Source organism: Plantibacter sp. AC185, from assembly GCF_979258065.1.
The window spans coordinates 2029896-2086480 of record NZ_OZ409831.1 but is presented as its reverse complement, the minus strand read 5'-3'; the positions used below and the strand labels follow the sequence as shown (position 1 = coordinate 2086480).

Here is a 56585-nt window from a genome sequence, read left to right as displayed (position 1 = left end):
GAGGATGAGGCGAGTTTCGCCGGACAGTCAGGCCAGTATCAGCGCGATTTCTACGACTGGTACACCTCGATCGCCGACGCGCGCGGCGTCGGCCTCGTCAACAGCCAGTATGTCGACCGGAGTGTGCTGGACGTGTGGTCGGGAGTGTACCAATCCGTTCCGGAGCGGCCGTTCTGGTATGTGGTGGCCTCGCCGAACGCCCTCGCGTCACAGGGCTTCGCGGTGGACGCCGGTCTCGTCGAGCGTGCCGAGGCCGGCGAACGTGTCTTCCTGATTCCGGATTCCTGGACGGGATCGGCGCAAGCCGCAGTCCGCGGGTGGCTCGGTGAGCACAGTGACGTCGCCTACGAACCGGCGATCCGCACGGCCTTCTTCGACGACCGGATCGTCACCTTCCGGAACTACCACCCCGCCGAAGCGCTGTTCCCGTGGAGCACGAATCCGGCTGGGTGGAATGGGGTCACCGACGCGGTCATCCTCGTGACGACCCCGGAGAACATGATCCCGTTCGAAAGCGAAAGCCTCGCCGCGGTCGGGTTGGACAACAGTTACGTCAAGCTCAGCCGGGGCGCATCGAAGAGCTATGCGAATCAGTCATACCTCTCGAGATTCGACCTGGACGACAACGGGGTCGAATTTCTCCCGGTCGGCGATTTCGTCGCGGGCCTCACGAAGTCCATCCAGTCGGTGGTGCAACTCTTCGGCGTGATGATTCTCTTCCTTGGCCTGTTCTGCTTGTTGCTGCTCACTGCGCTGATGAGGCTGTATTCGACCACGTATCGGGAATCGATGGCCGTCAAGAGGATGCTCGGGTATTCATCCAGCAGCATCTTCGCGCCCGCCTTCGTCCTCGTCGGCGTGGTCTGTGCCTCGGCAGTGACAGCCGCGGCGCTGTCCTCTTCGCGGAGCGCGATCCTGGGGATCGCCGTCATGTCCGCGGCACAACTCATCCTGTTCGTGTTCCTTGCGCGAACCCTCTCGCGGCTGCAACTGACCATCATGCTCAAGGACTAGGACGGACCCACAGTGACACCACTGCTCATGATCGACCAGCTGACCAAGCAGTACGGTTCACGCCGCGTCCTCGACTGCGTGGACTTCGAGGTCCAGCGTGGCGAATCGGTCGCCATCGTGGGGCCGTCAGGTTCCGGCAAATCGACGTTGTTGAACATCGCAGGGCTCCTCGACGAGTGCAGCGGCGGCGAAGTGCGTTTCCGCGGCGCACCGCTTCCACGGATCAACAGCCGGGCGGCGTCGCATCTGCGCCGCGACCACATCAACTACCTCTTCCAGTCGTTCGCGCTGATCGGTGCTTCGACGGCCTTCGAGAACGTCCTGATCGGTCTTCATGCTGTGAGACTCGGCCGACGAGCGAAGGAGCAGCAGATCATGGAAATACTCAACCGACTCGGTCTTCGGCAGGTCGCGCACGACCGGGTCATGACGCTGTCCGGGGGAGAGCGTCAGCGCGTCGCGCTCGCTCGTTGCCTCGTGAAGCCGGGAGAGCTCATCCTCGCGGACGAACCGACGGGAGCCCTCGATGACGCCCTGGCGGATGTAGCAGTCGCTGAAATGCTGTCGCTACAGCAGGACTACGGCAAGACACTGCTGGTGGTCACTCACGATCGGCGGGTCGCCGACCGATGCGACCGGGTCTTCGACCTCGGCCTGTCTGCAGAACGCGATGGAGCCCCGTCGCTCTCGGCCTCGTCGGCCGACCCAGTGACCAGGTCCTGAGCTGCGCTGCACTTCGACAAGCTCAGCGACCGGGTGGGGCCACTCGGCGTCCGGGCAGCTGTGGTCCGGTCCCTGAGCTGCGCTGCACTTCGACAAGCTCAGTGACCGGGTGGCCGCTCAGTGACCAACGGTGCGGTCCCTGAGCTGCGCCGCACTGAGCCTGTCGAAGTGTCGAAGGGCGGTGGGAGCGTTACTCCGAGACGGCGGACAGCTCCTCGAACTCGTCGTCGGTGAGCTCGATCGTCGCACCCTGCAGGTTGTCCTCGAGGTGCTCGATGCTCGACGTCCCCGGGATCGGGAGCATGACGGGCGAGCGCTTGAGCAGCCAGGCCAGCGCGAGCTGCGACGGGGTCGCGTCGTGTCGCTCGGCGAGCTGCGTGAGTGGGCCGTCCTCCTTGCTGAGGGCGCCGGTCGCCAGCGGGAACCACGGGATGAAGGCGACGCCGTGCTCGGTCGACCAGTCGAGGAGGTCCTCCGAGGAGCGGTCGGTGAGGTTGTAGAGGTTCTGCACCGACGCGATCGGAGCGATCTGCTGGGCCGCCTCGACCTCGGCGACGCTGACCTGGCTGAGGCCGATGTGTCGGATCTTGCCCTCGTCCTGCAGCTTGCGCAGCTCGCCGATCTGGTCCTCGAGCGGCACGGTCGGGTCGATCCGGTGCAACTGCAGGAGGTCGATGCGGTCGACGGCGAGACGGCGGAGGCCGAGCTCGACCTGCTGGCGGAGGTAGGCGGGCACGCCGGTGGGCGTCCACTCGCCGGGACCCTGTCGCGTCTGGCCGACCTTCGTCGCGATCACGATGTCGTCGTAGGGGTGCAGCGCCTCGCGGAGAAGGGTGTCGGTGACGTCCGGACCGTAGGCGTCGGCGCTGTCGAAGAAGTTCACGCCGAGCTCAGCGGCGCGCTTGATCAGGCGGATGGCGCCGTCGCGGTCGTCGGGCTCGCCCCAGACCCCCTCGCCGGTGAGCTGCATCGTGCCGTAGCCGAGTCGGTTGACGGTGAGGTCGCCGCCGAGCGAGAAGGTGCCGGCGGCGGTTGCTGGACGGGTGGTGGTGTCGGTCATGCGGGTGCTCCTTCGAAGGAATGCGGAAATTCCAGCCAAGCACCGGCGGCTGGGAGGCGCACCCCCCTTGCATTCGGTCCCTGAGCCTGTCGAAGGGACCGGCCGGTGTTACTCAGGGACCGGCGGGTGTTACTCAGGGACCGCCCTTCGACAAGCTCAGGGACCGGGGATGGGTCAGGCCGCCGCGTCCTCGAGGGCGGCGCGGAAGGCGACGATCGCCGGGCGGGTGACGCCGGCCTCGCGCGCGGAGGTGAAGATGGTGCGTCGCGGGAGGTCGGGCAGGTCGACGAGGCGACAGCTGGCCGGCTCGCCCGCCCACTGGAGGTCGGGGATGAGGGCGACCGCGTTGCCGGACTCGATCAACCGGATCTGCGCCTGGAGGTCGGCGGTCTGGTAGCGGACGTCGGGCTCGAACCCCGCACGGCGGCACAACTGCTCGGCGAAGTGTCGCGACGCCGCTCCGTGCGGCTCCATCACCCAGGGGAGGTCGGCCGCGTCCTCGATGCGCAGCACCGGGTGGATCTCGTTCGCGACCGGCGGGCACGCGAGTCGGATCGGGTCGGTGGCGAGCTGACGGCGGTCGAGTCCGGGGTGCCTCGGGGCGGCGTGGGCGGGGTACTGCTCCGCGACGACGACGTCGAAGTCGCGCGCCCAGGTCTCGGCCAGCGCCGTCTCCGGTTCGTGCTGCACCATCTCGACGCGGACGTCCGGGTGGTCGCGGCGCATGGCGCTGAGGGCCGCCGGCATGAGCGCGAGCGCCGCCGACTGGAAGACCGCGACGCGGATGGTGCCCGACACGGTCGTGAGGGAGGCCCCGAGGTCGGCCTCGGCGCGCTCGAGCGTGTCGAGGAGGGCGTCCGTGTGCCCCACGAGGATCTCGGCCTGCGGGGTGAGCTGCACCCGTCGACCGACCTTCCGCAGGAGCTCGACGCCGGTCTCCTGCTCGAGGACTGAGAGCTGCTGCGACACGGAGGAGGGGCTGAAGTTGAGGGCTGCGGCGACCTCGGCGATCGTCCCGCGGATCTTGAGTTCGCGCAGCAGGCGGAGCCGTCGGACGTCCAGCACGGTGCCCTCCAAAACCATCGGCTCAACCGATGGATATCGTTCGAAAACCTTCGCTGTATCTTATTGGTCCCGACGCCGATACTGGCACCATGACCGACACTCTTGCATCGACGCAGCAGCTCGACCGCGACGCCCTCGCCACCGAGGCCATCGCCCTCGTCCGCCGCTGGCTCCAGACGGCCTCGACTATCCCCGCCGACGCCTCCGCGCAGCAGCTCGCCGGTGTGTTGAAGGACCCGACCGGCCTCGAGTTCACGGTCGGCTTCGTCGACGGTGTCGTTCGTCCGGAGGACCTCCGCGTCGCGGCCCGCACCCTGCAGACGATCGCCCCGAAGGTGCCCGCGTTCCTCCCCTGGTACCTGAAGGCCGCCGTCCGCTGCGGCGGTGCGTTCGCCCCGATCCTGCCCGGCGTCGTCATCCCGATCTCCCGCAAGGTGCTCCGCAACATGGTCGGCCACCTCGTCGTCGACGCCACCGACAAGAAGCTCGGCCCCGCGATCGCGAAGATCAAGACGCCCGGCACCCGGCTCAACGTCAACCTGCTCGGCGAGGCCGTTCTCGGTACGGGTGAGGCCGCGCGTCGTCTCGAGGGCACGCACAAGCTGCTCGCGCGCCCCGACGTCGACTACGTCTCCATCAAGGTGTCGTCGACCGTCAGCCCCCACTCGGTCTGGGCGTTCGACGAAGCCGTCGAGCATGTGGTCACGAGCCTCACCCCGCTGTTCGAGCGTGCCGCCAAGGCGACACCTGCGAAGTTCATCAACCTCGACATGGAGGAGTACAAGGACCTCGACCTCACCATCGCGGTCTTCACCAAGCTCCTCGACCTCCCGCAGTTCCACGACCTCGAGGCCGGCATCGTCCTGCAGGCCTACCTGCCCGACGCGCTCTCCGCGATGATCCGTCTCCAGGAGTGGTCGGCCGGTCGTCGTGCCGCGGGCGGCGCCGGCATCAAGGTGCGCATCGTGAAGGGCGCCAACCTCCCCATGGAGCAGGTCGAGTCGTCGCTCCACGACTGGCCACTCGCCACCTGGTCCACCAAACAGGACTCCGACACCAACTACAAGCGCGTCGTCGAGTACGCCCTGCACCCCGACCGCATCGACAACGTGCGCATCGGCGTCGCCGGCCACAACCTCTTCGACATCGCCTTCGCCTGGCTGCTCGCCAAGCAGCGGGGCGTCGAACGCGGCGTCGAGTTCGAGATGCTGCTCGGCATGGCGCAGGGCCAGGCCGAGGCTGTGAAGCGCGACGTCGGCGAGCTCCTGCTCTACACGCCGGTCGTGCACCCGCAGGAGTTCGACGTCGCCATCGCCTACCTCATCCGCCGCCTGGAGGAGGGAGCGAGCCAGGACAACTTCATGTCCGCCGTGTTCGAGTTGAGCGAGAACGAGACCCTCTTCGCCCGTGAGCAGCAGCGGTTCCTCGCGTCGCTCGCGGAGCTGGACACCACCGTCCCCGCGCCGAACCGGCAGCAGGACCGCACGAAGCCGGCCGAGGCCTCCCCGGTCGACGCGTTCGAGAACACCCCCGACACCGACCCCTCGCTCCCCGCGAACCGGGTCTGGGGACGCGACATCCTCACCCGCGTCACCGAGTCGCGGCTCGGGAACGACACCGTCGCCGCGTCCATCCTCGACAGCGTCGAAGCCCTCGACGCCGTCATCGACGGAGCGACTGCAGCAGGCGCCTCGTGGGGCTCGCTCTCCGGCGCCGAGCGTGCGGTCATCCTGCACCGCGCCGGCGACGTCCTCGAGCAGCGTCGCTCCGACCTCATGGAGGTCATGGCGTCCGAGACCGGCAAGACCCTCGACCAGTCCGACCCCGAGGTGTCCGAGGCGATCGACTTCGCCCACTACTACGCCGAGCGCGCCCGCGAGCTCGACCACGTGGACGGCGCGACCTTCACCCCCGCGAAGCTCACCGTCGTCACGCCGCCGTGGAACTTCCCCGTCGCCATCCCCGCCGGCTCGACCCTCGCGGCGCTCGCCGCCGGGTCGCCCGTCATCATCAAGCCCGCCCGTCAGGCTCGCCGCAGCGGCGCGGTCATGATCGAGGCGCTCTGGGAGGCTGGTGTGCCGCGCGAGGTGCTCCGCTTCGCGCAGCTGGCCGACAACTCGCTCGGTGAGCGCCTGATCGCCCACCCGGCGGTGGAGCGCGTCATCCTCACCGGTGGCTACGAGACGGCGGAGCTGTTCCGCTCCTTCCGCCCTGAGCTGCCGCTCCTCGCCGAGACGTCCGGCAAGAACGCGATCATCGTCACGCCGAGCGCCGACCTCGACCTCGCGGTGAAGGACGTCGTCGCGTCGGCCTTCGGTCACGCCGGTCAGAAGTGCTCGGCCGCGTCGCTCGTGATCCTCGTCGGGTCGGTCGCGTCCTCGCGCCGCTTCCGTCACCAGCTCGTCGACGCCGTCACGTCGCTCAAGGTCGGCTACCCGGTCGACCCGACCACGCAGATGGGTCCGATCATCGAGCCGGCGAAGGGCAAGCTGCTCGGCGGCCTGACGACGCTCGGCTCCGGTGAGTCGTGGCTCGTCGAGCCGAAGCAGCTCGACGACAGCGGCAAGCTGTGGAGCCCCGGCGTGCGTGCCGGCGTCGCCCGCGGCTCCGAGTACCACCTCACCGAGTACTTCGGCCCGATCCTCGGGATCATGACGGCCGAGACCCTCGAGGAGGCCATCGCCATCCAGAACGAGATCGACTACGGTCTCACCGCCGGGCTGCACTCCCTGAACCCGGCCGAGCTGCGCCTCTGGCTCGACGGCATCCAGGCCGGCAACCTGTACGTGAACCGCGGCATCACCGGCGCGATCGTGCAGCGTCAGCCGTTCGGCGGTTGGAAGAAGTCCGCGGTCGGCGCGGGGACGAAGGCCGGTGGCCCGAACTACCTCATCGGCCTCGGCTCGTGGTCGAGCGCTGAGAGCACAGCTGAGCGCACCGTCGGTCGGTCGGCGGAGCGCCGTGGCCCGAAGCCCGCTGTCGCCTCGTTGCTGCGTGCCGCTGACGCGGTGCTCACCGCCGACGAGTTCGCGTTCCTGCGCCGGTCGGTCGCGAGCGACGCGGCAGCGTGGGCCGACGAGTTCGGGGTCGCGAAGGACGTCTCGAAGCTGACCGCCGAGCGCAACGTGTTCCGGTACGTGCCGCGTGAGGTCCACGTGCGTCTCGTGGACGGCGGTTCGGTCGCGGAACTTCTCCGCGTCGTCGCCGCCGGTGCGACCGCGGGCGCGACCGTGCACGTGTCGTCCGCCGTCGCGCTGCCGCCGAAGCTCGTCCCCGCCGTCGAGGCTATCGCCGGTGGGATCACCGTCGAGAGCGAGGACCGCTGGTACGTCACCGCCGCCTCGCTCGTCGGGACGAAGACCGGCGCGCGCGTCCGGATCATCTGTGGGACGACCGAGGGTGTCGCCCACGCGACCTCCGGCAGCCCCGACGTCGCGATCTACGCGGGCGACGTCACCGAGGCCGGCCGCATCGAGCTGCTGCCGTTCCTCCAGGAGCAGGCGGTCTCGATCACGGCGCACCGCTTCGGCACGCCGAACCACCTCTCGGACGACCTCATCTGACCCGACTCCGCGCGGTTCGCAACTCAGGAACGCCCCGGCGTGTCATCCCGACACACCGGGGCGTTCTGCATGCCGCGCCGACATCCTCCTGAGTTGTGAACCTGTCTCAGGAGAACTCCGGCGGGTCGGGTGGGTGCGGAGGCGACGCGCCCGAGCTGTCCTGAGTCAGGTATGCGTGCGGAGACGAGGGTGGGCTAGCGGAGGGTGCCGTGGACGGCGAACTCGTCGATGCGCGCGAGTTCGGCGTCGTCGAAGTCCAGGCGGTGGATCGCCGCGTAGTTGCCCTCGAGCTGCTCGACCGAGCTGGCACCGATGATCGCCGACGTGACCGTGTCGCGGCGCAGCACCCACGAGAGCGCCAGCTGCGCGAGCGTCTGGCCGCGTTCCTCGGCGATCGTCTGCAGACCGCGGGCGCGCTGGAGATAGGTGTCCGTGATCGATTCCTCGTTGAGGAAGTGGCTCGTCGCCGCACGCGAGTCCGACGGAACCGTCCCACCGAGGTAGCGGTCGGTCAGCATGCCCTGCGCGAGGGGGCTGAAGACGACGGCACCGAGACCGAGGTCGTCGAGGGTGTCGAGCAGACCGTCCTCGACCTCGCGGGAGAACATCGAGTAGCGGGGCTGGTGCACGAGCAGCGGGACACCGTGCTCACGAAGCGCGGCCGCCGCGGCGATGGTCTGCTCGGGGGAGTAGTTCGAGATGCCGGCGTACAGCGCCTTGCCCTGCTTGACCGCCGTCGCGAGCGAACCCATCGTCTCCTCGATCGGGGTCTCCGGGTCGGGGCGGTGCGAGTAGAAGACGTCGACGTACTCGACGCCGATACGGCCGAGGCTCTGGTCGAGCGAGGACAGCATGGTCTTGCGCGAGCCCCACTCGCCGTATGGCCCCTGCCACATGTAGTAGCCGGCCTTCGAGGTGATGATGATCTCGTCACGGTGGGCCGCGAGGTCCTCCGCGAAGATGCGGCCGAAGGCGGTCTCGGCGGAACCCGCGGGCGGGCCGTAGTTGTTGGCGAGGTCGAAGTGGGTGATCCCGAGGTCGAAGGCGCGGCGCACGATGGCCCGCTGGACCTCGATGCTGCGGCCTTCGCCGAAGTTGTGCCAGAGACCGAGGGACAGCGCGGGGAGGCGCAGTCCGCTGCGGCCCACGCGGCGGTAGGTCATGTCGTCGTAACGGGTTTCGGCTGCTTCGTAGGGCATGGTCTGCGCTTTCATCATCGAATCGTCGTGGTGCCGGGAGCAAGCGTACCGTGATCGTTCACGGCCGAGCTGGTGCAGCGTCGAGTAGCGTGAGCACGTGTCGTCCACCGCGCTTCCGCCCGCTGAAGAGCCCGTGTCGCACCCGCGCTCCGGGTGCGGGGTCGCGATCGTCCGCGACGGTCGGATCCTCCTCCTCGAGCGCCTCCGCGAGCCCGAGGCCGGATCCTGGGGCATCCCCGGCGGGAAGGTCGACTGGATGGAACGCCTCGAGGACGCCGTCCGTCGCGAGGCACTGGAGGAGACCGGGCTCGAGCTCGGATCGATCGAGCTGTTGTGCGTCGTCGACCATTTCGAGCAGGCGCTGCACCAGCACTGGATCTCGCCGGTGTACCTCGCGGAGGACACCGTCGGCGAGCCTGAACTCCGAGAGCCGGAGAAGCACGGCGGTCTCCGGTGGTTCCCGCTCGACGCGCTGCCAGAACGGGTGACGGTATCGACAGTCGCGGCGGTCGAGGCGATCGCGCGGTCTCGCGGATCCAGACGCCCGGGCGGCGCCCACTCGTAGACTCGAGCGCGTGACCGATCACCCGTCGTCCGACGCCCGCAACGACTTCGTCACCTTCGACGCGCTCCGGGCGGAGGCCGTCGAGCAGCCGGTGCGACGTGGAGCGGGCGCGTGGGGGTTCTTCGGCACGGTCGCGATCGTGATCGGCGCCCTGTTGATCCCGGTCGCCCTCGTCAGCACCTGGGCGGACACGATGCTCCGCGACACCGACACGTTCGTCGACACCCTCGCCCCGCTGGCCACGGACCCCGCCGTTCAAGCCTTCGTGGGTGACCAGGCGCTCGCCGCGCTGGAGAGTCAGGTCGACCTCGATGCGGCGGCTGCAGTACCGGCCGACCTTGCGGCGACCCTCTCGCTCCCGCCGGCGATCTCGGAAGTGCTCGGCGCGATCGGCGGCGACACCGCGGATGCGCTGCGCGAGGTCCTGCGCCGGAACGTCGCCGAGTTCGCGGCCTCGCCCGCGTTCGCGACCGCATGGACCGAGGCCCTCCGCGTCACGCATGAGCAGCTCGTCGCGGGCGTCGCCGGTTCCCAGGGTGCCGTCATCGACGTCTCGGCCGAGCAGGGCCTGGGCGTGCAGTTGGGACCGATCGTCTCCGCGACCCGCACCTGGCTGGTCGACGCGGGGTTCGGCTTCGCGGCCGCCATCCCGGACGTCGACCGCGTGGTCGACGTCGTCCCGGCGTCGCAGGTCGCGCCCGTGCTCGATGGCATCCGGGTGATCGAAACGGCGGCGGGTTGGTCGCCCTGGCTCGCGATCGGGCTCCTCGCACTCGGGGTGATCCTGCTCTGGCTGGGGCGCCGCAACCCGAGCCGGACGGTCGCCGGAGCTGCGATCGGCGTCCTGCTCGCGGCGGGCCTGACGCTCATCCTGCTCGGCGCTGCCCGACTCGCCCTCGTGTTCGCGGTGTCGGTCGCGATCCCCGGCGGCGTCGGGGATGCGGCGGCGTCGCTGCTGCTGGGCCCGCCCACCGAGGCCGCCTGGTCCGTACTCTGGGTGTCGCTCGCCGTGGCGGTGCTCGCCTTCGTCAGCGCTGCGTTGCGACTCCCCGAGCGTGTCGCGCGGGGCGTCCGCACGGTGCGGCGCCCGCTGTCGGGGACGAACGCCTAAGCGCCCGTCGCCGATCCGTCGGCATGGACGGCCTGGCTCGTGCGCGGTGCTGCGAGTCTCCGATGCCACGGCACCTCCACGAGCGTGTGGAGCAGCCACGACGCGGCGAGGATCGAGCCGAACCAGACCGGGATGATCGGGGCCCGGAGGAGGAGGGGCATGCCGTCGACGGCGCTCGGCGTGATCACTTTCGCCAGCAGGATGAGCACGAAGACGTGCACGAGGTACGTGGAGAACGAGAGCTGCCCCAGGAAGCGCGCTGGGCGACTACGCAGCACCGCCGTGGAGCGCGGACTCGCGACCGCCAGGCCTCCGACGATGATCCCCGCGAAGGTGATCGCTGCCCAGGCTCGTGGTGCTCCGGGTTCGAGTGCGATCGCCGCCATCACCAGACCGACGGCACCTCCCGCAGCGACCCACGCCGCTCGTCGGGTGGCCGGGAGGGCCGCCGTCCACTCCGCCACACAGATGCCGAGCGTGAAACAGTACAGCACCCGGACAGCTGGGGGTGCCATGCCGTTCATGGCCGACGGCGCGACAGCGGCTGCGATCGTCGTCGCGCAGACGAGTCCGATTGCGAGGGCGATCACCGGGACCGGGCCGCGCATCCGGCCGCGGAAGGCGAAGGCGATCACCGGGAACAGGATGAACGCGAGGAACTGGGCCGACAGTGACCATGCGGGCGGGTTCCACCACAGTGCGTCGCCGAACCACGCGCGGGTGAGGGTGAATTCGGCGAGGAGGCCGATGGGCGGGAACGCCCCGTCGTCCGTTGGGACACCGACCATCGCCCCACCGACACAGAGCAGCACGAAGGCGAGGAGTACGGCCACGTGAGCCGGGTAGAGGCGCGCCACGCGGTTCCGGAGGTAGCGACCGTAGGCGGGCCAGGTCCAGCGCCGATCCAGGTAGGCCCGGGCAATCGTGTACCCGCTCAGGACGAAGAAGACGTCCACGGCGAGTCCGGTGTGGGCCATCGGCGCGAGCCACGAGAGCTCGGGCAGTACGGAGAACAGCCAGTCCGCGGAGTGCGAGCACACCACCCACCAGGCGGCGATGGCGCGGGCACCGGCGAAGGCGGTGTGGTCGACGCGAGGTGCCGGTCGGCGGCCCGGTCCGGTCGCGCGTTTCGCGGGTGACGGCATGGTGCTCCTGAGTGGTCGGGCGGCGGTGAACGCCCCGGACTCTCATCCTAAGATGCTTTTGTACCTCATGCTTCTGTACTGTATGGATTGTGGACAAGACATCACGACGCGACGGAACGGCTCGGTGGCGGAGGACCGGAGCGGGAGCCGACCCCACCCCGGATCCCGAACCGACGGCCGTCGAGCCCGATCCCGACCCCGAAGTCCCGTCGTCACCACCCGACCCCGACCCCGCGCCGTCGGCGCCGACCGGGAGTGCGGACGCCCAGGCCGCCCCGCCCGTCGAACTCGTGCTCGAAGGTCCCGGGATCGACCCGACCGGCGCCTCCGTCAGCACCACCGCGGTCCTCGCCTGGTTCGCGGCTGTCCCGGCCGGCAGCACCGTGATCGTCCGCGGCGGCGACGTCATCGCCGTGGACGCGACGATCCGGATCGACCGTCGCGTCCATCTCCGCGGGCGCGGCGAGCTGCGGTTCGTCGGAGGTGTCGAGGCGGCCCCGGCGCTGAAGCTCATCGTGTCGGGCAGCTCGGTGACCGGTGTCCGGGTCAGCTACGCGGGCCCGCCGGCGTCGAGCACGGGTGAGCGCAACACCGGGATCAGCATCTGGGCGAGCGACGTCCTGATCGACGGCGTCACCGTCGACGGGTTCCAGAACGGCATCGCCGTGCAACCGGCGGGCGAGTTCGAGGGCGTCGTCATCTCCGCGTGCCATGTCCTGAACATCGTCGGCTCGGGCGGAGGGCGGGGATCCGCCTCGTCTGCGGGCGAGGATCGCGGCGACGGCATCACCGTCTGGGGTGCGCGATCGGCGATCGTGGGCAACATCGTCTCGGCCGCCCCCGGCACCGACGCACGGGTCGGCATCCATGCCGAGAACCTGCCCGACTACGCGGTCGACCCCGGGTCCTGGGCCGACTCGATGGTCACGATCGAGGGCAATGTCGTCACCGGGCCGTTCCGCCGGTCCATCGCCGTCGAGGGCATGGCCCACACCGTCGTGACCGGCAACACCGTGTCCGACGCGACCTGGTGGGGACTCGCCGTCATCGACACCCGATCCGTCGCCCTGGTCGCGAACACGGTGCGCTGGACACGCACGACCGACGACGACCAGGGGTCCGCCTGGGGGCCGAAGCGCTGCCCGGTGATGATCTACCGCGACGCGCAGGGAACCGTGGTCTCCGGGAACGTCATCGAGATCCGCGGCGTCGCGGCAGCGGGCATCATGGCCCAGGCGGCGACACCGCCCCGCGGTTCGACCACCGTCATCGGTGCCGTCGACGCGCTCATCACCGACAACGTGGTCCGCATCGCCGGCGGCACCTGCCCGATCGGGATCGCGCTCGATCGGACGAGACAACCCGTCGTCTCAGGCAACCGCGTCGCCGTCACGCTCGCATCGGGCTCGGTGGGCGGTGTCGTGTCGTACCTCGCCGAGGATGCGGTGGTCTCCGACAACTCCATCACCGGGGCCGCGACCTCCAACGGGTTCGGGGTGCTCCATCAGGGTGCCGGTTCGATCGTGGTCATGGGGAACCGCATCGACCGCATCCGGGTGGCGGTCGCCGTGAGCAACTGCACCGGTGGCGCGACGATCATCGGCAACACGGGACGCGAATGCGAGTACGGCCTCGACACCTTCGGCACGACCGGGCACTCGGTGGTGCAGGGCAACCGCTGGGAGACGAGCAACACGGCGCACGCGAACGCGCAGCCGAACACGAGCTACCTCTCCACGCGCCACATGGGGCTCGCGCGGCCGTACGGCGGTCGCTCCGGCGACATCCTCGTCGGGAACGGGCGGTTGTGGGTGAACGATCAGGGCACCTGGCGGTCGACCACCCTCAGCTGAACCGACGGGCGGGCGCTCGGGAATCGAGCGCCCGCCCGTCGTGGCGTCGGTGTCGGATCAGCTGCGCGGTGCGTGCGCCGTGTCGGACCCGCTGGCGACGGCTGCCTCGTCGATCGCCGACCGCTCCTCGCCGCCACGGAACTGCGTGCGGTAGAGCTCGGCGTACGCACCGTCGACCTCGAGGAGCTGCGCGTGCGAGCCCTGCTCGACGATGCGGCCGTTCTCCATCACGAGGATCGTGTCCGCGTCGCGGATGGTCGACAAGCGGTGGGCGATGACGAACGAGGTGCGGTCGGACCGCAGTGCCGCCATCGCGTGCTGCACCAGCAGCTCGGTCCGCGTGTCGACGGAGGACGTCGCCTCGTCGAGGATGAGCAGCTTCGGCTTCGCGATGAACGCACGGGCGATCGTGATGAGCTGGCGTTCACCGGCCGAGACACTGCCGCCGTCCGCGTCGAGCACGGTGTCGTAGCCGTCGGGCAGCTGCCGCACGAAGCGGTCGACCATCGTCGCCTCAGCGGCCTCGACGACCTCCGCGTCGCTCGCGTCGAGTCGGCCGTACCGGATGTTCTCGCGGATCGTCCCCTCGAACAACCAGGCGTCCTGCAGCACCATTCCGACCTGCGACCGCAGCTCGGCGCGCGTCAAGGCGGTGATGTCGACGCCGTCGAGCAGGATGCGACCACCCGTGAGTTCGTAGAACCGCATGACGAGGTTCACGAGGGTCGTCTTCCCGGCCCCGGTCGGGCCGACGATCGCGACGGTCTGACCCGGCTGCGCGGAGAAGGAGAGGTCTTCGATGAGCGGCTTCTCGGGGTCGTAGCTGAAGGAGACGCCGTCGAACTCGACGTGGCCGTCGGTGTGCTCGGGCAGGTGTGCCGTCGCCGTCTCCGGGTCCTGTTCCTCGGCGTCGAGCAGCTCGAAGGTGCGCTCGGCGGAGGCGACACCCGACTGCAGCTGGTTCGCCATGCCGGCGATCTGACCGAGCGGCTGCGAGAACTCGCGGGAGTACTGGATGAACGCCGTCGCGTCGCCGAGCGTCATCTGCCCGGAGGCGACGCGCAGGCCGCCGACGACCGCGATGAGCACGTAGGACAGGTAGGACACGAAGGTCATCGCCGGCATGATCATGCCGGACACGAACTGCGCTCCGAACGCGGCCGTGTAGAGCTTCTCGTTGCGCTCGTCGAACTCGGCGAGCATCTCCTTGTCGCGGCCGAAGACGCGCACGAGCTCGAGCCCCGAGAACGACTCCTCGATGTGCCCGTTGAGCGAGCCGGTGTTCTTCCACTGCGCGGTGAAGAGCTTCTGCGACCGCGAGCCGATGACCCCGGCGATCAATGCGGACAGGGGCAGCGCGATCAGCGCGATGAGGGCGAGCTGCCACGACACGATGAACATCATCGCCGTGATGCCGAGCACCGTGAGCGCAGACTGCACGAGTTGCGAGAACGCCTGTTGCAGGGCGGTCTGGATGTTGTCGACGTCGTTCGTGACCCGGGACATGAGGTCGCCGCGCTGGCGGGTGTCGAAGTAGCTGAGCGGGAGGCGGTTGAGCTTCCGTTCGATGTCCTGGCGGAGGGTGTAGACCACGCGCATGACGAGGCCGTTGAGGATGTATCCCTGCGCCCAGTTGAGGATCGACGCGACGATGTACATGGCGAGCACGATGATGATGAGGCGGCCGAGCAGGGTGAAGTCGATTCCCTGACCGGGCGTGATGTCGGACTTCACGAGCATGTCGGCGTACTGGTCGTTGCCGGAGGCCCGTGCTTCGTCAACGATCTGGTCGAGCGGGACGCCCGCCGGGAGCTGCGAGCCGATGACGCCGTTGAAGATCGCGTCCATCGCGAGCCCGAGGATCTTCGGGGCGATGACCGTGAGGACGACGGAGAGCACGACGAGCCCGACGACGAGGCTCATCTTGACCTTCTCGGGGGCGAGGAGACCGATGAGCCGCTTCGCGGAGGGCCAGAACTGCTCGGCCTTCTTCGACGGGGTGCCGCCGAACATGTCGCCGTCGGACTCACCCGGCGTGAACTCCGGTGCGAGCGCCTCCTCCTCGACCGCGGTCAACTCTGGGGCCTGAGCGGTGTCCTTCGAGGGACCGGAGGAGCGCTTGTCACGTGGTGAACGGGCCATGGTCACGCCACCCCTTCCACAGCGAGCTGCGATTGGACGATCTCCCGATACGTCTCGTTGGATTCGAGGAGTTCGTCGTGGGTGCCGCGGCCGACGATGCCGCCGTCGTTCATGACGATGATGTGATCGGCCTCGCGGATGGTCGCGATTCGCTGCGCGACGATGATGACGGTCGCGTCGGCGGTGCTGTCGCCGAGGGCTGCGCGGAGTCGGGCGTCGGTGGCGACGTCGAGGGCCGAGAACGAGTCGTCGAAGAGGTAGACCAGAGGCTTCGCGACGAGGGCCCTGGCGATGCACAGGCGCTGACGTTGGCCGCCGGACACGTTCGTCCCGCCCTGGGCGACGCCGTCGTTCAGCATCTTCGGCTTCGCGCGGACGAAGTCCTCAGCCTGCGCGACGGCGAGGGCGCTCCACAGCTCGTCGTCGGTGGCGTCGGGACGTCCGAACCGGAGGTTCGAGGCGATCGTGCCCGAGAACAAGTACGGCTTCTGTGGCACGATCCCGACGACCCCGGCGATCTGCTGCCGGGTGAGCTGCGAGACAGGGACGCCGTCGATGGTGACGTGGCCCTGCTGCGGGTCGTAGAGGCGCGGGATGAGCGAGAGCAGCGTCGTCTTGCCGGAGCCGGTGGAGCCGACGATCGCGGTGGTCTTGCCGGGCTCCGCCGTGAACGTGACGTCCGACAGGACCGGTCGCTCCGCACCGGGGTAGCCGAAGGTGACGCCGGTGAACTCGACCCGTCCGACCGACGGCACGCGGATGTCGGTGCTCGTCGGCACCGTGAGGCTCGGCTCGGTGTCGAGGACGCTCTGGATGCGCTCGGCGCACACGACCGCGCGAGGGATCATCATGACCATGAAGACGCCCATCATCACCGAGGTGAGGATCTGGAGCAGGTACTGGAGGAACGCGGTGAGGGAACCGACCTGCATCTGTCCGGCGTCCACCCGCTGGCCACCGAACCAGAGCACGGCAGCCGTCGCCAGGTGGAGGACCATCATGATGACCGGGAACATGAGGACGAAGATGTTGCCGACCTTGATGGACACGCGGGTGAGCGCCTCGTTCGCGCGATCGTACCGCTCCGACTCGAACGGCTCGCGGACGAACGCCCGGACGACACGGATGCCGATGATCTGCTCGCGCAGCACGCTGTTGATGCCGTCGATGCGGTCCTGCATCTGGCGGAACAGCGGCATGAGGAGGTAGACCAGGAACCCGACGATGATGAACAGCACCGGCACGGAGACCCACACGAGCCACGACAGCCCCGCGTCCTCGCGAAGCGCCATGATGATGCCGCCGACGCACATGATGGGCGCGGACACCATGAAGTTGAGGGTCATGAGGACGAGCATCTGGACCTGCTGGACGTCGTTCGTGCCGCGCGTGATGAGCGTCGCGCTGCCGAAGCCGCCGATCTCGAGGGCGCCGAGCGAGTCGACCTTCCGGTAGAACTCCCGGCGCAGGTCGCGGCCGATGGCCATGGCGGTGCGGGCGCCGAAGTAGACCCCGCCGATGGCTGCGGCCACCTGGACGAGGCAGACGAGCAGCATGGTCATGCCGGTGGACCAGATGAAGTCGGTGTCGCCGCGGGAGACGCCCTGGTCGATGATCTGGGCGTTCAGGCTGGGGAGGTAGAGGGCCGCGATCGTCGAGACGAGCTGCAGCACGAACACCGCGACCACCCAGGCCGCGTACGGCTTGGCGTGTCGGAGGGCGAGGGCGAGGAGGGCCACGTGAGGTCCTTAGACGGTTCGTGTCCGGCGCGGGGCATCGCGCGGACGGGTGACGAGGTGGAGCGGGCCTGGCGCGAGACCAGTGCTCCGGTCGGCGGCGCAGCCGGACGGGAGCGTGAGGGACGTGCCCGAGTGACGATACTCCGCGCCGGTGACACGGTGGTGTCCCGGTTCGGAATCGTGATGATCTCGGGTCAGTCGACGCCGACGGAGATGGTGTGCCAGCCCTCTGCACCGTCGGGGACGACGTCGACGGGGGTCTCGCTCTGCGTCTTCCCGGCGGCATCGGTCGCGCGCACGGCGATGGTGTGGTCGCCGGCCGGGGCGTCCCACTGGAGGACCCACTGCACCCAGGTGTCGTCGGAGATGGCGGTCGCGAGCGTCGTGTCGAGCCAGTCGCCGTCGTCGATCCGGACCTGGACCCGGTTCACGCCCGTGTGCTGCGCCCAGGCGACGCCGGCGATCGCGACGTTCCCCGCCGCGACACGGCCACCGTTGCGTGGCACGTCGATGCGCGACTCCGTCTTGATGGGCCCGCGCTCGGACCAGCCGCGGTCGGTCCAGTAGGCCCGGGCGTCCGCATAGCGGGTCACTTCCAGCTCGACGACCCACTTCGTGGCGGAGACGTAGCCGTAGAGCCCCGGCACGACCATGCGCACCGGGAAGCCGTGCTGCAGGGGGAGCGGTTGTCCGTTCATCCCGACGGCGAGGAGGCTGTCGCGATCCTCGTCCTGCAGGACCTCGAGCGGAGTGCCGGCGGTGAACCCGTCGATGCTCCGCGACAGGACCATGTCGGCTCCGGCCTTGGGCTTCGCGCGGGCGAGCAACTCGCGGATCGGATACCCGAGCCAGAGCGCGTTGCCGATGAGGTCGCCGCCGACGGGGTTCGAGACGCAGGTCAGCGTGATGATCGACTCCTGGAGTGGGAGGGCGAGGAGTTCCTCGAACCCGATCTCGACCTCCTGCTCGACCATGCCGGTGATCTTGAGGCTCCAGGTCGAGGGGTCGATGTTCGGCACCTGGAGGGCGGTGTCGATCCGGTAGAAGGAGTCGTTCGCCGACACGACCGGGGTGAGTCCGTCGATACCGAGTTCGGCTCCGGCGGGGACCGGCGGTGCGGCGACGGCGGCCGTCGGGAGCTTAAGCGCCTTCCGGATGGTCTCCACGGCGACCGCTCCGGCCGAGGCGACGCGCGCGCCGACGCCGACGACGAGTGCGCCGACCGCGGTGCCGCCGAGCAGGACGAGGAAGGAGCGCCGGGGGAGTTCGGCCCGCGAGGCGCCGACGACCGGCCGGGCTTCATCCGCGACCGTCGCGTCGTCCCAGGTGCGGAGCCGGGTCACGAGCAGTCGCAGGACGAGGATGCCGACCGCGGTACCGACGACGCTCGGGAACGCCCAGTCGAGGCCCGCGTCCGCGCGGGTGATCGCTGCGACGACCGCGACGACACCGACGAGCGCGAGCGCGATGCTGCCGACCACCGGTCGACGCTCCTCGAGGATCCCGATCCCGACGGCGAGGGCCGCGACCAGGACGCCGAGCACGATGAGCAGCACGAGCTTGTCGTTGGTGCCGAACAGGGCGATGACGAGGTCCTTCACCCAACCGGGCACGAGGTCGATCACGAGGGAACCCACGGCGAGCAGCGGCGAGCTCGCGGGGGCGACGAAGGCTGCGACGGCCTCGGCCGACCCGAGGGTGGCGACGGCTGCGACGACGCCGGACGCGCCGGCGAGCAGGGTGCGGCGGCGGGGCTCCATGTCCGTCATGCTACGCGCGCCCGCTGGGCGTTCCTCCCCGAAGCGGCTCTAGAGGGGCAAGTCGGCCGTCCATCCCCGTACCCTGGGGGGATGACCACAGTCGGGCTAGGAATCCCACGCATCGGGTCGCCGCTCAGGCACATCCCGGACGCTGCCGGGCGCCCCGACGTCGACGGCCTCATCGACCGCTTCGGCAGGGTCGCCCGCGACCTCCGGGTGTCGATCACGGAGAAGTGCTCGCTGCGCTGCACGTACTGCATGCCCGAGCAGGGTCTCCCCGCGATCGCCCGCGACGACCTGCTGACGCCCACCGAGATCGGTCGCCTCGTCGAGATCGCCGTCCGCGACCTCGGGGTGCACGACATCCGCTTCACGGGTGGCGAGCCGCTCATGCGCCCCGACCTCGCGGAGATCATCGCCCGCAGCTCCGCGGTCGCCGGCGACGCCTCGATCTCCATGACGACGAACGGTATCGGACTCGACAAGCGCGTCGACGAGCTCGTGGCCGCCGGGCTCACCCGCGTGAACATCTCCCTCGACACCGTCGACCGCGACCACTTCGCGCGACTCACGCGTCGCGACCGACTCCCCGCCGTCCTGGCCGGCATCGAGGCCGCCAAGCGCGCCGGGCTGACGCCGCTCAAGATCAACGCCGTCCTCATGCGCGACACGCTCGACGGCGCGGTCGCCCTCCTCTCCTGGGCGATCGAGAACGGTTGCCGCCTCCGGTTCATCGAGCAGATGCCGCTCGACGCCGACGAGGCGTGGGTGCGCGAGAACATGGTCGACGCGGCCGAATTGCTCGACGTCCTCGGCTCCCGTTTCACGCTCACTGCCCCGCATCGCGAAGATCCGTCCGCTCCCGCCGAGGAGTGGCTCGTCGACGGCGGCCCGGCGACGGTCGGCATCATCGCCTCGGTCACGCGCTCGTTCTGCGACGACTGCGACCGAACCCGGCTCACGGCCGAGGGGACGATCCGCTCCTGCCTCTTCGGCGACGACGAGACCGACCTCCGGGGCATGCTGCGTTCGGGCGTCGAGGACGTCGAGATCGCGGACCGCTGGCGCGCGGCGATGTGGCACAAGCAGGCCGGGCACCGCATCGCATCGCCCGACTTCGTCCGACCTGAGCGGAGCATGGGAGCGATCGGTGGCTGAGACGACGACCCTGCAGGTGCTCGTGCGCTACTTCGCCGCTGCCGAGGAGGCCGCCGGCGTCCCCGAGGAGTCCTTGCCGGCGGTCGCGACGGTCGGCGAGCTGAAGTCCGTGCTGCTCGAGCGCTACGGCGACGCGATGGCCAAGGTGCTCGCTTCAGGCTCGTTCCTCGTCGACGGCGTCGTCAGTCGCGACGACGCCCGTCCGCTCGGCGCCCGGGTCGACGTCCTCCCGCCCTTCGCCGGCGGCTAGGACGCCGACGTCGCCGAGCGACCGCGCTCGGCCAGGGCGCGGGTGGCGCGGTGTTGGAACCATCGCACGAGGTCCAGGATGCGATGGCGCCGTGCGTCCGATTCGTCCTCGTGCGACGCCCGGTAGCCGGGGATCGAATCAGCCGGGTAGTCGTCGAGGTTCTCGCAGCGCATGGTCCAGTCAGGGAACCGCCGGTAGTCGATCTCCTCTTCGACCAGGACCCGCAGCTCGCTGTGTCGGGTGTCCTCGCGCAACCGCTGCAGCACGTGGCGCACGGCCGTAGGAGGCCCTTCGATCACCTGGAAGAAGTCGTCGCCGCGCACAGCGAGCATGCCGGTGAGGCCGGAGCGTCCGTTGTTGTCGCGGGACTGCCGGAGGATCGCTTCGAGGGCGGTCTGGGTCAGCGGCGCAGCGGAGGTGCTCACGTAGGTCACGGAGAGGAACGCGGATTCGGGCTGCGTCATACTCCGTGACCTTACACGTCAGGTGTCGGATAGGGGCTCATCGCGAAGCCTGCCAGGCGCGACGGGCCACCCCGGCCGACCGGAACATCAGGATGAGCGAGCAGATCGCTCCGACGAGGGTCGCCAGGAACGCCCCGAGCGCGAGCATCTGGAGCAGTTCGCCGACCGATGACGACCGGCCGACGTACGGCGGGATCTCGTCGGACACGGTGTTCCCGACGCCGAAGCCGGCGACGAACATGGCCAGGAGACCGAGCCACACGAGCATGGATCCGAGTGTCGCGACGTGGACCCAGTGTGTGCCGAGCCGGCCGCGCCATCCGAAGTGGGTGAACACCAGAATGGCTGTGAGGCCGAGCAGGAACGCGATCGCGACACCGACGAGGCCGACGGTCAGGGTGGTGGGCGCGAACACCCCGTAGATCGCCTCGAGGCCGTAGGAGTCGTCCGTCATCGCGAGCGGCGCCCAGATGAGTTCCTCGATGGGAGCCAGCACCAGCGTCACCGTCGCAGCGACCGCCCAGACGACGACGGCGATGCGCTGAGCGCGGAGGTCACGGCGTGCATCGGTCGTCTGCATGGACTCCACGCTAGGCGCTCCGGGTCGGTGGGACGTCACCCCGCCGACGCCTCCTCCGGTGACGGTGCGCCACCGAGCAACGCCAGTCGCTTCGCCAGGTAGGGCGCGGTGCGGCTGTCGGGGTCTGCGGCGACGGTGTCCGGGGTGCCCGCGGACACGATGCGCCCACCAGCGTCGCCGCCGGACGGTCCGAGGTCGATCACCCAGTCGGCCGCCGCGACGACGTCCATCTCGTGCTCGACCACGATGACGGTGTCGCCGGAGTCGACGAGCGCGTTCAGCTGCGCCAGCAGACGACGGACGTCGGCCGGGTGGAGGCCGGTCGTCGGCTCGTCGAGGAGGTAGAGGGTGTGACCCCGTCGCACCCGCTGGAGTTCCGTCGCGAGCTTGATGCGCTGCGCCTCACCGCCCGACAGCTCGGTGGCCGGCTGGCCGAGCCGCAGGTACCCCAGGCCGACCTCGAGCAGGGTGCGGAGGCTCCGTGCCGCCGCCGGGACGGCCGCGAGGAACTCGGCCGCCTGCTCGACGGTGAGTGCGAGGACGTCTGCGATCGACTTCCCGTCGTAGGTGACTTCGAGGGTCTCGGCGTTGTACCGAGCGCCGTCACAGGTCGGGCACTTCCCGTAGCTGCCGGGGAGGAACAGCAGTTCGACCGACACGAAGCCTTCGCCGAGGCAGGTCTCGCACCGACCTCCCGCGACGTTGAACGAGAAGCGGCCGGCCGTGTACCCGCGCTCGCGGGCGAGGTCCGTGGCGGCGAAGGCCGCGCGGACGGCGTCGAACAGTCCGGTGTAGGTCGCCAGGTTCGACCGCGGTGTGCGTCCGATGGGCTTCTGGTCGACCCGGACGAGGCGGTCGACGTGCTCGAGCCCTCGGACGCGGCGGACGGTGAGCGTGTCGGCACGTCCGTCCGGCACCGTCGCCTCCGCCAGGCCGGAACCCTCCGTCGCATCGGTCTCGGTGGGCACCTCGTCGTCATCGTCTGCGACGTCGTCCGTCGTCCGGCCGTCTGCCCGCAGGTGATCGCGCACGACGTCGCGGAGGACGCGGCTCACGAGGGTCGATTTGCCGGAACCGGAGACACCGGTGACGGCCACGAACGTCCCGAGGGGGATCGAGGCGTCGACGCCGGCGAGGTTGTGGAGCGTGATGCCCTCCACCTCGAGCCAGTCGCGCGCCTCACGGAGTGCTCGTCGCTCGGGAGCCGGACCGTGCTGTTCGGGGAAGAGGAACGGACGGGTCGCCGACGCCTCGACGTCGGCGAGACCCTCGACGGCGCCGCTGTAGAGCACGTCGCCGCCACCCTCACCCGCGCCGGGGCCGACGTCGACGATCCAGTCCGCGTTCCGGACGACGTCCATGTTGTGCTCGACGACGTAGACCGAGTTGCCGGAGCGCTTCAGCTGCTCCAGCACCTCGAGGAGGGGCTCCGCGTCGGCCGGGTGCAGACCCGCTGACGGTTCGTCGAGGACGTAGACCACGCCGAAGAGCCCGGAGCGCAGCTGGGTCGCGAGCCGGAGCCGCTGCATCTCGCCGGGGGAGAGCGTCGTCGTCACGCGTCCGAGGCCGAGGTAGCCGAGTCCGAGGTCGGTGAGCACGCGGATGCGCGCGAGGAGGTCGGTCGTGATGGCGACGGCGACGTCGGTGCGCTCGCCGGACAGCGTGGTCGGGAGCGCGGGCGCCGCGTCGGTCAGCTCCGTGGTGGGGCGGATGACCTCGGCGAGCTCCGTCATCGGCAGGGCGTTGAGCTCCGCGATCGTGCGGCCGGCGAAGGTGACCGCGAGCGCCTCGCGGCGGAGTCCCGTGCCGTGACAGAGCGGGCACGGACCCGAGCGCACGAACTGCAGCACCTTGTTCCGCATCATCTGGCTCTTGGAGTCGGAGAGGGTGTGGAAGACGTACTGCTTGGCGCTCCAGAACATGCCGTTGTACGGTTTCGCGACGCGGTCGCGCTGCGGCGTGATCTGCACGACCGGCTGCTCCTCGGTGAAGAGGATCCAGTCGCGGTCCTCCTGGTCGAGCTCCCGCCAGGGTCGGTCGACGTCGTATCCGAGGGCGATGGTGATGTCGCGGAGGTTCTTCGCCTGCCAGGCTCCCGGCCAGGCGGCGATCGCGCCCTCGCGGATGCTCAACGACGGGTCGGGCACGAGGGAGTCCTCGGTGACCGTGTGCGCGACGCCGATGCCGTGGCACTCCGGGCAGGCGCCGACGGCGGTGTTGGGGGAGAAGGCGTCCGAGTCGAGTCGGGTAGTGAACCCCTCGGGGAAGGTGCCGGCGCGCGAGAAGAGCATGCGGAGCGAGTTCGAGAGGGTCGTCACCGTGCCGACGCTGGAGCGCGAGCTGGGGGCGCCGCGACGCTGCTGCAGGGCGACCGCCGGTGGCAGTCCTGAGATCGAGTCGACGTGCGGGTCATGACCCTGCTGGATCAGCCGCCTGGCGTACGGTGCGACGGACTCGAGGTACCGTCGCTGCGCCTCGGTGAAGATGGTGCCGAACGCGAGCGACGACTTGCCCGAGCCGGAGACCCCGGTGAAGGCGACGATCGCATCGCGCGGCACGTCGACGTCAACGTTGCGGAGGTTGTTCTCGTTGGCTCCCCGGACGCGGACGAACGGGTCGGATGCTTCGGGGGCGTGTTCGGGCATCAGATCACCCTACGTCGCCGTGGTCCGGTGGGCGACCGGTTGACGTGCCCCGCCCGATGCGCGATGTCGGGGGTGGACGGCAGAATCACCCTCATGACTCGTGAACGTTCCTGGCACGGCTGTGTCTTCATCGGCGTGAGCCTCGACGGTTACATCGCAAAGCCCGACGGCGACCTCGGCTGGCTCACGGAGCTCGAGCCGCGGGGGCATGCCGCGGATGCGCCGGGGAGGCACCCGGCGCTCGACTGGGATTCGTTCTTCCCGACGATCGACACCCTCGTGATGGGACGCACCACCTATGACACCGTCCTCGGCTTCGGCGAGTGGCCGTTCGACGGCAAGCGGGTCGTCGTGCTGAGCACCACGCTCGAGGCCGGGGACGACCGCATCACGGTCGCCGGGTCGCTCGACGAGGCGGCCGCCCTGCTCGACGAGGCCGGGGCCGGCCGCGTCTACATCGACGGAGGCAGGACCATTCAGTCGTTCCTCGGTGCTGGCCTCGTCGACGAGATCACCGTGTCGGTCGCGCCGGTGCTCATCGGCTCGGGCGCCCGCCTCTTCGGCGACCTCGACGCCGACGTCCGCCTGCGACTCCGCGGCACCCACGCGACGCCCGAGGACGGGCCGCTACAGACCGACCCACTCCGTATCGCCGTCGGCCAGGTGCTGGCGCTTCCAGATGGGGACGGTGCGCTTGATCTCCTCGACCAGCCGCTCGCACGCGGCGAACGCCTCGGCCCGGTGCGCAGCGGCGACGGCGGCGACGAGCGCGAGGTCGCCGACGACGAGCGACCCGACGCGGTGCGCTGCTGCCACTCGAAGACCGGTCTCCGAGGCGACCGTCCGGCAGCAGTCCTCCAGGAACCGCTGGGCATCGGGATGGGCCCGGTAGTCGAGGGCGTCGACCGCCTCGCCGTGGTCGTGGTCGCGCACGATGCCTCGGAAGGCGACGAGGGCGCCGTTGGCGGGCGCCGCGACGAAGTCCTCGATCGCATGCGCGTCGAGGGGCGACTCCGAGATGAGGGCGAGGACCTCGGGAACCGTCGACTCACTCATGCGCGCCACCTCCGGCGATCTGGGCGACGAGGTGGTCGAGCAGGCCGTCGAGGACGGCGAGTCCGTCCTTCACGCCACCGGTCGACCCGGGCAGGTTCACGACGACGGTGCCGCCGGAGACCCCCGCGAGCCCGCGACTGAGCGCCGCGGTCGGGGTCTTGGTCGACCCGAGGGCGCGGATCGCCTCGGCGATGCCGGGCAGTTCGCGGTCGAGGTGGGACTGCGTCGCCTCCGGGGTGCGGTCGCTCGGCGAGAGGCCGGTGCCGCCCGTCGTGATGAGCACCGCGGGCGCGGCGTCCAGGGCTGCCGCGATCGCGAGGTGCACGTCGGCGTCGGACACGACCGTCACCGCATCGACCGCGTAGTCGTGCTCGGACAGCCACGCGGAGATACGCGGCCCCGTGAGGTCCTCGCGCGTGCCGGCCGCGCCGGCGGTCGACGCGACGATGACGGCCGCGGTTCGCGGGCGGACCGTCCGCGCCACAGGTGCTTCGATCGGCTCCGACGCTTCCGGCGTCCAGTTCCCCCGCTTGCCGCCGGACTTCTCCAGCAGCCGGATGTCGCCGAGGACCGAGGCCGGGTCGACGGCCTTGACCATGTCGTGCAGGGTCAGGCCGGCGATCGACGCGGCCGTCAGGGCCTCCATCTCGACCCCGGTCTGGCCGGTGGTCTTCGCCGTCGCGGTGATGACGATGGAGTCCTCGGTGAATGCGAAGTCGAGGCTCACGGACGACAGCGCGAGCTGGTGGCACAGCGGGATGAGCTCGCTCGTCCGCTTGGCCCCCGCGATCCCCGCGATGCGAGCGGTCGCGATGACATCCGCTTTCGGCAGGCCGTCCGCCTGGACGAGCGCGATCACGTCTGGTCGGGTGGTGAAGGTCGCGGTCGCCGTCGCGACCCGCTTCGTCGTGGCCTTGTCGCCGACGTCGACCATGCGTGCGCGGCCGTCGTCGTCGAGGTGTGTGAGCCCGGTCATAGTGCCCATGCTTCCACAGCGTCACCGGCGTCGAGCTCGAGCGTGTCCTCCGGGATCACGATCAGCACGTCGGAGGCCGCGAGCCCGGCGACCAGGTGCGAGCCGGGGCCGGCGACCGGTTCGACCCGGCCGTCGTCTCGTCGGCGTCCGCGGAGGAACTGGCGCTTGCCGGACACCGAACGCACGGCGACCGCGAGTTCGGCCGGCACGCGCGACGCTTGCGGCAGCCCCGCGACCCGGCGGAGGACCGGAGCGACGAAGACCTCGAACGAGAGCTGGGTGCTCACCGGGTTGCCGGGGAACGCGATGATCGGGACGCCCCGGTGGGCCCCGAGCGCCTGTGGTCCGCCGGGCTGCATCGCGACCGAACCGATCCAGCCACCCAGCGGACCGAGGACGTCACGGACGACCTCGTGCTCACCCATGGAGATCCCGCCGGAGGTGAGGATGAGATCGACCTCGCCGTGGAGGTCGTCGAGCAGGGCGAGCAGGACGTCGGCATCGTCGACGACGCGCGCACGGGCGTTGACCTCGGCCCCGGCTGCGACGACGGCGGCCGCCAACGCGGTCCCGTTGGAGTCGAAGGTCTGGCCGAGCGTCGGCGTCTCGCCGGGTTCGACGAGTTCGGCACCGGTCGTGACGATCGCGACCCGCACCCGCCGACGCACCTCGACGGTCGTGATCCCGGCCGCAGCCAACACGGCGAGGTGTCGTGAAGCGAGGCGCACGCCGGCCGGCAGCAGCTCCTCGCCGGCGCGGACGTCGCTCCCGCGTTCCCGGACGAACAGCCCCACCGGGCGCTCGCCACCGCCGCGCGCAGGACCGAGGAGGACGGTCTCGACACCGTCCGGATCCGTCTCGACCTCGCTCTCCTCGACCGGCACGACGACGTCCGCACCCGGCGGAACGACCGCGCCCGTCATGATGCGCACCGAGGTCCCCGCCTCGAGCGGCGCGGGGTCGATCGGGCGCGCGGCGATCTCGCCCACCACCCGCAGTCGCGTCTCATCGCCCGTGAGGTCTGCCGCCCGAACCGCGAAGCCGTCCATCTGCGAGTTGCGGAACAGCGGCAGGTCGACCGGTGACGGCACCGCCACCGCCGTCACCCGAGCTGCGGCCTCGTCGATCGGCACGTGCTCGGCGCCGGTGTCGGTCACGTCGTCGAGGAGGGCTGCGACGTCGGAGGCGTGTTGCTCGACGGTCTTCCGACTCGTGGGCGCTGGCGTCGTCATGGTGGTTCCCGTCGTCGAGGTCGGTCGGTGGGGCTGCACGGGGTGTTCGGAGCCGCGGTCAGTAGCGGGGGACGGTCGGATCCACGAGCCGCGACCACGCGTCGATGCCGCCCTCGAGATGGACGGCCGAGTAGCCGCGCTCGAGGAGCAGGCGAAGCGCGGACTCGGATCGGATGCCGTGGTGGCAGTAGACGACCACGGGCGTCTCGGGGTCGAGCCCGTGGAGCGTCTCGGGGAGCGAGCCGAGCGGCATCAGCGTCGAACCGGGCAACCGGGCGATCTCCGCCTCCCACGGCTCCCGGACGTCGAGCAGGACGGCCTCATCGTCGCTCGCCGCGAGCTGCGGTGCGGTGATCGTGCGGCCGCCGTGTCGCGGCTCGTGCGGGGCTGCCGCTGCGGCGCTCGCCGCCTCCCCGCCTGGCGTCCGATGCAGATGCTCATCGAGCGACACCTGCCGGGCGCCCGCGGGGTCGCGCTCGTACCGGAGTTCGCGGAACCCGCCGCTCAGCCCGTCGAACATCGTCACCCGGCCGAGCGAGAGGGTCCCGACCCCGGTGAGCACCTTGATCGCCTCGGTGGCCATGATGGACCCGATGACCCCGACCGTGGTGGGCAGGACGCCGCCGGCCTCGCAGGAGAGCACCGAACCGTCCGTCGGCGGGTGGGGGAAGAGGTCGCGGTAGCGCGGGCCGCGAGACGACCAGCTGAGTCCAGCCTGCCCGCCGTACTGCGAGACCGCACCCCAGACGAGTGGGACGTCGGCGAGCGTCGCGGCGTCGTCGACCAGGTAACGGGTCTCGAAGTTGTCGCTGCCGTCGATGACGAGGTCGATCTCCGCGTCGGCCAGGAGGCCCATGATCTCGCCGGGTCCGAGGCGGAGGCGGTGCCTGAGGATCGTCGCATCGGTGTTGACGGCGAGGGCGCGATCGGCGGCGGAGTCGACCTTCGGACGGCCGACGTCCGCGGTGCTGTGGACGGTCTGCCGATGCAGGTTGCTGAGCTCGACCGTGTCGTCGTCCACCAGGTGGATCGCGCCGTCACCGGAACCGACACCGGCAGCGGCAAGCGCCGGGATGACGATGCTGCCGAGGCCGCCGGCGCCGACGATCAGCACCCGCGCATCGGCGAGACGCTGTTGCGCCGCTGGTCCGAACCCGGGGAGGGCGAGCTGCCTGGCGTACCGCGCGGTCGAGGACATGCGCCGATTATCCCACCGGCACCGTGCCCGCCGGCCCTCAGACCGCATCCGCTCGCGTCCGCAGGAGGCAGCAGGCGCCGCCACGGGAAACCGACAGGAGTGGTGAAGTGGCACGACGCGTCGATCGATGCTGGGATGGACGCATGGATGACCACCTCCCCATCGTCGAGTTCGCGTTCCCCGGCCCGCTGCGGGACAGGCTGGTGGCGGCGATCGAGTCCGGCGAGAAGGTCGCGACGAGTTCCCTGGCGCACGAGTACGAGGTGGCAGGCGAGGAGTTGCCGGCGGTCGGGCAGCGCGGAATCGTCGTCGATTCCGATGGCGCTCACCGCTTCGTCATCGAGACGGCGGGTGTCGAGGTGGTACCGCTGGACGAGGTACCACTGGCTCACGCTCTGGCGGAGGGCGAAGGCTACGCGTCGGTCGCCGACTGGCGTGCCGGTCACGAGCGGTTCTGGACCTCACCGGAGATGCAGGCCGAACTCGGCGCCGACTTCCACCTCGACGACACGACGCTCGTCGTCCTCGAACGGTTCGCCCTCATCGCCCGGGACTGAGGCCGATCAGACCGGCTTGACGGGCGTGCGCAGGAGGCAGAAGGCGTTGCCCTCGGGATCGGCGAGGACGTGCCACGACTCGTCGCCCGTCTGCCCGATGTCCGTCGGGCGCGCTCCGAGGGCCAACAGGCGCTCGAGTTCGGCGTCCTGGTCGCCGTCGGTCGGGCTGACGTCGATGTGGAGCTTCGACTTCGGCTGCGGCGGGTCGTCGCTGCGGCTGAGGATGATGGTCGGCTGCGACCCACCGAAGCCGTCCCGCGCTCCGATCTCCACCCCGTCCTCGTCTCGGTCGAGCACGACGAAGTCGAGGACCTCGCACCAGAAGCGGGCGAGCGCTTCCGGATCGCGGCAGTCCAGGACGAGTTCACTGATGCGGCATGACATGACGGCACGCTACCCCGCACGCGTCGTGCAGCGGAACCCGTTGCGGATCGGCTAGGACTCGTCCCCAGCGGTCTCGGCCCAACGGGTCAGCGCGATCACGAAGCCACGGACGAGGCGGTCGAAGCTCCGGTCGAGGTCGCGGTCGAGGCCGAAGGAGCCTGCCGCCTCGAGCGAGACGAAGCCGTGCAGGGTGGAGCGGAACACGCGGATCGCGTCGATGGCGTCGTCGCCGCGGAGCTCGTAGGCCGCGAGGACGTCGCTGATGACCTGGATGGCGCCGAGCGATGCCGCCGCGTCCTCCTCATCCTCCGGCCCGGCGATCCACTGCGCGGCCGTATAGCGTGCCGGGTGCTCCAGGGCCCACTCCCGGTATGCGCCGGCCATCACCGTGATCGCATCCGCGCCCGAACGGCCGACGGCGGCGCGCAGCAGGACGTCGCCGAGCTCGCCCTTCGCTTGGAGGGAGATGCTCCGGCGGAGTCCGGCGAGCGAGTCGAGGTGCTTGTAGAGCGAGGGCTGCCGGACGCCGAGCCGTTCGGCGAGGGCGGCGAGGGTCAGCCCCTCGAGCCCGACCTCGTCGGCGAGTTCAGCCGCTTCGTCCACCACGCGCGCGCGGCTGAGTCCCGCCCTAGGCACGGTGCAGCGCCGACTGGAGGAAGCCGAGGACGGCCTGCGAGGTGACCTCGTGCTGCTGGGCCTGCGGGTAGTGGCCGGCGTCCTCGACGAGGACGACCTCCGCCTGCAGGGTGTCGCCGATCCAGCGGGCCTCTCCTGCGGGGTCGGGGAAGTCGGGGTCCTTGGTGCCCATGATCACGAGCGTCGGAGCGCTCACGCCGGGGAGCGCAGCCTCGGCCGGGGCATGGTCGGTCTGTCTGGTCGTCTGCGAGAAGGCCTTGCCGTAGGCGGGGCGACGCAGGCTCGCGAAGACGTCGGCGAGGTAGTCGTCGAAGTCGACCGGCTTCCGGCCCGCGTTCAGCGTGGGGAGGTAGGCCTTCCAGACCCGTGCGATCCACAGCGGAGCCATCATGGCGCGGAAGACCGCCTGCATGACGGCGCCCGCCTTCGGGTTGCGGACGAAGGGCCCGACGAGGACGAGACCGGACACGTCCTCCGGGTGCTCGGCGGCGACGATCACGCCCGCGCCGGCAGCGAGGGAGTTCCCGATGACGACGGCTGGGGCGCCGAGGTCGCGGATGAGGGCGTGGACGTCCGAGGCGGTCGCGACGTCGCCGTACGAGGAGAACGTCGTGTCGCTGTCGCCGTGACCACGGAGGTCGGTGGAGGCGACGCGGTACCCGGCCTGGACGAGTGCGGGAGCGAGGAAGCGGTAGGAGGAGCGGAGCTCGCCCATTCCCGGGACGAGGACGACGAGCGGGCCGTCGCCCTGGATCTCGTAGGCGATCTTGCCCTCGGGACGGTCGAGGTAGCGGGTGGCAGGCCCTGTCGATGCCGGGTTCGTGTTCATGAAGCTAGTCTACATCGCCGTTTGGCTAATGTCAATAGCTTTGATGGATCGGCTGTCGAAGCAATCTCATCGACTCGGCGCTGGTGCCGCGCACTGGCGCCGATACTCGGCGACCGTGTCGACCTTCGGCAGGATGAGGAGCAGAGCCAGGTAGACGAGGCCGGCGGTCCCGCCCGTGAAGAGGAGGAGGAAGAGGGCGACGGTGCGGACCCAGTCCACGCGGAAGTCGCCGTACGCGGCGATGCCGGCGCACAGGCCGCCGAACCAGCTCCCCTCCCCGATGCGACAGAAGAATCGACCGCGAGCGGGATAGGCGAGGATCCGGATCGGCGGTGCTTCCTGCTCGACGGAGCCCGTCTCCGCGAGGATCATCGCGAGCTGCTCGTCGTCGATCGCGGCGCCAGGGGTTGCCGGCATCGATCGCAGGCGGTCTCCGAGTGTCGTCTCGAGGTCGCGTACGGTCTCGTCCGCATCGGGGTCGGTGCCGAGTGCGGCGCGGGTGTTCGACAGGTAGCGGAGCAGGTGGGCGTGGGCGGCGGCCGTCAGCGGGATCGTCTCCGCATGCCCACTCAGGCTCATGTGGTGGATCTGTTCCATGTCAGTGTCCGATCGTCGTGATCATGTCGGTGAGGGAGGACCAATAGGTGCGGAAGTCCAGGAGCTGCACTCGTCCGGCCTCGGTCAGGGAGAGGTACTTGCGAGGTGGACCGGACGTGGACTCCTGCCAGTCGTGTGCCAGGAGGTCTTCGCGTCGGAGCTTGTTCAGGAGGGGATAGAGCGTGGCTTCCTGGACGGGGAAGCCGGCTTCGCGAAGCGCCGTCGCGATCTCGCCCGCGTAGCGTCGCTGATGCTCGACCGAAGCGAGCACGAGCGGTTCGAGCATGCCTCGGCGGAGTGCCGCGAGCTTGCTATCTGGTTCCATGCCGGTACTGTAACACGACTCGGTACCGTGCGAGATTCGATCAGCCGAGGTCCGTCCACCAGCGGACGCCGTCGAGGGTGACGCGCGTGATCTCCTCGTGATGGAGGACGACGAGCAGGACGTCGTCGCAGAGCCGACAGCGCACCACCCAAGCATCCGGTGTGCCGAACACCAGCTCCGCGGCGAGGGGCGAGACGTCGCGGCACCCGAGGCACTGCGACATCGTCCCGCTCGGGTCGGTGCCGGTCAGTTCCGACAGGGTTCCGGCGAGGACGTTCCCGTCCAGATGCGAGGTCATCACGCGCCTCCGAACCGCTCGGTCTTGATGCGGGCGGGATCATGGCCGATCGCGACCAGGGTGTCGGCGACCGCCTCGACGAAGCCGGTCGGTCCGCAGACGAACACCGACGGGGCCTCGCCGCCGGTGACCTCGAGCGCCTGCAGGTCGGCCGCCACCAGGCGGCCGGCGGGACGAGGCCAGCCGTCGGGCGCTCGCCGGGTGTAGATCCAGGTGACCTCGACCCCGGTCGCCGCAGCGAGCTCGTCGGCGAAGAAGGCGTCCTGCGGTGAGCGGACCGAGTACACGAGTCGGAACGGCGTCGTGCTCCCGGCCGCCTCGTGCGCTCGCACCATCGCCATGAGCGGCACGATGCCCGAACCGCCGCCGATCAGGAGGACCGGCTCCGTGTCCTCGGGGCGCCAGACGAACCAGCCGCCCAGTGGTCCACGCACCTCGACCTGGTCGCCGACCTCGATCGCGTCGACGAGGAACGGGGAGACCTCGCCGTCGGGGACCCGGTCGACGGCGATCTCGATGCGGTCACCGGCGTCGGCCGAGGCGATGGAGTAGGAGCGGACCGCCTGGTAGCCGTCGGGCGCCGTGAGGCGGACGTCGGCGTGCTGCCCGGCCAGGTTCCCGCCCCAGCCGGGGGCGTCCAGGATGAGGCTCCGCCCCGATGGGGTCAGCTGCGTCGCCGTGACCACGGTTGCCGCCTTCCAGACGTCGACATGGCCCGTGCGCCTCACGAGTACCGCTGTTCGAGCCAGGGGTCACCGTAGGCGTGGTAGCCGTTCTGCTCCCAGAACCCCGGTTCGTCGTCCTGCTGCATGACGAGGCCGCGGATCCACTTCGCGCTCTTCCAGAAGTAGAGGTGCGGGATGAGGAGTCGTGCCGGGCCGCCGTGCTCCGCGGCGAGCGGCTCGCCGTCGAAGCCGGTGGCGATCCAGGCCTTGCCGTCCAGGAGGTCGTCGAGTGGGACGTTGGTCGTGTAGCCGCCGTAGGAGTGGGCCATCACGAAGTCGTAGCCGCTCTCGACCTCGGCGAAGAGCGTGTCGAGGGAGACGCCCTGCCAGCTCGTGCCGAGCTTCGTCCAGCGGGTCACGCAGTGGATGTCGCGGGTGATGTCGTCCTGCTGGAGGGCCTGCATGGCCGCCCAGTCCCAGCGGTGGGTCTCCCCCGTCTCCGTGCGGATCTGGAACTCCCACTCATCGGTGTCGATCCGCGGCGTGGGTCCGGCGGACAGGACGGGGAAGTCCTCGGTGAGGAACTGACCGGGCGGGAGTCGGTCGTCCTGCTCCCGTGCCCGTCCTCCGAAACCGCGTGTGAACACCGCCATGTCGACCTCCTCAGGATGGTCATCACCCTAGTGAGCAGGTGTCGGTGAAGCCAGGCCCTCCTGGGGTCACCAAGTGGTTCCGGCCTCGCTCAGCCGGTGATGAGGTTCGACAACGCGTCGATCGAGTGGACGACGGCGAGCGCCCCGGTGGCCTCAGCCGGCGAGCCGTAGCCCCACTCGACGAGGATCGTCGGGATCCCGTGCGCAGCCGCGCCCTCGATATCGTGGAGGCGGTCGCCGACCAGTACGGTGCGGGACGTGTCGACGCCGGCGGCCGTGAGGCGCCGGAGGGCCTCGCCGACGACGTCGGCCTTGCTGCTGCGGACCTCGTCCTCGGAGGCGCCCGTGACGACGGTGAAGTACTGGCTCAGGCCGAAGTGGTCGAGGATCGTGTTCGCCTGCGACTCGGGCTTCGAGGTCGCGAGCCCGATCGGGATCCCGGCCTCGGAGATGCGCGCGAGCAGCCCGGCGACGCCTGGGAACACCGCGGTGCCGACCTCGGCGCCCTCGATGGCGACCTGGCGGCGGTACTCGGTGAGGGCGAGCTGCGACTGCAGCGGGTCCATGTCCGCGAAGTCGCGGAAGGAGTCGAGCAGCGGCGGTCCGACCCAACGCAGCAGGGACTCGTCGGACGGCACGACGGCACCGACGTTCGCCAGGGTCGTCTTCATACGGGAGATGATGCCGGGAGCCGAGTCCACGATCGTGCCGTCGAGGTCGAACAACACGCAGGACCAGCTGCGGTGGAAGGACACGGTCGTACTCGCGAGGTAGAGATCGGTCACACGCTCCATCCTAGGGCGACCCCTCCGGCTGCAGAGGGTTGTCAACCGGTTGCCAGAGCCGTAGGCTGACAGGGCCGGCAGCCCGACTGTCTGGTTCCCGATGACGAGAACGAACGCGAAGGCGGAAGCGCACGTGAATGCACAACACCCGGTGAGCTGGACCCTGTCGGGCTTCGGTGACGAGATCGACGCCAACCCGACGACACAGATCGCCGTGCTGGAGGCGCTCGGTGCATCGCACATCGAGGTCCGGAGCGCGTGGGGCGTCAACATCATCGACCTCGACGCCGACCAGCTCGCCCGACTCGGTGCGCAGCTGCGGCAGTCGGGCATGGGTGTGTCCGCCATCGGATCGCCGATCGGCAAGGTCGACGTGGCCCTCGACGCCGAGCTGGAAGTCGCCCGCCTCGCGCGAGCGGTCGCCGCTGCACACGCCCTCGGGACCCCCAACATCCGCATCTTCTCCTTCTTCCGCGGTGAGGGCGTGCCGGTGGAGGCCACCCGCGACGACGTCCTGGTCCGCATGCGTCTGCTCGCCGACCTGGCCGAGCGGGAGGGGGTCGTGCTCCTGCACGAGAACGAGAAGGACATCTACGGCGACGTCCCGGAGCGCATCCTCGACCTCGTCGAGTCCGTCGGATCGCCCGCACTCCGCCTCGCTTGGGACAACGCGAACTTCGTCCAGGTGGGCGTCGCGCCGTTCGACGACGGCTACGCGATGCTGCGCCCGTACCTCGACTACCTGCAGGTCAAGGACGCGGTCGCCGAGAGCGGCCAGGTCGTGCCGTCCGGCGAGGGCGACGGGCAACTGCGTGAAACGCTCACGGCGTTGCGCGACGACGGCTACGCGGGGTTCGCCTCGCTCGAGCCGCACCTCGCCGACACCCACGCGCTCGGCGGCTTCTCGGGTCCTGCATCGTTCGGCGTGGCCGCCCGGGCCTTCCGGAGGCTCACCGACGAGCTGGGGATCGAACTGCGATGAGCCGCGGGCCCGCACCGGTCCTCCGTCGCGTCGCCGTGGTCGGGTGCGGCGACATCTCCGCCCTCCACATCGCGGCGATCGGAACGGTGCCCGGTGCGCAGCTCGTGGCGGTGTGCGACGTCGACGCCGGCCGGCTCGATGCAGCGATGGCTGCGACGGGTGTCCCGGGCTTCACCGACCTCGATCGACTGTTCGACCAGGCGCGACCCGACGTCGTCCACATCTGCACCCCGCACCACCTGCATGCCGACCAGGCGATCCGGGCGCTCGAGCGCGGGATCAGTGTCATCCTCGAGAAGCCCCTCGCCCACACGCGCAATGAGGCCGAACGGCTCCTGGCCGCGGCGGAGCACAGCCGCGCGAAGATCGCGGTGTGCTTCCAGAACCGCTACAACCAGCCGGCGGAGCGCGCCAAGGAACTCCTCGACTCGGGTGAGCTCGGCGCAGTGCTCGGCGCCTCGGCGGTCGTGCCGTGGCATCGGACGGCGGCCTACTACGAGGATCGCCCGTGGCGCGGTCGCTGGGAGACCGGCGGCGGTGGACTCCTCATGAACCAGGCGATCCACACGATCGACCTCGTGCAGTGGTTGGTCGGCGACCCGCTCGAGGCGACGGGGTCGATCGCCACCCGCGCGCTCGCCGAGGTGATCGAGGTCGAGGACACGGCCGAGCTGCGCATCGTGCACGCGGGTGGCGCGACGAGCACGGTCTACGCGACGGTCGCCGGGGTCGCGAACCTGCCCGTGACGATCGACGTCGTCTGCGCGTTGGGCACGCTGAGCTTGGGGGCCGAACTCACCGCACGCTTCGCCGACGGGCGCGTCGAGACCACCGTCGAGCGCGTGACGGCCAGCGGAGCGCGTGCCTACTGGGGTGTGTCCCATGAACGGCTGATCCAGGACTTCTACGCGGGGCTCGACGAGCCGGGCGCCTTCTGGCTCCACCCCGCAGAAGCGCGGAAGGCGTTCGACGTGATCCAGGACGTCTACGACGCGGCGATCCCTGAGCGACGGTCATCGGTCCTCGCCGCGCAGCTCGGCGGTCGCTGAGCCACGACCGGTCGCGGGCGGCGACGGCTCAGGATGCTGCGTCCCGCTTGACGAGCCGCAGCGCTCCGTCCGGGTCGGGGAACCGCTCCAGGTCGCGGACCGCCGCCTCCAGGACGGTGTCGAGGTACTGGGACGCCAGGCTGGCGCCACCCATCGCCACCGCCTCCGAACCGAGCGAGGAGACGACCACGTCCGGTGGCAGCGGGCAGATCTCGCCGAGGGTGCTGATGAACCGCGGTAGGAAGACGTCCGCGCCCGGAGCGCTTCCGCCGCCGACCACGAGGAGTTCCGGATCGAGTGCGAGGACCATGGCCGCCGCGCCGGTGGCCAGGTCGTCCGCGAACTCGTCCATCACCGCCAGGGCGATCCGATCACCGGCGCGAGCCGCATCGAAGATCTCCTCGCGGGACGGCCGTGGTGAGCCGAGGACCGACTCGCCGTACCGCTCGTTCAGACGTGACCACCGGAGTTCGGGCATCTCGCCGACGATCCCTGCCGCACCGTGTACGCCGCGATGCACCTTCCCGTCGACGATGGAGGCCGCGCTGGTGCGCACGCCGCAGAGGAGGTAGACGACGTCGCGGTGGCCCTGTGCCGCGCCGACGGTCAGTTCCGCGCGGGCGCCGAGCGCGACGTCGCCCTCCACCAGGACGGCTCCGTCGAACTCCCGCTCGAACCGCTCGCGCAGGTTCAGCCCGACCCAGTCCGGCAGCCCCGTCCCGCCGAAGTGCAGCACCTCGCCGTCCCGGCCGATCGCGCCCGGGGATCCCACGGCGACGATCCACACCGACCCGCGGGTGAGGTCGAGGGTGCTGAGCACCGCATCGCCGGTCGCCAGCGCCAGGGTGATGCGCTCGGTCGCGCCGGTGTCCTCTGGGAGGCGAGCCGTGCGCTGGCCCAGGACGGCACCGGCGAGGTCGGTCACGACGGCGTGGATGTGGTTCGCGCCGATGTCGAGCGACAGGAGATGGCCGAGTCCGGCCCGCACGCTGAAGGCGGTGGCGGGTCTGCCGATCCGGGACGCCGAGGCGCGTTCGGCGGATTCGAGCCAGCCCATCGCGACGAGGTCCGTGACGATCGCGTCGATGGCCGTCCGAGACAGCCCGGACGCGTTCGCCAGCTCCCGCAGGGTGAGCGGCTGCGAGAGCAGGGCGCGCAGCACACCGAGCGAGTTCATCCTCCGGAGCAACGAACGACTGCCCATCGATCCGCCGGACGGCTCCACCATCGCCTCTCGAGGCATTCCCATTCCCCTCTTGCGACTTTTCACGGCACGTTGCAGTATTAACTCCGCCTCCTCGACTCTACCCGCGGCAGCCCCGTGGTGGCAGTCGGGAAACCCGCGTCGATTCCGAGCGCGCACCCACCCAGAGAGAAAGCCGGCCATGCTGCACACCTTCACCTTCGGTGACCTCCGCATCCCCGCGAACCTCGCCGGCGAACCGACGGCCACGAGCACGGGGTTCGTCGTGCCCGCCGGTCCGGTCGCGCTCCTCCACCCCTTCGGCGACACCGGCTTCTACCGGCACGGCTGGAACTCGTGGAGCCCGAGCGGGTGGACCACCACCGACGGCGAGACCATCGGCATCAAGGGCAACCCCGACCGGCTGCTCACCGCCGACGACGCGGTCAACGAGACCCCGCACCTCCACTCCGGCAGTGGCGTCGGGGCCATCACGGGACCGGACGGCACCGTGCTGCTCATCGGGACCCTCGGGCTCGGCAACCCCCGGGTCGGTGCCGACCGCAACACGATGTGGGCGCGGAGCGAGACCGACGAAGCCGAGTGGTTCGTCACGTTCGGACCGGAGCAGCAGGCTTTCGCCGATTACGCTGCCATCCTGTCCGAACGGCTCGGGCGGCGCTCACAGCGCGCCGGTCGCGTCTGGAGCAGTTGGTACTCCTACTACGAGGGCATCGACGAGGAGCTGGTCACCCGCACCGTCGCCGACCTCACCGGGTACCCCTTCGACGTGTTCCAGCTCGACGACGGCTGGGAGCCGATCGTGGGCGACTGGACGGCCGGTCCGGACTTCCCGTCCGGCATGCAGGCGACCGCCGGTCGCATCGCCGAAGCCGGGTTCCGCCCGGGGCTCTGGCTCGCCCCCATGATCGCGCTTCCCGAGTCCACGATCGCGCGGGAGCGCCCCGACCTCCTCGTGCAGGACGACGCCGGGCGCCCGCTGGCGACCGGCTACAACTGGAACTCCCACTACTACTCGCTCGACACCACGCAGCGGGAGGTGCAGGACCACCTCCGCGAGGTCTTCGAGCGCGTCACCGGGTGGGGCTTCAGCTACCTCAAGCTCGACTTCATGTACGCGGGGGCCGTCACCGGTCGGCGGCACCAGGACGTCCACCGCGAGACCGCCTACCGGGATGCGATCTCGTTCATCAGGGAGACGGTCGGCGACGACGTGTACCTGCTCGGCTGCGGCGTCCCGATGATCCCGTCCATCGGGGTGTTCGACGGCGCGCGCGTGGGGCCGGATGTCGGTCCGTTCTGGGACAACGCCGAACGGGTCGGCGACCCGTCGGGCGTCGGGGCGTGGAACTCCATCGTCGACTCCGTCAACCGCGTCTGGCTCAAGGACGTCTACGAGGTCGACCCCGACGCCGTCTACTTCCGCAGCGCCCGGAACCTCCTCGACCCCGTCGAACGTCGCATGCTCCAGGACGTCGCCGCCATCCTCGAGTTCAAGTCGACCTCCGACCCGGTGGTCTGGCTGCACGAGAGCGAACGCGCCGAACTCCGCCAGTACCTCACGGAGACGCCGACGGTCGAGCAGATGGGGCGGTTCACCTTCCGGCTCGACGGCCGGGAGGTCGACCTGACGGCCGTCGTGGCGGGAGAGGCCCGCTCCGACACCTCGTACATCGGGTGACGCCTGGCGCTCGGCGGCGAACCGGCGTTATCCGATAAACGAACGCCGACCGCCCGGAAGTGGAGCTTTGGCACAGTCGTGGGATTCTGAGCAGGATGAGCGTGAATGCTGGGCCCGCGGAGCGGTTCGAGGCCGCGGGGGGCGACGTCGACGACGCGCGCGAGCTCTACCGCGAGGCGTACCAGATCGGCGGGATCACCGTCGAGCCGACGGCCACCGACTTCGGATACCGCTTCACGTCCATCGGCGACGCCGACCTCGCGCTGCGCGCATCGCAGGTCGAGGGCCGGATCACGGGCGCTTCCTTCACCCAGGACGAGTACGTGGTGACCTGGCTCACGCGTGGCGAGGGCGTGATGGACCTGCTCGGCTCGCCGATGAAGCTCCACCCTGGCGTGCCCTCGATGTTCGCGAATGACCGGCCCGCGCAGTTCGATCTCATCGACTATCGGCTCAACATGATGCACTTCGGCGGTGCGTACTTGGAAGGCGTCGCGGCGGACACCGAGGGGTCGGTGGGTCCGATCCGGTTCGACACGACGTTCCGCCCGTCGGGCGACGCCCTGCGGCGTTGGACCGAGACGGTGGCGACCGTCGCGCGCGTGATCTACGACGACGGGAGTTCCGCGGTGCTGCGCGCCGAGGCGAACCGAGCGGCCGCCGTCACGTTGCTCGAGGTCTTCCCGCATCTCGCTCTGCAGCCACGGACCGATCTGGCGGTTCCTCCGAGCAGCAAGGCCCGCGCCGCCGTCGAGTTCATGGTCGCGAACGCCCACCGACCTTTGGGTACCGACGAGGTCGCCGCTGCCGCGGGGATCAGCCTGCGCAGTCTGCAGGCGGCGTTCCGCCGCGAGTACGAGGTCACCGCCACCGACTACCTGCGGTCGATCCGCCTCGATCGTGTCCGACAGGAGTTGCGGGATGCGGAACCGGGCCTCGCGACGGTCGCCGAGGTCGCCAGGCGGTGGGGGTTCACCCACCTCGGGCGGTTCGCGGCCTCGTACACGACCCGCTTCGGCGAGTACCCGAGCGTCACCCTCGCGTCGAGCCGCGGCGCGACCCACCCGCGTTCCCTAGGCTGAGGCCATGACGCGATCCACGGTGAACGACCCGCACGCTCCGAAGCCCGTCGGGCCGTATTCGCATGCCGCGGTCGCCCCGACCGGAGCGCTGTACCTGTCCGGGCAGACGCCCATCGATCCGGCGACCGGAGCCCTCGTCGACGGTGATGTCGCCGAGCAGACCCGCCGGGTGTTCGCCAACCTCGAGTCGGTGCTGACGGCGGCCGGTCGTGGGTTCGCCGACGTGGTCAAGGTGAACGTCTACCTCGTCGACATGGCCGACTTCGCGTCGATGAACAGCGTCTACGAGACGGTCTTCTCGGCGCCCTACCCTGCGCGCACCACGGTCGCGGTCGTCGGGCTGCCGCTCGGCGCGCGCGTCGAGATCGAACTGGTCGCCTGAGACCACGCGAGGGGCGGCCCTACTTGTCCCAGGCCGCGGTCGGCGGCAGGCAGCGCGCTGTGCGCTCCTCGTTCAGCAGCTCCTCGATGAGCGGGGATTTCGCCGCCGTGTAGGCGCGGCCGTCGTCGGTCCTGGCGAGCTCCAGCTTGAGCTCCTGGTAGCGGCGCCGAGCGGATGCGTCGTGCAGCAGCTTGTCCCGGAACAGCCGCTGGTTGCAGTGCTCCCACACGTCTGAGCCGAACACGTGGAGGATGTGCGTGCGACGGACTCCGTCCGAGCGGACGTACACGGCATGCGTCTTCGGTCCGGCGGCGTTCGGCTCGTACCCGAGACCGGCCAGGAGCGGTCCGAGGTCGAACGGGTCGACGGCTGCCGTCGCTCTCGCGGCGAGGTCGATGATCGGCTTGGCGACGAGACCGGGGATGGCAGTGCTCCCGATGTGTTCGATCGCGTCGACGCGTTCGTGGAGGACGTCCGAGAGCTGTGTCGCCTCGTGTCGGAACGCCGCCGCCCACTCCGTCCGGTGCGGGCTCAGCTCGATCATCGGATCGAGCGTACCCCGCGGTCCGTCCCTGGGCGAGGGCCGCTCCCGAGCCCATCCCGGGTCCCTGAGCCCACCCCGGTCCCTGAGCCTGTCGAAGGGCTGGGTGACGCCCCGCCTCAGTCCGTGGCCGGCGGCGGGGCGGTCGACTCGCGCATGATGAGCGTGGTCGCGAGGTCGGTGATGGTCGGGACCTCGGTGCCCCCGAGGTGCGCGAAGAGGGTCTGCACGGCGTAGGAACCGGAGGCGATGTGCGGGCTGCGGATCGAGGTGAGTGCCGGTGTCGTGAAGTCCGAGCCGAAGATGTCGTCGAAGCCGATGAGGCTCAGCTGGGTGGGCATCTCGACACCACGTGAGCGCAGCTCCAGCATGATGCCGATGGCCAGGAGGTCGTTGTAGGCGAGGACCGCGGTGGCACCCGTCTCGAGCACGGCCGTAGCCGCCGCCCTGCCCGCCGCCATGTCGGGCTGCGTCGACGGCACCCGCACCGTCTCGATGCCGCGTTCGGCGCACAGCTCCCGCGTCCGGCTCCACCGATGCCGCGACATCCAGGACCGACCGGGGCCGGAGACGAACGCGAGGCGGCGGTGTCCGAGGGCTGCGAGGTGGTCGATCGCCGCGGTGAGGCCGGGGTCGATGTCGGCGACGATGCTGTCGACGTCGTCGACCTGACGGTTGATCACGACGACGGGCTTCTCCTGGCCCAGCGCACGGACGTCGTCGGGCAGGAGCCTCGAGGTCGCGAGGATGAGACCGTCGACCGACGGCATGAGCCGCCTGGCGGTCAGCAGCTCCATCTCCGCCGATTCCTTGAACTCCGCGAGCACGAGCGTGTAGTTGCGTTCGGCGGCCTCGCGCTCCGCGCCGCGGACGACGTCGAAGAACATCGGGTTCGTGATGTCGGCGACGATGAGACCGAGCGTGCCGGTGCGCCCGGTGGGGAGCGCCCGGGCGGCGGGGTTCGCCACGTAGTTGAGCTGCTTCGCGGCGTCGTGGATCTTCTGCGCCGTCTTCTCGTTGATGCGGCCGGGGCGACTCAGCGCCCGCGACACGGTCGATGGGTTGACGCCGGCGAGCTGCGCGATGTCGTAGATCGTCGCGGCGCGTTTCGTCTTCACGACCCCGGCCGTGGGTTCGGGCGTCCCGGGCTCGGGAGCGACCATCTCGGCGGATGCGTCAGAGGTGCTCATGGGGCTCGCTCCTCTCGATCGCCGCCCTCGGCGACCTGAGCCATCGTACTGCCGCGGCCTCCGCGGGAGGGCTCAGGCCGGCCGGGTCAGCGGGTCGCGACATCGAGCGCGTGGTTGGCCCACTCGTACGACAGGCGGTGCGACTCGTAGACGCTCTCGACGCTCGGGAAGTCGACCTCGATCATGTAGTCGCCGTCGTAGTCCGCGGGCATCGCCGCGACGATCGCGTCGAAGTCGAGCACGCCGAGCCCGGGTTCCGCCCACAGCCGCTTCGTCTGCGACGTCTCGTGGTAGCTCAGCGCGCCGTCCGCCGCGCCGTCGAGGTGATCGGCGTAGACGTCCTTGATGTGGATGCCGCCGACGCGGTCGCGGTAGTCGGTGATCATGGCGACCGGGTCCGCTCCCGCCCAGCGGAGGTGTCCGGTGTCGGGCCCGAACCCGATGAGGTCCGGTCCGAGTGTGTCGAGCAGACTGCGGATCTCGTGCTCGGTCTCGAAGACACCACCGACGTGCGAATGGTGCAGGGGGCGGATCCCCTCGGCGAGCAGGACCTCGCAGGTCCGGCCGGCGTTCTCGATGGCCAGGTCGAGACGCTCCTGGGAGAAGTCGGCGCCGATCGCCGGCGCCGCCATGCGCGCCGGGATCGCCATCGAGGAGATCATCGTCCGGTCGAGTCCGAGGGAGGCCTGCGCCGCCCCGAACGTCTTCGCCGCCTCGAGGACCTCGGCAAGGACGACCGTCTCGTCGAACGCGCTGCTGAACAGGCTGAGCGATGGTGCGAGGCCGTAGCCGCCGATCCACGTGCGGTACTCGTCCGCGGTCATGCCCTCGGGGATGTCGGCCTTCACCGCGGTGAACCCGATGCGCTGGAAGTCGGCGAAGGCCTCCTCGAACACCTCGCGGGTCTTGCCTCGCGCACTCCAGTACGGGATGGGGTTCGCCGCCACCCGGTTCGTCCGCTGCGCGCTCATCGGGCCACCGCCGCAACGGCGTCGAGGCGGACCGGCTGGCCCGTGCGTGCGGACTCGTAGAGACCGGTGATGATCGAGATCGCCTGGCGGTTCTCGGCCAGCGTCACGCGGAGCGGCTCCTCACCGCGGATCGCGGCGAGGACGTTCCGGTACTGGTACAGGTGCGCGTCCGACATCTGTCCGGCGACGCTCGAGCCCGCCTGCGTCTCGTCGGCGAACTGCGCCGCCTGGTTCGTGTCCTTGCCCTCCGAGCCGAAGAAGGCCTCGGCGCGCTCCATCCCCGCGGGGGTGGAGTGGAAGTACGTCAGCTGGTCGTTCTCGATGACCGCGGAGCCGCGGTCACCGTGGACCTGCAGCCGCGCGACGAGGCCCGGGTAGACGGCCGTCGAGCCGTGGATGACGCCGAGTGCGCCGGATGCGAAGCGGACGACACCGACCGCGACGTCCTCGGTCTCGATGCGCTCGTGGGCGAGGAGCGCGGTGTAGCCGAAGACCTCGACGGGGCGTCCGAGGAGGGCGACCAGCAGGTCGACCGTGTGCACGCCCTGGTTCATGAGCGCGCCGCCGCCGTCGAGCGCCCACGTGCCGCGCCAGTCGCCGGAGTCGTAGTAGCTCTGCCCGCGCCACCAGTCGACCGATGCGATGCCCGAGGTGATGCGCCCGAGGTCTCCGCGCTCGGCGGCGGCGAGGACGATCTCCGTCGAGGGGTCGAAGCGGTGCTGGGAGATGACGGTCACGACGGTGCCGGCGCGCTCCTGGGCGGCGATGATGTCGTCCGTCCGCGAGACGGTGACGTCGGCCGGCTTCTCGATGATGACGTGCTTGCCGGCCTCGAGTGCCTCGATGGCGAGGTCGGCGTGTAGACCGGTGGGGGTGCAGACGACGACGATGTCGGGGTCGGTCTGCTCCAGCGCCTCCGCGAGGGTCGTGAACGCCCGTCCGCCGCGCTCGGCGACGAGGGCCTCCGCCTTCGCGAGCTCCGGGTCGGCGACGGCGACGAGTTCCAACTCGTCGCGCAGCTGGTCGATGACGATGCCGTGCTGCTTCGAGATGATGCCGGCGCCGGCGATGGCGATGCGGTGCGGTCGGGACATGCGGGGGTTCGCTCCAGTTCTGTGCGTGGGGTGGGTCGGTGTCCGTGCCGGCTCAGGCGAGCTGGCGGAGGTGCGTGAGGGCGGCTTCGAGCTCCGGTTCGAAGTCCTCGAAGAGGCACTCGACGGTGATGGGGCCGTCGTAGCCGCCGTCACGCAGGGCCGTGATGAACTCGGTGAGCGGCCAGTCGCCCTGGCCGGGCGGCCGTCGTCCGGCGTCGGCGATGTGGGCGTGTCCGATGCGGGCGCCGAGGGCCTGGACGACGGCGAGTGGCTCCTCCTCCAGCATGATGTGGAAGAGGTCGGCGACGACGGGCACGCGGTCGATCCCGAACTCATCGAGGAAGGCGACCGTCTCCTCGAGCGAGTTGAGCAGGTTCGTCTCGTCCCGGTTCAATGGCTCGAGGACGATCTGCAGTCCGTTCCGCTCCGCCGCGTCGCGCGTCTCGACGACGACCTCCGCGAACCGCGCGCGGGCGGCCGCGACGTCCACCCCGGCGGGGATGGTGCGCGCCGTCCCGCTTCCGAACACGATCTTCGCGCCGGGCTCCGAGACCGAACCGATGATCGGCATGACGGCGTCGAGGTACGCGGTGACGCGTTCCGCCGGGAAGCCGGGGTCGGCGAGTGACAGGTCGCCGGGGAACAGGATGGCGAACGAGCCGCGTCGGACGCTCGCGTCGTAGTCGGGATGGCGCGTCCACCCGGCTCCGTCGGCGACGACGAGGTTGCCGACGATGGTCGGTTCCGCGTAGTCGGCTCCGGACGCGAACGCACCGGGGATGCGTTCGGAGGGGACGATCACGCCGTACCCCGTGAGCGGGTGCCGCTGGGCGGTCGCGATGTCGATACGAACGCTGCTTGCCACTGCAATCTCCTGTGATAGCCGGGTCTGCTCCTCGCGTCGCTGACGCGTTCCAGTGGTCCTGGACCACGACGGTTCCGGGCGGAAGCGGGATCAGTCTCGCAGACGGTCGTCGTTCCGGCAAGCGATTGCCAGAAGGGTGTGGCAATCGGTTGACAGACCGCGCTCCCCCGGTTTCAATGGAGGCGTGCCAGTGACGCTGCAGAACGATCCAGACCGCCTCCTCCCCGCCGACCCGGGGACGCGCGATGTCGCCAGGGCGCTCTACCGCTCGGTCGAGGCCCTGCCGATCATCTCGCCGCACGGACATGTGGATCCGGCGATCCTCGTCGAGGACACCCCGTTCGCGAACGCCACCGAGCTGTTCCTCCGGCACGACCACTACGTCACCCGCCTGCTGCACGCCGCCGGGTTCTCCCTCGCGGACGTCGGCGTGCCCGACCTCGCGGAGGGTGGTGCCGTCGCCGCGCCGCGGGACGCCTGGCGACGGTTCTGCGAGCACTGGCACCTGTACGCCGGCACCGCCTCCGGGTACTGGCTGAGCTCGATCCTCGGTGAGCAGTTCGGCGTCACGGAGCAGCCGGACGGCGCGAACGCCGACCGGCTCTTCGACACGATCCACGAGGCGCTCCAAGCGTCGGCGTTCCGTCCGCGTGCGCTGTTCGACCGCTTCCGCATCGAGGTGCTCGCGACCACCGACGACCCGATGGACGACCTCGCCGCGCATGCCGCCCTCGCAGCGGACCCCACCTTCAGCGGGCGCGTCCTGCCGACCTTCCGGCCCGACGCGTACCTCGATCCGTCGAAGGCCGGGTGGGCGGAGCGAGTCGCTTCGCTCACCGCCTGGAATGGGACGCCGGAGGGCAGCTACCGTGGCTATCTCGAAGCGCTCGCCGGGCGCCGTCGCCACTTCATCGAGCACGGCGCGGTGTCGGCCGACCACGGTGTCCCGCAACCACTCACGCTCGAACTCGACGAGGCGGACGCCGCAGCGCTGTTCGACCGCGCGCTGTCGGGGACCGCCGATGAGGCCGATCTCGAGCGGTTCGCCGCGCACATGCTGTTCGAGAGCGCCCGGATGAGCGTCGAGGACGGCCTCGTCATGACGGTGCACCCCGGCGTCCACCGCAACCACCACGCGCCCACGCTCGCCCGCTTCGGGCCGGACACCGGGCACGACCTCCCGGTCCGCACCGGCTACGTCCGCCCCCTGCGTCCGCTGCTGGAGCGGTTCGGCACGGCTCCGGGGTTCCACCTCGTCCTCTTCAGCGTCGACGAGACGAGCTACTCGCGGGAGATCGCACCGCTCGCCGGGTTCTACCCGAGTGTCTTCATCGGCGCGCCGTGGTGGTTCCTCGACGCGCCCGACGCCGTCCTGCGCTTCCGCTCCGCTGTGACGGAGACGGCCGGGTTCTCGCGCGGATCGGGGTTCATCGACGACACCCGGGCGTTCCTCTCGATCCCCGCCCGACACGACATGTCCCGGCGCCTCGACGCGTCCTTCCTCGCGCGACTCGTGCGGGAGGGGCGCATCGACGAGGCGACGGCCGAACGCATCATCCTCGACCTCGTCGTCGACCAGCCGCGACGGGTGTTCAAGCTGTGAGCACCGTGGTGAACGCGGACAGTGCTGCCGGAGCCCCGGGGGAGGAGGCGGTCCCGCGTCTGTCCCGCGCGCGACTGCCCGAGTTCCCATCGGCGCCGGTCCGGATCGTCCACCTCGGACTCGGCGCCTTCCACCGCGCCCACCAGGCCTGGTACACCCAGCTCGTCGACCCCGATCACGAGTGGGGCATCGCCGCCTTCACGGGTCGGAGCCCGCAGGCCGCAGCCGATCTGGATGCCCAGGACTGCCTCTACACGGTGGTGGAGCGATCGGCGGACGGCGACTCGGCCACGATCGTCGGTTCGATCGTCGAGGCGCGGGACGGTGGCGACGTCGCACGGCTCCACGACCTCCTCGCCGCCGAGACGACGGCCATCGTCACGCTCACCGTCACCGAGTCCGGGTACCGGCTCGATGCCGAGGGGACGCCGGACACGTCGGATCCGGCGGTCGAGCACGACGTCGCCCTGCTGTCCGAGGCCTTCGCCGACCGGGCGGACCTCCGCGACGCCCGACCGACGACGACGCTCGGCAGACTGCTCCTCGGCCTCGAAGCCCGTCGTCGTGCCGGGGCCGGTCCGATCGCGATCGTGCCGTGCGACAACATCGCGGACGGCGGCCCGCTCGTCCGTCGAGCGATGCTCGCCCTCGCCGACCGGGTCCACCCGGAGACCGCTCGATGGATCGCCGACGAGGTCTCGTTCGTCTCGTCCTCGGTCGACCGCATCACGCCGCGTCCCACGGTGGCCGACGAAGCGACGGCCGCGACGCTCACCGGATTCGCCGATGCCGCTCCCGTCGTGACCGAGCCCTTCACCGACTGGGTGCTGAGCGGCGACTTCCCCGCCGGGCGGCCGGCGTGGGAGTCCGCGGGTGCCCGGTTCGTCGACGACCTCGAGCCCTACGAGCAGCGCAAACTGCGGCTGCTCAACGGTGCCCACAGCCTCCTCGCCTACGCGGGCCCGCTGCGCGGTCATGCGACGGTCGCCGAAGCGGTCGGCGACGAACAGTGCCGGGCCTGGGTCGAGGAGTACTGGGACGAGACGGAGCGCCACCTGCCGGAGGGCCTCGGGCTGACGGCGTATCGCACCGCACTCCTGGAGCGCTTCGACAACGCGCGCATCGAGCATCGACTGCAGCAGATCGCCCTCGAGGGCGTCACCAAACTGCGGGTGCGGATCGTGTCGACCCTCCTCGCGGAACGGGCCGCCGGTCGGCCGGGAACCGGGTCCCTGCGCGTGATCGCCGCATGGGTGGCGGCCGTCCAGGGCGACGACCGGCCGGGTGATGCGAGCGGTGCTGCCGTCGCCGAGGCACTCCGGTTCCAGGGTCGGGAGCGGACCGCGGCGCTCGTGCGCCTGATCGATCCCCGCCTCCTCGACTCGGAGCCGGATGACGGTTCCGCGCTCGTCACCGAGCTGGGGCGCCTGGTCGACGAGCTCGCTTCCCCGGTCCCTGAGCACCCTCTCGCGGTCCCTGAGCATCGTCTTCCGGTCCCTGAGCACCCTCTTCCGGTCCCTGAGCATCGTCTTCCGGTCCCTGAGCATCGTCTTCCGGTCCCTGAGCCTGTCGAAGGGCCCACCCCCCGGACGACTCCTCCCGGTCCGCCTGAGTCCGGAACCACCCGGCCACATCGGCCGCAACGCACGAAGGAGCAGTACCCATGAACATCGACAAGGCCGAGGTCATCGTCACGAGTCCGGACCGGAACTTCGTGACGTTGAAGCTCACGACCGACGACGGCCTGACGGGCTTGGGCGACGCGACGCTGAACGGGCGTGAGCTCGCGGTGGTGGCGTATCTGTCCGAGCACGTGGTGCCGCTGCTGCTCGGGCGGGATGCGTCGCGGATCGAGGACACCTGGCAGTTCCTCTACCGCTCGGCGTATTGGCGGCGTGGTCCGGTGACGATGGCGGCGATCGCGGCGGTCGACATGGCGCTGTGGGACATCAAGGGCAAGGCTGCGGGCATGCCGGTGTACCAGTTGCTGGGTGGGGCGTCGCGGACGGGGCTCCTCGCCTACGGGCACGCGTCGGGGAAGACGAACGAGGAGCTGTTCGACAGCGTGCGCGAGCACCAGGCGCAGGGCTACAAGGCGATCCGCATCCAGACGGCGGTGCCTGGGTTGAAGTCGATCTACGGCATCGCGTCGAACGCGACGTTCGAGGGCAACACCGGCGTCCGCTACGACCATGAGCCGGCGCAGCGCGGTGGCCTGCCGAACGAGGAGGACTGGGACACCCGGTCGTACCTGCGTCACCTGCCGACGGTGTTCGAGGCGGTGCGGAACGAGTTCGGTCCGGAGCTGCCGTTGCTGCACGACGGGCACCACCGGATGACGCCGATCCAGGCCGCGAAGCTCGGCAAGAGCCTCGAACCCTACGACCTGTTCTGGCTCGAGGACTGCACGCCGGCGGAGAACCCGGAGGCGTTGCGCCTCGTGCGGCAGCACACCACGACGCCGTTGGCGATCGGGGAGATCTTCAACACGGTGTGGGACTACCAGCAGATCATCCGGGAGCAGCTCATCGACTATGTCCGCAGCGCGGTCACGCACACCGGTGGGATCACGCATCTGAAGAAGGTCCTCGACTACGCCTCGCAGTACCAGATCAAGTCGGGCATGCACGGGCCGACGGACATCTCGCCGGTCGGGATGGCCGCCGCGATGCACCTCGGGCTGGCGATCCACAACTTCGGCATCCAGGAGTACATGAAGCACGGCGAGAAGACCGATGCCGTGTTCCAGCAGTCCTACACCTGGGAGAACGGCATGCTGCACCCGGGAGAAGCACCGGGGCTGGGTGTCGAGTTGGACGTCGACGAGGCGGGCAAGTACCCGTACCAGCGTGCCTACCTGCCCTACAACCGTCTCGCCGACGGCACCGTCCACGACTGGTGATCCCTGCGGCCAGCGCGGTGCGCTGACCCGACCGCGCCCCTGTGGCGTGAGTGCGCCCCTCCGGAGGCCCGCGCTCACGTCACAGGGGCGCACTCGTGTCACAACCTCGTCACCCAAGTACCTCTGGTATTTCAGGTTCCAGCGGGTTACCGTGGTGCGGTACGAGGACGCGCACGACAGTTCGGGGGGCAGATGACGAGCGACGACACCCAGCCACCGGACGTCCAGCCCGACCCCGCCCCATCGCCGACACCCGAGCCTCCCGCCCCGACCCCACCCGGCCCGGCATCCGACGCCCCGGAGGCGCCCACCGAGGCCGATCCGGCAGTGCCCGCGACGCAGGCGGCGTCCGACGGCACGATCGTCCTGGCCGGCGACGGCATCGATCCGACCGGAGCGACCGTGTCGACGACCGCGGTCCAGACGCTGTTGTCGGCGGCTCCGGACGGCAGCACGATCATCGTGCCGGGCGGCGCCGTCATCGCGCTCGACGCGACCCTCCTGCTCGACCGCCGGCTGGCATTGCGGGGGAGCGGCGAGCTGCGGTGGACGGCAGGCATCACGAACGCGCCGGCGATCCGCATCACCGCCCCGGGATCGACCGTGCGGGAGGTGCGTCTCACGAACCCGAACCACCTCGGTTCCGCCACGGGTGCGCGCAACATCGGCATCGACATCCGGACGAGCGACGTCATCGTCGACGGGGTGCGGATCGTGGGCTTCCAGAACGGTGTGGTGAACGAGCCCACCGGCGAGTTCGAGGGCGTCATCGTCACGAACTGCCACATCGTCGACATCGTGGGCGTGGGCGGTGGCCGCGGTTCGACCTCGAGGGCCGGCGAGGACCGCGGCGACGGCATCACCATCTGGGGTGCTCGTGCGCTCGTCTCCGGCAACGTCGTGAACGCGCTCGCCGGCACGGACGCGCGGATCGGCATTCACGCGGAAGGCCTGTCGGACTACGAGGTCGACCCGGGGCTCTACCCCGACGCGATGTTCTCGATCAACGACAACGTCGTCAGTGGTCCGTTCCGCCGCGGCATCGCATTGGAGGCGGTGTCGCACGCCACCGTGTCGGGGAACACCGTCACCGGGAACACCTGGTGGGGCATCGCCGCGATCGACACGCGCTCGACCGGGATCTCCAACAACACGGTGCGCTGGACGCGGGCGGCCGAGGACGACCAGGGGTCGGTCTGGGGCCCGTCGCGCGGGCCGATCATGGTCTACCGCAGCGCGGAGGCCACGGTGGTGGACGGCAATGTGTTGGAGATCCGTGGCGTCGCCTCAGCCGCCATCCGCCTGCAGGACGCCACCATGCCCTCGGGCGACACCACGACGCCCGTCGGTTCGACCGACACGGTGATCACCGACAACGTCGTCCGGCTCGCCGGCGGCACGTGTCCGAGCGGGGTGGTGTTGCAACGCGCGATCCGGCCGCTCGTCGTCGGCAACCGGCTCAGCGTGACCACGCCGAGCGGGACGGCAGGCGGCGTCGTCTCGTATCTCAGCAGCGACCTCGTCGTCGCCGACAACTCGCTCCTCGGCGCAGGTGAGGCCAGCGGGTACGGGGTGCAGCATCAGGGCGCCGGAGCCGTGCAGGTCACCGGCAACCGCGTGGAGGGGTTCCGGATCGGGCTCGCCGTCACCAATTCGACGGGCGGGGTGACCATCGTCGGCAACACGGTTCTCGCGTGCGCGACCGGGATCGACACGTACGGCTCGACCGGCCGCTCGATGGTCGCGGCCAACCGTGTCTCGGTCTCCGGCACCGCCCACATCAACGCACAGCCGGCGACGAGCTACGTCACGACCAGGCACATGGGTACGGCGCGCCCGGCCGGTGGCGGGTCCGGCGACCTGCTGGTGGGCAACGGCCTGCTCTGGGTGAACGACCAGGGCACCTGGCGCTCGGTGAAGGTCACCTGAGGCGGTCGTCGCGGTGGTCCGTGCCGGCGTCCGGGTGTCCGCTGGTCAGCCCGCGAGGAGGGCGACGCCGATCACGACGACGGTCGCCGCGGCGATCCGGCGCACGGGTCGGCCCTCGCGGAGCACGAGCGCGCCGAACAGGCTGACGAGGATGACGCTCACCTCGCGCATCGGCGCGACGAGCGCGACCGGTGCCATGGTGATGGCGACCAGCACGAGGATGTACGACATCGGCGAGAGCACCCCGAAAGCGAGGATGCGCGGCCAGTGCGCGCGCAGGACCGTCGGCAGCTCGCGTGCCCGGCGACCGAGCGAACCGGAGAACAGCACGATCTCGACCGCGGTGCAGCCGACCATGAACGCGGCGGGCGAAGCGCCCCACGTGCGGACGGCGTGCGCGTCCCAGATCGTGTAGGCCGCGATCGCGACCCCGGTGAGGAGTCCGAAGGCGACTGCAGGGTCGATGCGTCGTCGCGTTGCACGCACCTCGACGGCGACCGGTGACGGGTCGCTGCCGCGATCGACGAACCCGATCGCGACGACGCCGACGACGATCGCCGCGACGCCGAGGAGCGCGAGCAGCGACGGGCGCTCGCCGAGGACGAGGACCGCGATGATCACGCTGATCGTCGGGCCGGTGCCGCGCGCCGTGGCGTAGACGGTGGAGAGGCGTCCGCTGGCGTAGCCGCGTTGCAGCACGAGCATGTAGACGTAGTGCAGCACGGCGGAGACGACGACGCCGATGGCGAAGCCGGCGAGGTCGTCCGTACCGAGACCGCCGGTGAAGGGGACGACGATCGCCCACAGGACGGTGCTCGCCACGGCGCCCCACCAGAGGAAGGGCATGCCGATCCGGCTGACGCCGTGGGCGATGATGTTCCACGCCGCATGGCAGACTGCGGCGGCGAGGACGATGGTGACGGCGAGCAGAGACACGTGAGACCCTTCCGATCCTCGCGGGCGCGACGATCAGGGTCCTCCGGGCTTTTGTCCTGTCAGATGACGGTCGTCGGCTGGCCGCCGACCGTGGCGCCGCTCGGACCAGTCGAGCTGTCGCTCCGGAACCCTAGGCGCTATCGCGCACCACGCTACCAGCCTCCGGCGAGGCGTGTTCGTTCGCCCAGTTCTGGGCGAACGAACGCTCGGTCGCCCGAACTTGGGCGAATGGACGTGCGTCAGTCGACGATCGCGATGGCGTCGATCTCGACGAGCATCTCCTCGCGCGGGAGGCCCGTGAAGACCGTGGTGCGCGAGGGCAGGACGCCACCCTTCACACGCGAGCCGACGAATTCGCCGTAGGCGTCGTTCATGATCGCGAAGTCCTCGCGCTTGGTGAGGTAGACGCGCAGCATCATGACGTCGTCGAAGGTCGCGCCGCCGGCCGCGAGGATCGCCTCGACGTTCTGCAGCGTGCGGGTGGTCTGCGCGGCGACGTCGCCCGGGAACAGGTACTCGTTCGTCGCGGGGTCGACGGGGCCCTGGCCGGAGACCTGGACGAAGTTGCCCTTGCGGACGCCTTGGGAGAAGGTGTGCGCGGGAGCCGGGGCGTCGGTGGTGGAGATGGCGGTGCGGTCGGTCATGGGGGTGTGTCCTTCGGTTGGTGGCCCTTCGACAAGCTCAGGGACCGGATGGTGGGGCTCAGGGGCCGAGGTCGGCGGGGGCTCAGGGACGGGAGGGGCGGGAGGTCAGGCGGTCGCGGGGGCCTCGGCGGGCGCCGGCGGTGCGTAGCCGAGTTCGGCGGAGATCGCGGTCGTGGTGGCGAGGAGCTGCGGCAGGAGTGCGCGGACGCCGCTGTGGGGGAGCACCATCGTCGGGACCGAGATCGACACCGCCGCGGTGACCCGGCCGTCGGGCCCGAAGACCGGCGCGGCCACGCAGTTCATGAAGCTCTCGTGCTCCTCGTGGTCCTCGGCCCATCCGCGTTCGGTCGAACGCTCGATCTCGGCGAGCAGGGCGTCGGCGTCGGTGATGGTCTTGTCGGTGTACCGCTCGAAGACGATGCCGGTGACGACGCGTCGACGCTCCGCCTCGTCGAGTCCACCCAGGAGGACCTTCGCGACCCCGGTCGCGTACAGGGAGGCGGGCAGGCCGACACGCGAGTACATGCGGAGGGGCTGACGGGACTCGACCTTGTCGATGTAGAAGACGGAGCCGCCCTCGTAGGCGGCGAGGTGCACCGTCTGGCCCGTGGCCGCCCCGAGCGCCCGGATGTGCGGCGCGGCGACGCCGCGGACGTCCTGCTCGTCGAGCGCGGTCTGGGTCAGCTCGAACATCGCCCGCCCGAGGTGGTACCGGTACGACGCGTCGCGCGTGACGAAGCCGTGCTCCTCGAGGGTGTTGAGCAGACGCAGCACCGTGGTCTTGTGCACGCCGGCCGTCGCCGCGAGCGCGTCGAGGGAGTTGGTGCCCGAGACGATCTCGCGGAGGAGGTCGAGGGCGCGGGACAGGGACTGGCTCATGCGTCGACCATCTCGTTCGAGCCCACCGTCGTCCATGGCAGCGGGTGGTCGGCGGTGATGCGCCACGACGCCCACTCCTCATCGGTCGCCTCGACGATGGTCCTGACACCCTGCGCGTCGGGCACGAGCTCGGGGCGGTCGCCGTGGCAGATGAGCGTCGACGCCGCGACCGCGTGGCCGAGCCGCGTGCAGGCGGTGTCGGAGCGACCCGAGGCCAGCCCGGCGAGGTAGCCGGCGGCGAACGCGTCGCCCGCGCCGACGGTCTCGACGACGTCGACCGACAACGACCGTACTTCGATGCCCGCCTCGGAGCCGCGGTGGAGGGTGGTCGCTGCGTTCTCCTCGTCCTTGAGCACGATGCGCTGCAGGGTCGGCAGCTCGGCGAAGAGGCGGGCGGCGTCCGTGTGGCCGAAGAACAGCTCCGCTTCGTCGACGCCGAGGAACAGGACGGACGCCTGGTCGAGCAGGCGGTGCAGCGGGGCGGTCGAGCGACGCTCCCAGAGGCGCGGCCGGAAGTTGAGGTCGACGCTCAGGACGGTGTCGCGAGGGAGCGCGTCGCCCAGCTCGCCGACGAGCAGCGCCGTCGAGTCGGAGAGCGCCGGGGTGATGCCGGACGTGTGCACGATGGCGGAGGCGGTGATGGCCGCCCGGGTCGCCTCGTGCCGCAGGGTGTCGGCGCCGAGCTGCGACGCTGCGGACTCGCTGCGGTAGTAGTGCATCCGCGGCCGACGGTCGCCGTCGCCGCTCACGACCGTCTCCTTGACGTAGAGGCCGGTGGGCCGGTGGTCGTCGCGTTCGACGGCGTCGGTGAGGACGCCGTCGTGCCGGGCCGTCTCGAGGATGTAGTCGCCGAACCCGTCGTCGCCGAGGCGCGAGATCCAGTGGGTGGGGACGCCCAGACGCGCGAGGCTCGAGGCGACGTTGAACTCGGCGCCCCCGACGCCCGTCCGGTATTCGCGGGCTTCGGCGACCGGGAGCTGGTTCTCGGGCAGGAGGACGACCATCGCTTCGCCGATCGTGCTCACGGTGGACGGTGACATCGTCATCACGGTTCCCCTCGCGTCTCGGCCGGGTCCGGTTGACGGCCTGTGGACGCAATGCTAGAACAGACGTAGCGCCGGATGCAATGTACGTTGCAAGATGCGCAACGCTAGGCGCTCACGACGTCGGCGGGTGCAGCGCTCGATCGCGAAACGAGGAGACGATGACGGACGACTTCGATGCCGGCGCGCTGGGCGTGCTCGACGGCAGCCTCAAGGGCTTCCCGCCGGTGTCCGTCGGGACCGACGCCGCCACGTTCCTCGCCGGTCGACCGGCGCTCGCCGACTTCACGACGCCGCTCGTCACGCTCGACCGCTCGGCGGTCACCGACAACGTCGAGACCATGCGGCAGTGGTGCGACCACGCTGGGGTGGGCCTCGCACCGCACGGCAAGACGACGATGAACCGAGCCCTGTGGCAGCGTCAGCTCGACGCGGGTGCCTGGGGCATCACCGTCGCGACCCCGTGGCAGCTCGCCGTCGCGCTCGACTGGTCGATCCCCCGCGTGATGTTGGCCAACGCCCTCGTGCAGCCCGAACACCTGCGCGCCGTCGGACGGTCCCTCGACAGCGGGGACGCCGAGATCGTCGTGTGGGCCGACTCCGTCCGAGCCGTGCGGATCATGTCGCGCGTGCTCGCCGAGCAGCCACCCCGTCGGCCCCTCCACGTACTCGTGGAACTCGGTGCGCCGGGCGGCCGCACCGGAGCCCGAGACCACGCCACCGCGCTCGAGATCGCCGAGGCCGTCGTCGCCTCGCCCGAGCTCGCGCTCGCCGGCGTCAGCGGCTACGAGGGGGCCCTCGCGCACCACGGCGACGACGGTTCGCTGCAGATCGTCCGCGACTACCTGGAGTCGCTCGCCACTCTCCATGACGCGCTCCTCGCAGGCGGCCGGTACGACGAACGTGTCCGGACGCTCATCGTGACCGCCGGGGGCAGCGCCTACTTCGACGTGGTCGCCGAGGTCCTCGCCGGACTGCGCGACCTCGACGGTGCTCACGGACGCGCCGTCGACGTGCTGCTGCGCTCCGGCGCATACGTCACCCACGACGACGGCTTCTACCGCGGCATCACCCCGCTCGGCCGCCACGAGGGCACCGGCGACTTCCGCTCCGCGATCCACGGCTGGGCGACGATCGTCTCCCGCCCCGAGCCCGGCCTCGCGCTCGTCGACGGCGGGAAGCGCGACTTCCCGTTCGACGAGGGGCTCCCCGAGGTGCAGGGCGTCCGTCGCGCCGGGTCCGCCACCGTCGAACCGCTCCCGGGTGCGACGACCACCGCCATGAACGACCAGCACACCTTCGTCTCCCTGCCGCCCGGCAGCGACGTCGAGGTCGGCGACGTCATCCGCCTGGGCCTCTCCCACCCGTGCACCACCTTCGA

52 protein-coding genes and 1 pseudogene (2 of these 53 cut by a window edge) are annotated in these 56585 nt (G+C 70.2%); 20 read left to right on the top strand and 33 right to left on the bottom strand.

Going from position 1 to position 56585, the window contains the following annotated elements; all coding sequences use genetic code 11:
- Together ACZZZB_RS09890 and ACZZZB_RS09885 are read left to right on the top strand one after the other, a co-directional pair.
- On the top strand, nt 1-1014 hold the final stretch of the coding sequence (locus ACZZZB_RS09890) for a hypothetical protein (protein ID WP_463529579.1). 1176 nt of this gene lie to the left of the window's left edge; only the last 1014 of its 2190 coding nucleotides appear in the window; the start codon falls outside the window, past its left edge; the stop codon is at nt 1012-1014.
- Nucleotides 1015-1026: 12 nt separating this feature from the next.
- Nucleotides 1027-1737 carry an ABC transporter ATP-binding protein gene (locus ACZZZB_RS09885; protein ID WP_463529578.1) on the top strand — a complete coding sequence of 237 codons (711 nt, stop codon included), beginning with the start codon at nt 1027-1029 and terminating at the stop codon, nt 1735-1737.
- Nucleotides 1738-1927: 190 nt separating this feature from the next.
- Here the strand turns inward: ACZZZB_RS09885 and ACZZZB_RS09880 are convergent, their stop codons facing one another.
- Nucleotides 1928-2797 carry an aldo/keto reductase gene (locus tag ACZZZB_RS09880; protein WP_463529577.1) on the bottom strand — a complete coding sequence of 290 codons (870 nt, stop codon included), beginning with the start codon at nt 2795-2797 and terminating at the stop codon, nt 1928-1930.
- 174 nt (nt 2798-2971) lie between these two features.
- Nucleotides 2972-3862: a LysR family transcriptional regulator gene (locus ACZZZB_RS09875; RefSeq protein WP_079003772.1), complete on the bottom strand. Its 891-nt coding sequence runs from the start codon at nt 3860-3862 to the stop codon at nt 2972-2974.
- An 89-nt stretch (nt 3863-3951) separates the two neighbouring features.
- Here ACZZZB_RS09875 and ACZZZB_RS09870 point away from each other — a divergent pair, with 89 nt between their 5' ends.
- Entirely contained in the window at nt 3952-7425 is a 3474-nt protein-coding gene (locus ACZZZB_RS09870; protein ID WP_463529576.1) for a bifunctional proline dehydrogenase/L-glutamate gamma-semialdehyde dehydrogenase, read from the top strand.
- Between the two features lie 194 nt (nt 7426-7619).
- Here the strand turns inward: ACZZZB_RS09870 and ACZZZB_RS09865 are convergent, their stop codons facing one another.
- Nucleotides 7620-8624 (bottom strand): aldo/keto reductase, encoded by a 1005-nt coding sequence (locus tag ACZZZB_RS09865; RefSeq protein WP_463530553.1) that lies wholly within the window; start codon nt 8622-8624, stop codon nt 7620-7622.
- A gap of 97 nt (nt 8625-8721) precedes the next feature.
- On the opposite strand from ACZZZB_RS09865, the gene ACZZZB_RS09860 reads away from it, so the two are divergent.
- Both ACZZZB_RS09860 and ACZZZB_RS09855 read left to right on the top strand, forming a co-directional pair.
- Nucleotides 8722-9189, top strand: a complete 468-nt coding sequence (locus ACZZZB_RS09860; RefSeq protein ID WP_463529575.1) for an NUDIX hydrolase — start codon at nt 8722-8724, stop codon at nt 9187-9189.
- A 10-nt stretch (nt 9190-9199) separates the two neighbouring features.
- Nucleotides 9200-10300 carry a serine/threonine-protein kinase gene (locus tag ACZZZB_RS09855; RefSeq protein ID WP_463529574.1) on the top strand — a complete coding sequence of 367 codons (1101 nt, stop codon included), beginning with the start codon at nt 9200-9202 and terminating at the stop codon, nt 10298-10300.
- Here the strand turns inward: ACZZZB_RS09855 and ACZZZB_RS09850 are convergent.
- Nucleotides 10297-11445 carry an acyltransferase family protein gene (locus ACZZZB_RS09850; protein WP_463529573.1) on the bottom strand — a complete coding sequence of 383 codons (1149 nt, stop codon included), beginning with the start codon at nt 11443-11445 and terminating at the stop codon, nt 10297-10299. The two genes, ACZZZB_RS09855 and ACZZZB_RS09850, sit on opposite strands and share 4 nt — an antisense overlap.
- Before the next feature lie 89 nt (nt 11446-11534).
- Between ACZZZB_RS09850 and ACZZZB_RS09845 the strand changes: the two genes are divergently transcribed.
- Entirely contained in the window at nt 11535-13298 is a 1764-nt protein-coding gene (locus ACZZZB_RS09845; protein ID WP_161578581.1) for a right-handed parallel beta-helix repeat-containing protein, read from the top strand.
- A gap of 57 nt (nt 13299-13355) precedes the next feature.
- Here the strand turns inward: ACZZZB_RS09845 and ACZZZB_RS09840 are convergent, their stop codons facing one another.
- The 3 genes from ACZZZB_RS09840 to ACZZZB_RS09830 form a co-directional block, all read right to left on the bottom strand.
- Nucleotides 13356-15440, bottom strand: a complete 2085-nt coding sequence (locus ACZZZB_RS09840) for an ABC transporter ATP-binding protein (RefSeq protein ID WP_463529572.1) — start codon at nt 15438-15440, stop codon at nt 13356-13358.
- Nucleotides 15441-15442: 2 nt separating this feature from the next.
- Nucleotides 15443-17179, bottom strand: coding sequence for an ABC transporter ATP-binding protein (locus ACZZZB_RS09835; RefSeq protein WP_463529571.1), 1737 nt, complete (start codon nt 17177-17179; stop codon nt 15443-15445).
- 194 nt (nt 17180-17373) lie between these two features.
- Complete coding sequence (locus ACZZZB_RS09830) at nt 17374-18939, bottom strand: molybdopterin-dependent oxidoreductase (RefSeq protein WP_194642993.1); 1566 nt, start codon at nt 18937-18939, stop codon at nt 17374-17376.
- A 90-nt stretch (nt 18940-19029) separates the two neighbouring features.
- Here ACZZZB_RS09830 and moaA point away from each other — a divergent pair, with 90 nt between their 5' ends.
- Both moaA and ACZZZB_RS09820 read left to right on the top strand, forming a co-directional pair.
- On the top strand, nt 19030-20097 hold the full coding sequence (gene moaA / locus ACZZZB_RS09825; RefSeq protein WP_064293946.1) for a GTP 3',8-cyclase MoaA: 1068 nt from the start codon (nt 19030-19032) through the stop codon (nt 20095-20097).
- Nucleotides 20090-20347 (top strand): MoaD/ThiS family protein, encoded by a 258-nt coding sequence (locus ACZZZB_RS09820; protein ID WP_064293945.1) that lies wholly within the window; start codon nt 20090-20092, stop codon nt 20345-20347. Before moaA ends, ACZZZB_RS09820 begins: the two co-directional genes overlap by 8 nt.
- Here the strand turns inward: ACZZZB_RS09820 and ACZZZB_RS09815 are convergent.
- Genes ACZZZB_RS09815 through ACZZZB_RS09805 form a run of 3 tightly spaced genes read right to left on the bottom strand, consistent with a single transcriptional unit; the run spans nt 20344 to nt 24036 of the window.
- The gene (locus ACZZZB_RS09815; protein ID WP_229939756.1) at nt 20344-20811 is read right to left on the bottom strand and encodes a BLUF domain-containing protein; all 468 of its coding nucleotides are present in this window, start codon (nt 20809-20811) and stop codon (nt 20344-20346) included. The two genes, ACZZZB_RS09820 and ACZZZB_RS09815, sit on opposite strands and share 4 nt — an antisense overlap.
- 37 nt (nt 20812-20848) lie before the next feature.
- Complete coding sequence (locus tag ACZZZB_RS09810) at nt 20849-21391, bottom strand: hypothetical protein (RefSeq protein ID WP_229939755.1); 543 nt, start codon at nt 21389-21391, stop codon at nt 20849-20851.
- A gap of 35 nt (nt 21392-21426) precedes the next feature.
- A complete protein-coding gene (locus tag ACZZZB_RS09805; RefSeq protein ID WP_463529570.1) occupies nt 21427-24036 on the bottom strand; it encodes an excinuclease ABC subunit UvrA in 2610 nt (869 codons plus the stop codon).
- A 63-nt stretch (nt 24037-24099) separates the two neighbouring features.
- Here ACZZZB_RS09805 and ACZZZB_RS09800 point away from each other — a divergent pair.
- Nucleotides 24100-24642 (top strand): annotated as a pseudogene (locus ACZZZB_RS09800) (dihydrofolate reductase family protein); the annotation flags it as partial.
- Nucleotides 24643-24663: 21 nt separating this feature from the next.
- Here ACZZZB_RS09800 and ACZZZB_RS09795 read toward each other — a convergent pair.
- From ACZZZB_RS09795 to ACZZZB_RS09780, 4 genes are read right to left on the bottom strand one after another with little or no spacing between them, the layout of a single operon-like run.
- Nucleotides 24664-25092 (bottom strand): molybdenum cofactor biosynthesis protein MoaE, encoded by a 429-nt coding sequence (locus tag ACZZZB_RS09795; RefSeq protein WP_191940004.1) that lies wholly within the window; start codon nt 25090-25092, stop codon nt 24664-24666.
- Nucleotides 25085-26068 (bottom strand): bifunctional molybdenum cofactor biosynthesis protein MoaC/MoaB, encoded by a 984-nt coding sequence (gene moaCB, locus ACZZZB_RS09790; RefSeq protein WP_463529569.1) that lies wholly within the window; start codon nt 26066-26068, stop codon nt 25085-25087. The genes ACZZZB_RS09795 and moaCB overlap by 8 nt, the downstream gene beginning before the upstream one ends.
- Nucleotides 26065-27300: a molybdopterin molybdotransferase MoeA gene (locus ACZZZB_RS09785; RefSeq protein ID WP_463529568.1), complete on the bottom strand. Its 1236-nt coding sequence runs from the start codon at nt 27298-27300 to the stop codon at nt 26065-26067. The genes moaCB and ACZZZB_RS09785 overlap by 4 nt, the downstream gene beginning before the upstream one ends.
- Before the next feature lie 58 nt (nt 27301-27358).
- The gene (locus ACZZZB_RS09780) at nt 27359-28498 is read right to left on the bottom strand and encodes a ThiF family adenylyltransferase (RefSeq protein WP_463529567.1); all 1140 of its coding nucleotides are present in this window, start codon (nt 28496-28498) and stop codon (nt 27359-27361) included.
- Between the two features lie 143 nt (nt 28499-28641).
- Between ACZZZB_RS09780 and ACZZZB_RS09775 the strand changes: the two genes are divergently transcribed.
- Nucleotides 28642-29055 (top strand): ASCH domain-containing protein, encoded by a 414-nt coding sequence (locus ACZZZB_RS09775; protein WP_194643004.1) that lies wholly within the window; start codon nt 28642-28644, stop codon nt 29053-29055.
- Nucleotides 29056-29061: 6 nt separating this feature from the next.
- Here ACZZZB_RS09775 and ACZZZB_RS09770 read toward each other — a convergent pair whose 3' ends face one another.
- The 9 genes from ACZZZB_RS09770 to ACZZZB_RS09730 all read right to left on the bottom strand — a co-directional run bounded on the left by ACZZZB_RS09770 (nt 29062) and on the right by ACZZZB_RS09730 (nt 34227).
- Entirely contained in the window at nt 29062-29439 is a 378-nt protein-coding gene (locus tag ACZZZB_RS09770; RefSeq protein ID WP_071261898.1) for a VOC family protein, read from the bottom strand.
- 51 nt (nt 29440-29490) lie between these two features.
- Entirely contained in the window at nt 29491-30045 is a 555-nt protein-coding gene (locus ACZZZB_RS09765) for a TetR/AcrR family transcriptional regulator (protein WP_198425021.1), read from the bottom strand.
- 22 nt (nt 30046-30067) lie between these two features.
- Nucleotides 30068-30904: an alpha/beta fold hydrolase gene (locus ACZZZB_RS09760; protein WP_191940010.1), complete on the bottom strand. Its 837-nt coding sequence runs from the start codon at nt 30902-30904 to the stop codon at nt 30068-30070.
- Between the two features lie 66 nt (nt 30905-30970).
- On the bottom strand, nt 30971-31501 hold the full coding sequence (locus tag ACZZZB_RS09755) for a PspC domain-containing protein (protein WP_197977356.1): 531 nt from the start codon (nt 31499-31501) through the stop codon (nt 30971-30973).
- Nucleotide 31502: 1 nt separating this feature from the next.
- Nucleotides 31503-31826 carry a PadR family transcriptional regulator gene (locus ACZZZB_RS09750; protein ID WP_159876711.1) on the bottom strand — a complete coding sequence of 108 codons (324 nt, stop codon included), beginning with the start codon at nt 31824-31826 and terminating at the stop codon, nt 31503-31505.
- Nucleotides 31827-31866: 40 nt separating this feature from the next.
- Complete coding sequence (locus ACZZZB_RS09745; RefSeq protein WP_463529566.1) at nt 31867-32124, bottom strand: DUF6510 family protein; 258 nt, start codon at nt 32122-32124, stop codon at nt 31867-31869.
- On the bottom strand, nt 32124-32810 hold the full coding sequence (locus ACZZZB_RS09740) for a ferredoxin reductase (RefSeq protein WP_342365619.1): 687 nt from the start codon (nt 32808-32810) through the stop codon (nt 32124-32126). Before ACZZZB_RS09740 ends, ACZZZB_RS09745 begins: the two co-directional genes overlap by 1 nt.
- A gap of 38 nt (nt 32811-32848) precedes the next feature.
- Entirely contained in the window at nt 32849-33442 is a 594-nt protein-coding gene (locus ACZZZB_RS09735) for a sulfite oxidase-like oxidoreductase (protein WP_086472594.1), read from the bottom strand.
- Between the two features lie 89 nt (nt 33443-33531).
- Entirely contained in the window at nt 33532-34227 is a 696-nt protein-coding gene (locus ACZZZB_RS09730) for an HAD hydrolase-like protein (protein ID WP_194599907.1), read from the bottom strand.
- A 100-nt stretch (nt 34228-34327) separates the two neighbouring features.
- Between ACZZZB_RS09730 and ACZZZB_RS09725 the strand changes: the two genes are divergently transcribed.
- Together ACZZZB_RS09725 and ACZZZB_RS09720 are read left to right on the top strand one after the other, a co-directional pair.
- On the top strand, nt 34328-35209 hold the full coding sequence (locus ACZZZB_RS09725) for a sugar phosphate isomerase/epimerase family protein (protein ID WP_463529565.1): 882 nt from the start codon (nt 34328-34330) through the stop codon (nt 35207-35209).
- Nucleotides 35206-36258, top strand: a complete 1053-nt coding sequence (locus tag ACZZZB_RS09720) for a Gfo/Idh/MocA family protein (RefSeq protein ID WP_463529564.1) — start codon at nt 35206-35208, stop codon at nt 36256-36258. The genes ACZZZB_RS09725 and ACZZZB_RS09720 overlap by 4 nt, the downstream gene beginning before the upstream one ends.
- 28 nt (nt 36259-36286) lie before the next feature.
- On the opposite strand, the gene ACZZZB_RS09715 is transcribed toward ACZZZB_RS09720, so the two are convergent.
- Nucleotides 36287-37501 carry an ROK family protein gene (locus ACZZZB_RS09715; RefSeq protein WP_463529563.1) on the bottom strand — a complete coding sequence of 405 codons (1215 nt, stop codon included), beginning with the start codon at nt 37499-37501 and terminating at the stop codon, nt 36287-36289.
- A gap of 142 nt (nt 37502-37643) precedes the next feature.
- On the opposite strand from ACZZZB_RS09715, the gene ACZZZB_RS09710 reads away from it, so the two are divergent.
- The 3 genes from ACZZZB_RS09710 to ACZZZB_RS09700 all read left to right on the top strand — a co-directional run bounded on the left by ACZZZB_RS09710 (nt 37644) and on the right by ACZZZB_RS09700 (nt 40607).
- Complete coding sequence (locus ACZZZB_RS09710) at nt 37644-39143, top strand: glycoside hydrolase family 36 protein (protein ID WP_463529562.1); 1500 nt, start codon at nt 37644-37646, stop codon at nt 39141-39143.
- Between the two features lie 95 nt (nt 39144-39238).
- Nucleotides 39239-40225, top strand: coding sequence for a helix-turn-helix transcriptional regulator (locus tag ACZZZB_RS09705; protein ID WP_202938285.1), 987 nt, complete (start codon nt 39239-39241; stop codon nt 40223-40225).
- A 4-nt stretch (nt 40226-40229) separates the two neighbouring features.
- Nucleotides 40230-40607, top strand: coding sequence for a RidA family protein (locus tag ACZZZB_RS09700; protein ID WP_463529561.1), 378 nt, complete (start codon nt 40230-40232; stop codon nt 40605-40607).
- A gap of 19 nt (nt 40608-40626) precedes the next feature.
- On the opposite strand, the gene ACZZZB_RS09695 is transcribed toward ACZZZB_RS09700, so the two are convergent.
- The 5 genes from ACZZZB_RS09695 to ACZZZB_RS09675 all read right to left on the bottom strand — a co-directional run bounded on the left by ACZZZB_RS09695 (nt 40627) and on the right by ACZZZB_RS09675 (nt 45268).
- The gene (locus tag ACZZZB_RS09695) at nt 40627-41151 is read right to left on the bottom strand and encodes a GrpB family protein (protein WP_463529560.1); all 525 of its coding nucleotides are present in this window, start codon (nt 41149-41151) and stop codon (nt 40627-40629) included.
- A 116-nt stretch (nt 41152-41267) separates the two neighbouring features.
- On the bottom strand, nt 41268-42338 hold the full coding sequence (locus tag ACZZZB_RS09690) for a LacI family DNA-binding transcriptional regulator (RefSeq protein ID WP_463529559.1): 1071 nt from the start codon (nt 42336-42338) through the stop codon (nt 41268-41270).
- Nucleotides 42339-42424: 86 nt separating this feature from the next.
- Nucleotides 42425-43309, bottom strand: a complete 885-nt coding sequence (locus ACZZZB_RS09685) for a sugar phosphate isomerase/epimerase family protein (protein WP_137242828.1) — start codon at nt 43307-43309, stop codon at nt 42425-42427.
- Nucleotides 43306-44403: a Gfo/Idh/MocA family protein gene (locus ACZZZB_RS09680; RefSeq protein WP_463529558.1), complete on the bottom strand. Its 1098-nt coding sequence runs from the start codon at nt 44401-44403 to the stop codon at nt 43306-43308. The genes ACZZZB_RS09685 and ACZZZB_RS09680 overlap by 4 nt, the downstream gene beginning before the upstream one ends.
- Before the next feature lie 52 nt (nt 44404-44455).
- On the bottom strand, nt 44456-45268 hold the full coding sequence (locus ACZZZB_RS09675; protein ID WP_463529557.1) for a sugar phosphate isomerase/epimerase family protein: 813 nt from the start codon (nt 45266-45268) through the stop codon (nt 44456-44458).
- Between the two features lie 184 nt (nt 45269-45452).
- Between ACZZZB_RS09675 and uxaC the strand changes: the two genes are divergently transcribed.
- The 4 genes from uxaC (at nt 45453) to ACZZZB_RS09655 (ending at nt 51702) form a co-directional block, all read left to right on the top strand.
- The gene (gene uxaC, locus ACZZZB_RS09670; RefSeq protein ID WP_463529556.1) at nt 45453-46871 is read left to right on the top strand and encodes a glucuronate isomerase; all 1419 of its coding nucleotides are present in this window, start codon (nt 45453-45455) and stop codon (nt 46869-46871) included.
- Nucleotides 46868-48538 carry a mannitol dehydrogenase family protein gene (locus ACZZZB_RS09665; RefSeq protein ID WP_463529555.1) on the top strand — a complete coding sequence of 557 codons (1671 nt, stop codon included), beginning with the start codon at nt 46868-46870 and terminating at the stop codon, nt 48536-48538. Before uxaC ends, ACZZZB_RS09665 begins: the two co-directional genes overlap by 4 nt.
- Nucleotides 48535-49773: a D-mannonate dehydratase ManD gene (manD, locus tag ACZZZB_RS09660; protein WP_086472608.1), complete on the top strand. Its 1239-nt coding sequence runs from the start codon at nt 48535-48537 to the stop codon at nt 49771-49773. Before ACZZZB_RS09665 ends, manD begins: the two co-directional genes overlap by 4 nt.
- Before the next feature lie 192 nt (nt 49774-49965).
- Nucleotides 49966-51702 carry a NosD domain-containing protein gene (locus ACZZZB_RS09655; protein ID WP_463529554.1) on the top strand — a complete coding sequence of 579 codons (1737 nt, stop codon included), beginning with the start codon at nt 49966-49968 and terminating at the stop codon, nt 51700-51702.
- 45 nt (nt 51703-51747) lie between these two features.
- Here the strand turns inward: ACZZZB_RS09655 and ACZZZB_RS09650 are convergent, their stop codons facing one another.
- The 4 genes from ACZZZB_RS09650 to ACZZZB_RS09635 form a co-directional block, all read right to left on the bottom strand.
- Nucleotides 51748-52638, bottom strand: a complete 891-nt coding sequence (locus ACZZZB_RS09650; RefSeq protein WP_463529553.1) for an EamA family transporter — start codon at nt 52636-52638, stop codon at nt 51748-51750.
- 239 nt (nt 52639-52877) lie between these two features.
- Entirely contained in the window at nt 52878-53282 is a 405-nt protein-coding gene (locus ACZZZB_RS09645) for a RidA family protein (protein WP_159876739.1), read from the bottom strand.
- Nucleotides 53283-53387: 105 nt separating this feature from the next.
- Entirely contained in the window at nt 53388-54161 is a 774-nt protein-coding gene (locus ACZZZB_RS09640) for an IclR family transcriptional regulator (protein WP_463529552.1), read from the bottom strand.
- Complete coding sequence (locus ACZZZB_RS09635; protein WP_463529551.1) at nt 54158-55207, bottom strand: sugar kinase; 1050 nt, start codon at nt 55205-55207, stop codon at nt 54158-54160. Before ACZZZB_RS09635 ends, ACZZZB_RS09640 begins: the two co-directional genes overlap by 4 nt.
- A 158-nt stretch (nt 55208-55365) precedes the next feature.
- Here ACZZZB_RS09635 and ACZZZB_RS09630 point away from each other — a divergent pair, with 158 nt between their 5' ends.
- A protein-coding gene (locus tag ACZZZB_RS09630) for a type III PLP-dependent enzyme domain-containing protein (RefSeq protein WP_463529550.1) crosses the window boundary here: on the top strand, nt 55366-56585 show its 5' portion. The gene runs 85 nt beyond the window's last position; only the first 1220 of its 1305 coding nucleotides appear in the window; its start codon is at nt 55366-55368; the stop codon falls past the right edge of the window.

Coding starts and splice junctions, on each gene's coding strand:
- ACZZZB_RS09880 (WP_463529577.1), bottom strand. CDS start 2,797: ATGACCGACACCACCACCCGTCCAGCAACCGCCGCCGGCACCTTCTCG.
- ACZZZB_RS09760 (WP_191940010.1), bottom strand. CDS start 30,904: ATGAACACGAACCCGGCATCGACAGGGCCTGCCACCCGCTACCTCGAC.
- ACZZZB_RS09655 (WP_463529554.1), top strand. CDS start 49,966: ATGACGAGCGACGACACCCAGCCACCGGACGTCCAGCCCGACCCCGCC.
- manD (WP_086472608.1), top strand. CDS start 48,535: ATGAACATCGACAAGGCCGAGGTCATCGTCACGAGTCCGGACCGGAAC.
- ACZZZB_RS09750 (WP_159876711.1), bottom strand. CDS start 31,826: ATGGAACCAGATAGCAAGCTCGCGGCACTCCGCCGAGGCATGCTCGAA.
- ACZZZB_RS09770 (WP_071261898.1), bottom strand. CDS start 29,439: ATGTCATGCCGCATCAGTGAACTCGTCCTGGACTGCCGCGATCCGGAA.
- ACZZZB_RS09815 (WP_229939756.1), bottom strand. CDS start 20,811: ATGACGCAGCCCGAATCCGCGTTCCTCTCCGTGACCTACGTGAGCACC.
- ACZZZB_RS09705 (WP_202938285.1), top strand. CDS start 39,239: ATGAGCGTGAATGCTGGGCCCGCGGAGCGGTTCGAGGCCGCGGGGGGC.
- ACZZZB_RS09780 (WP_463529567.1), bottom strand. CDS start 28,498: ATGTCCTCGACCGCGCGGTACGCCAGGCAGCTCGCCCTCCCCGGGTTC.
- ACZZZB_RS09830 (WP_194642993.1), bottom strand. CDS start 18,939: ATGGAGCCCCGCCGCCGCACCCTGCTCGCCGGCGCGTCCGGCGTCGTC.
- ACZZZB_RS09695 (WP_463529560.1), bottom strand. CDS start 41,151: ATGATCGAGCTGAGCCCGCACCGGACGGAGTGGGCGGCGGCGTTCCGA.
- ACZZZB_RS09805 (WP_463529570.1), bottom strand. CDS start 24,036: ATGCCCGAACACGCCCCCGAAGCATCCGACCCGTTCGTCCGCGTCCGG.
- ACZZZB_RS09685 (WP_137242828.1), bottom strand. CDS start 43,309: ATGAGCGCGCAGCGGACGAACCGGGTGGCGGCGAACCCCATCCCGTAC.
- ACZZZB_RS09635 (WP_463529551.1), bottom strand. CDS start 55,207: ATGACGATGTCACCGTCCACCGTGAGCACGATCGGCGAAGCGATGGTC.
- ACZZZB_RS09710 (WP_463529562.1), top strand. CDS start 37,644: ATGCTGCACACCTTCACCTTCGGTGACCTCCGCATCCCCGCGAACCTC.
- ACZZZB_RS09680 (WP_463529558.1), bottom strand. CDS start 44,403: ATGTCCCGACCGCACCGCATCGCCATCGCCGGCGCCGGCATCATCTCG.
- ACZZZB_RS09785 (WP_463529568.1), bottom strand. CDS start 27,300: ATGACGACGCCAGCGCCCACGAGTCGGAAGACCGTCGAGCAACACGCC.
- ACZZZB_RS09745 (WP_463529566.1), bottom strand. CDS start 32,124: ATGACCTCGCATCTGGACGGGAACGTCCTCGCCGGAACCCTGTCGGAA.
- ACZZZB_RS09715 (WP_463529563.1), bottom strand. CDS start 37,501: ATGCCTCGAGAGGCGATGGTGGAGCCGTCCGGCGGATCGATGGGCAGT.
- ACZZZB_RS09725 (WP_463529565.1), top strand. CDS start 34,328: ATGACGAGAACGAACGCGAAGGCGGAAGCGCACGTGAATGCACAACAC.
- ACZZZB_RS09795 (WP_191940004.1), bottom strand. CDS start 25,092: ATGAGTGAGTCGACGGTTCCCGAGGTCCTCGCCCTCATCTCGGAGTCG.
- ACZZZB_RS09755 (WP_197977356.1), bottom strand. CDS start 31,501: ATGGAACAGATCCACCACATGAGCCTGAGTGGGCATGCGGAGACGATC.
- ACZZZB_RS09870 (WP_463529576.1), top strand. CDS start 3,952: ATGACCGACACTCTTGCATCGACGCAGCAGCTCGACCGCGACGCCCTC.
- ACZZZB_RS09645 (WP_159876739.1), bottom strand. CDS start 53,282: ATGACCGACCGCACCGCCATCTCCACCACCGACGCCCCGGCTCCCGCG.
- moaCB (WP_463529569.1), bottom strand. CDS start 26,068: ATGACCGGGCTCACACACCTCGACGACGACGGCCGCGCACGCATGGTC.
- ACZZZB_RS09840 (WP_463529572.1), bottom strand. CDS start 15,440: ATGGCCCGTTCACCACGTGACAAGCGCTCCTCCGGTCCCTCGAAGGAC.
- ACZZZB_RS09810 (WP_229939755.1), bottom strand. CDS start 21,391: ATGCAGACGACCGATGCACGCCGTGACCTCCGCGCTCAGCGCATCGCC.
- ACZZZB_RS09690 (WP_463529559.1), bottom strand. CDS start 42,338: ATGAGCACCTCTGACGCATCCGCCGAGATGGTCGCTCCCGAGCCCGGG.
- ACZZZB_RS09865 (WP_463530553.1), bottom strand. CDS start 8,624: ATGCCCTACGAAGCAGCCGAAACCCGTTACGACGACATGACCTACCGC.
- ACZZZB_RS09640 (WP_463529552.1), bottom strand. CDS start 54,161: ATGAGCCAGTCCCTGTCCCGCGCCCTCGACCTCCTCCGCGAGATCGTC.
- ACZZZB_RS09850 (WP_463529573.1), bottom strand. CDS start 11,445: ATGCCGTCACCCGCGAAACGCGCGACCGGACCGGGCCGCCGACCGGCA.
- ACZZZB_RS09775 (WP_194643004.1), top strand. CDS start 28,642: ATGGATGACCACCTCCCCATCGTCGAGTTCGCGTTCCCCGGCCCGCTG.
- ACZZZB_RS09720 (WP_463529564.1), top strand. CDS start 35,206: ATGAGCCGCGGGCCCGCACCGGTCCTCCGTCGCGTCGCCGTGGTCGGG.
- ACZZZB_RS09700 (WP_463529561.1), top strand. CDS start 40,230: ATGACGCGATCCACGGTGAACGACCCGCACGCTCCGAAGCCCGTCGGG.
- moaA (WP_064293946.1), top strand. CDS start 19,030: ATGACCACAGTCGGGCTAGGAATCCCACGCATCGGGTCGCCGCTCAGG.
- ACZZZB_RS09735 (WP_086472594.1), bottom strand. CDS start 33,442: ATGGCGGTGTTCACACGCGGTTTCGGAGGACGGGCACGGGAGCAGGAC.